The 44,704-nt window shown below is 61.0% G+C and carries 39 protein-coding genes, 2 tRNA genes, 1 other RNA gene and 5 pseudogenes; 26 read left to right on the top strand and 21 right to left on the bottom strand.

All coding sequences use genetic code 11. The annotated features are described in order from the left end of the window. Nucleotides 1–412: 412 nt before the first annotated feature. From ABRP95_RS09380 to ABRP95_RS09365, 4 genes and pseudogenes are all read right to left on the bottom strand, one after another. A complete protein-coding gene (locus ABRP95_RS09380; protein WP_239268985.1) occupies nucleotides 413–769 on the bottom strand; it encodes a hypothetical protein in 357 nt (118 codons plus the stop codon). Between the two features lie 256 nt (nucleotides 770–1,025). Then, nucleotides 1,026–1,421: a hypothetical protein gene (locus tag ABRP95_RS09375; RefSeq protein WP_349839276.1), complete on the bottom strand. Its 396-nt coding sequence runs from the start codon at nucleotides 1,419–1,421 to the stop codon at nucleotides 1,026–1,028. A gap of 171 nt (nucleotides 1,422–1,592) precedes the next feature. After that, the gene (locus ABRP95_RS09370; RefSeq protein ID WP_284819721.1) at nucleotides 1,593–2,066 is read right to left on the bottom strand and encodes a PDDEXK family nuclease; all 474 of its coding nucleotides are present in this window, start codon (nucleotides 2,064–2,066) and stop codon (nucleotides 1,593–1,595) included. Between the two features lie 641 nt (nucleotides 2,067–2,707). Next, nucleotides 2,708–3,169: pseudogene (locus tag ABRP95_RS09365) on the bottom strand (IS6 family transposase); the annotation flags it as partial. Nucleotides 3,170–3,315: 146 nt separating this feature from the next. On the opposite strand from ABRP95_RS09365, the pseudogene ABRP95_RS09360 reads away from it, so the two are divergent. The 4 pseudogenes from ABRP95_RS09360 to ABRP95_RS09345 form a co-directional block, all read left to right on the top strand. Beyond that, nucleotides 3,316–4,143, top strand: a pseudogene (locus ABRP95_RS09360) (IS256 family transposase). Next, nucleotides 4,028–4,579 (top strand): annotated as a pseudogene (locus ABRP95_RS09355) (transposase). Before ABRP95_RS09360 ends, ABRP95_RS09355 begins: the two co-directional pseudogenes overlap by 116 nt. Nucleotides 4,580–4,615: 36 nt before the next feature. After that, a pseudogene (locus ABRP95_RS09350) lies at nucleotides 4,616–4,879 on the top strand (integrase core domain-containing protein); the annotation flags it as partial. Nucleotides 4,880–4,971: 92 nt separating this feature from the next. Continuing rightward, nucleotides 4,972–5,343 (top strand): annotated as a pseudogene (locus ABRP95_RS09345) (hypothetical protein); the annotation flags it as partial. Between the two features lie 60 nt (nucleotides 5,344–5,403). Here ABRP95_RS09345 and ABRP95_RS09340 read toward each other — a convergent pair. Beyond that, nucleotides 5,404–5,492, bottom strand: a tRNA-Ser gene (locus tag ABRP95_RS09340). Between the two features lie 198 nt (nucleotides 5,493–5,690). On the opposite strand from ABRP95_RS09340, the gene ffs reads away from it, so the two are divergent. The 6 genes from ffs to ABRP95_RS09310 all read left to right on the top strand — a co-directional run bounded on the left by ffs (nucleotide 5,691) and on the right by ABRP95_RS09310 (nucleotide 11,415). After that, nucleotides 5,691–5,787, top strand: an RNA gene (gene ffs / locus ABRP95_RS09335) — signal recognition particle sRNA small type. Between the two features lie 63 nt (nucleotides 5,788–5,850). Next, nucleotides 5,851–7,122 carry an aspartate aminotransferase type Ic gene (locus ABRP95_RS09330; protein WP_284770722.1) on the top strand — a complete coding sequence of 424 codons (1,272 nt, stop codon included), beginning with the start codon at nucleotides 5,851–5,853 and terminating at the stop codon, nucleotides 7,120–7,122. After that, nucleotides 7,076–7,669, top strand: coding sequence for a hypothetical protein (locus ABRP95_RS09325; protein WP_284770723.1), 594 nt, complete (start codon nucleotides 7,076–7,078; stop codon nucleotides 7,667–7,669). Before ABRP95_RS09330 ends, ABRP95_RS09325 begins: the two co-directional genes overlap by 47 nt. Before the next feature lie 18 nt (nucleotides 7,670–7,687). Further along, nucleotides 7,688–10,264: a DNA polymerase III subunit gamma and tau gene (locus ABRP95_RS09320; protein ID WP_284770724.1), complete on the top strand. Its 2,577-nt coding sequence runs from the start codon at nucleotides 7,688–7,690 to the stop codon at nucleotides 10,262–10,264. Between the two features lie 56 nt (nucleotides 10,265–10,320). After that, complete coding sequence (locus tag ABRP95_RS09315; RefSeq protein WP_023024999.1) at nucleotides 10,321–10,686, top strand: YbaB/EbfC family nucleoid-associated protein; 366 nt, start codon at nucleotides 10,321–10,323, stop codon at nucleotides 10,684–10,686. 72 nt (nucleotides 10,687–10,758) lie between these two features. Beyond that, entirely contained in the window at nucleotides 10,759–11,415 is a 657-nt protein-coding gene (locus ABRP95_RS09310; protein ID WP_023029977.1) for a recombination mediator RecR, read from the top strand. A 41-nt stretch (nucleotides 11,416–11,456) separates the two neighbouring features. Here ABRP95_RS09310 and ABRP95_RS09305 read toward each other — a convergent pair whose 3' ends face one another. The 6 genes from ABRP95_RS09305 to leuA form a co-directional block, all read right to left on the bottom strand. Continuing rightward, nucleotides 11,457–12,548 (bottom strand): HNH endonuclease signature motif containing protein, encoded by a 1,092-nt coding sequence (locus ABRP95_RS09305; protein WP_284770725.1) that lies wholly within the window; start codon nucleotides 12,546–12,548, stop codon nucleotides 11,457–11,459. Between the two features lie 124 nt (nucleotides 12,549–12,672). Then, entirely contained in the window at nucleotides 12,673–13,446 is a 774-nt protein-coding gene (locus ABRP95_RS09300; RefSeq protein ID WP_284612742.1) for a type 1 glutamine amidotransferase, read from the bottom strand. After that, nucleotides 13,439–14,716, bottom strand: coding sequence for a Mur ligase family protein (locus tag ABRP95_RS09295; protein ID WP_284770726.1), 1,278 nt, complete (start codon nucleotides 14,714–14,716; stop codon nucleotides 13,439–13,441). The genes ABRP95_RS09300 and ABRP95_RS09295 overlap by 8 nt, the downstream gene beginning before the upstream one ends. A gap of 27 nt (nucleotides 14,717–14,743) precedes the next feature. Next, on the bottom strand, nucleotides 14,744–16,024 hold the full coding sequence (locus ABRP95_RS09290; RefSeq protein ID WP_410757579.1) for an exonuclease domain-containing protein: 1,281 nt from the start codon (nucleotides 16,022–16,024) through the stop codon (nucleotides 14,744–14,746). A 300-nt stretch (nucleotides 16,025–16,324) separates the two neighbouring features. Then, nucleotides 16,325–17,107, bottom strand: coding sequence for a hypothetical protein (locus ABRP95_RS09285; protein WP_284770728.1), 783 nt, complete (start codon nucleotides 17,105–17,107; stop codon nucleotides 16,325–16,327). 34 nt (nucleotides 17,108–17,141) lie between these two features. Further along, complete coding sequence (leuA, locus tag ABRP95_RS09280; protein WP_284770729.1) at nucleotides 17,142–18,959, bottom strand: 2-isopropylmalate synthase; 1,818 nt, start codon at nucleotides 18,957–18,959, stop codon at nucleotides 17,142–17,144. 235 nt (nucleotides 18,960–19,194) lie between these two features. Between leuA and ABRP95_RS09275 the strand changes: the two genes are divergently transcribed. Continuing rightward, entirely contained in the window at nucleotides 19,195–20,286 is a 1,092-nt protein-coding gene (locus ABRP95_RS09275; RefSeq protein ID WP_284770730.1) for a hypothetical protein, read from the top strand. Here the strand turns inward: ABRP95_RS09275 and ABRP95_RS09270 are convergent. Next, entirely contained in the window at nucleotides 20,283–21,125 is an 843-nt protein-coding gene (locus tag ABRP95_RS09270) for a DMT family transporter (RefSeq protein WP_284770731.1), read from the bottom strand. The genes ABRP95_RS09275 and ABRP95_RS09270 overlap by 4 nt on opposite strands. A 240-nt stretch (nucleotides 21,126–21,365) precedes the next feature. Here ABRP95_RS09270 and ABRP95_RS09265 point away from each other — a divergent pair, with 240 nt between their 5' ends. Continuing rightward, the gene (locus tag ABRP95_RS09265) at nucleotides 21,366–22,631 is read left to right on the top strand and encodes an aspartate kinase (protein WP_023016575.1); all 1,266 of its coding nucleotides are present in this window, start codon (nucleotides 21,366–21,368) and stop codon (nucleotides 22,629–22,631) included. A 34-nt stretch (nucleotides 22,632–22,665) separates the two neighbouring features. Then, nucleotides 22,666–23,697 carry an aspartate-semialdehyde dehydrogenase gene (locus ABRP95_RS09260; protein WP_349839274.1) on the top strand — a complete coding sequence of 344 codons (1,032 nt, stop codon included), beginning with the start codon at nucleotides 22,666–22,668 and terminating at the stop codon, nucleotides 23,695–23,697. 95 nt (nucleotides 23,698–23,792) lie between these two features. Here the strand turns inward: ABRP95_RS09260 and ABRP95_RS09255 are convergent, their stop codons facing one another. Together ABRP95_RS09255 and ABRP95_RS09250 are read right to left on the bottom strand one after the other, a co-directional pair. Next, nucleotides 23,793–25,151, bottom strand: a complete 1,359-nt coding sequence (locus tag ABRP95_RS09255) for a YkvI family membrane protein (RefSeq protein ID WP_284783227.1) — start codon at nucleotides 25,149–25,151, stop codon at nucleotides 23,793–23,795. Between the two features lie 260 nt (nucleotides 25,152–25,411). Continuing rightward, on the bottom strand, nucleotides 25,412–25,954 hold the full coding sequence (locus ABRP95_RS09250; RefSeq protein ID WP_284783226.1) for an RNA polymerase sigma factor: 543 nt from the start codon (nucleotides 25,952–25,954) through the stop codon (nucleotides 25,412–25,414). 183 nt (nucleotides 25,955–26,137) lie between these two features. Between ABRP95_RS09250 and ABRP95_RS09245 the strand changes: the two genes are divergently transcribed. Then, the gene (locus tag ABRP95_RS09245) at nucleotides 26,138–27,688 is read left to right on the top strand and encodes a catalase (RefSeq protein WP_284783225.1); all 1,551 of its coding nucleotides are present in this window, start codon (nucleotides 26,138–26,140) and stop codon (nucleotides 27,686–27,688) included. Between the two features lie 145 nt (nucleotides 27,689–27,833). Here ABRP95_RS09245 and ABRP95_RS09240 read toward each other — a convergent pair whose 3' ends face one another. Next, complete coding sequence (locus ABRP95_RS09240) at nucleotides 27,834–28,388, bottom strand: hypothetical protein (protein ID WP_284770736.1); 555 nt, start codon at nucleotides 28,386–28,388, stop codon at nucleotides 27,834–27,836. A gap of 84 nt (nucleotides 28,389–28,472) precedes the next feature. Here ABRP95_RS09240 and ABRP95_RS09235 point away from each other — a divergent pair, with 84 nt between their 5' ends. After that, on the top strand, nucleotides 28,473–29,936 hold the full coding sequence (locus tag ABRP95_RS09235; RefSeq protein WP_296088732.1) for a hypothetical protein: 1,464 nt from the start codon (nucleotides 28,473–28,475) through the stop codon (nucleotides 29,934–29,936). Between the two features lie 353 nt (nucleotides 29,937–30,289). Continuing rightward, nucleotides 30,290–31,654 carry a CitMHS family transporter gene (locus tag ABRP95_RS09230; protein ID WP_349839273.1) on the top strand — a complete coding sequence of 455 codons (1,365 nt, stop codon included), beginning with the start codon at nucleotides 30,290–30,292 and terminating at the stop codon, nucleotides 31,652–31,654. Between the two features lie 64 nt (nucleotides 31,655–31,718). On the opposite strand, the gene ABRP95_RS09225 is transcribed toward ABRP95_RS09230, so the two are convergent. Together ABRP95_RS09225 and ABRP95_RS09220 are read right to left on the bottom strand one after the other, a co-directional pair. Next, nucleotides 31,719–31,792 (bottom strand) — tRNA-Pro (locus ABRP95_RS09225). A gap of 68 nt (nucleotides 31,793–31,860) precedes the next feature. Next, nucleotides 31,861–32,748, bottom strand: a complete 888-nt coding sequence (locus tag ABRP95_RS09220) for a metallophosphoesterase (protein WP_284770738.1) — start codon at nucleotides 32,746–32,748, stop codon at nucleotides 31,861–31,863. 43 nt (nucleotides 32,749–32,791) lie between these two features. Between ABRP95_RS09220 and ABRP95_RS09215 the strand changes: the two genes are divergently transcribed. Continuing rightward, on the top strand, nucleotides 32,792–33,256 hold the full coding sequence (locus tag ABRP95_RS09215) for a GatB/YqeY domain-containing protein (RefSeq protein WP_005276488.1): 465 nt from the start codon (nucleotides 32,792–32,794) through the stop codon (nucleotides 33,254–33,256). Between the two features lie 3 nt (nucleotides 33,257–33,259). Here ABRP95_RS09215 and ABRP95_RS09210 read toward each other — a convergent pair whose 3' ends face one another. After that, on the bottom strand, nucleotides 33,260–35,731 hold the full coding sequence (locus tag ABRP95_RS09210; protein ID WP_349839272.1) for a transglycosylase domain-containing protein: 2,472 nt from the start codon (nucleotides 35,729–35,731) through the stop codon (nucleotides 33,260–33,262). A gap of 145 nt (nucleotides 35,732–35,876) precedes the next feature. Here ABRP95_RS09210 and ABRP95_RS09205 point away from each other — a divergent pair, with 145 nt between their 5' ends. From ABRP95_RS09205 to ABRP95_RS09190, 4 genes are all read left to right on the top strand, one after another. Beyond that, nucleotides 35,877–36,200, top strand: a complete 324-nt coding sequence (locus tag ABRP95_RS09205; RefSeq protein ID WP_005276491.1) for a WhiB family transcriptional regulator — start codon at nucleotides 35,877–35,879, stop codon at nucleotides 36,198–36,200. Between the two features lie 90 nt (nucleotides 36,201–36,290). Further along, complete coding sequence (gene sp36, locus ABRP95_RS09200; protein ID WP_126318073.1) at nucleotides 36,291–36,449, top strand: Sp36 family protein; 159 nt, start codon at nucleotides 36,291–36,293, stop codon at nucleotides 36,447–36,449. Then, entirely contained in the window at nucleotides 36,450–36,908 is a 459-nt protein-coding gene (locus ABRP95_RS09195) for a RidA family protein (protein WP_284629567.1), read from the top strand. Nucleotides 36,909–36,926: 18 nt separating this feature from the next. Then, entirely contained in the window at nucleotides 36,927–37,742 is an 816-nt protein-coding gene (locus tag ABRP95_RS09190; protein ID WP_284770742.1) for an MBL fold metallo-hydrolase, read from the top strand. 85 nt (nucleotides 37,743–37,827) lie between these two features. On the opposite strand, the gene glxR is transcribed toward ABRP95_RS09190, so the two are convergent. Further along, complete coding sequence (glxR, locus tag ABRP95_RS09185) at nucleotides 37,828–38,511, bottom strand: CRP-like cAMP-activated global transcriptional regulator GlxR (protein WP_005276495.1); 684 nt, start codon at nucleotides 38,509–38,511, stop codon at nucleotides 37,828–37,830. 341 nt (nucleotides 38,512–38,852) lie between these two features. On the opposite strand from glxR, the gene nth reads away from it, so the two are divergent. From nth to ABRP95_RS09165, 4 genes are all read left to right on the top strand, one after another. Beyond that, on the top strand, nucleotides 38,853–39,506 hold the full coding sequence (nth, locus tag ABRP95_RS09180) for an endonuclease III (protein ID WP_284770743.1): 654 nt from the start codon (nucleotides 38,853–38,855) through the stop codon (nucleotides 39,504–39,506). Nucleotides 39,507–39,510: 4 nt separating this feature from the next. Next, nucleotides 39,511–40,101, top strand: a complete 591-nt coding sequence (locus tag ABRP95_RS09175) for a TlpA family protein disulfide reductase (RefSeq protein WP_284770744.1) — start codon at nucleotides 39,511–39,513, stop codon at nucleotides 40,099–40,101. Continuing rightward, entirely contained in the window at nucleotides 40,098–40,799 is a 702-nt protein-coding gene (locus ABRP95_RS09170; protein ID WP_126318081.1) for an NUDIX hydrolase, read from the top strand. Before ABRP95_RS09175 ends, ABRP95_RS09170 begins: the two co-directional genes overlap by 4 nt. Nucleotides 40,800–40,861: 62 nt before the next feature. Then, nucleotides 40,862–42,058, top strand: a complete 1,197-nt coding sequence (locus ABRP95_RS09165) for a MarP family serine protease (RefSeq protein WP_296088699.1) — start codon at nucleotides 40,862–40,864, stop codon at nucleotides 42,056–42,058. A 96-nt stretch (nucleotides 42,059–42,154) separates the two neighbouring features. Here the strand turns inward: ABRP95_RS09165 and ABRP95_RS09160 are convergent, their stop codons facing one another. After that, nucleotides 42,155–43,063: an alpha/beta fold hydrolase gene (locus ABRP95_RS09160; RefSeq protein WP_284819530.1), complete on the bottom strand. Its 909-nt coding sequence runs from the start codon at nucleotides 43,061–43,063 to the stop codon at nucleotides 42,155–42,157. Nucleotides 43,064–43,141: 78 nt separating this feature from the next. Beyond that, entirely contained in the window at nucleotides 43,142–43,645 is a 504-nt protein-coding gene (locus ABRP95_RS09155; protein WP_410757377.1) for a phage holin family protein, read from the bottom strand. 126 nt (nucleotides 43,646–43,771) lie between these two features. On the opposite strand from ABRP95_RS09155, the gene ABRP95_RS09150 reads away from it, so the two are divergent. Then, nucleotides 43,772–44,488 carry an oxidoreductase gene (locus ABRP95_RS09150; protein WP_349839271.1) on the top strand — a complete coding sequence of 239 codons (717 nt, stop codon included), beginning with the start codon at nucleotides 43,772–43,774 and terminating at the stop codon, nucleotides 44,486–44,488. Nucleotides 44,489–44,704 lie beyond the last annotated feature (216 nt).

Genomic DNA, 44,704 nt, shown 5'->3' with positions numbered 1-44,704 from the left:
AGTCGTTAGACATCCTGTCCATAAACTTCCTGGACTCCGCGTCAAAAAACTAACTGGACTCCGAGTCCAAAAAGTCACTAGACATCACAGGTAGGAACTAAACCCCGGACGCTTCATCCCCCTAGGCGTGTTCCGTTTAGGTTAGGTCGGAAACGAGAAAAGGGCATCAAGGGCGGATTTCAATAACTCCTTGTGGCGGGATTCTGAATCCAAATCTCCCTGACACTCTCAAGGCGTCACAACTCCATAGTTAAGAGCTACTTAACCCTTATGTACCCTTTTTGATAGATGCACCAATTTGGCCACAGTACCCGCATGAGTACTGTGGCCAAGTTTTGGAAGACAGTTTAGCAAGATCCTATCACTTTTTATCAAGTGATTAATAAACTGCTAGCTCCACTTAAAACACCGATCATGCCGCTGCTCGACGAAAGACTATATGGTTATTGGGCCAGAAAAAGTAGCAGATGGCTAGGAACGCCACGACTATTCGCCCAACCAAGCTAGGGAAGAAAGCTGTAATAGCTATCGTTGCAGCAAAGAGGAAAATGGAACGCACACGATGCATCCAAGGAGATACCGCTTTTTCACCCATGATCATGGAAATACCAAAAAGGATTACTCCCAATATTGAATAGAGCCACAAATATCCAGAATTGAAAAAGTGCTCAACTCCATGTTTCTCAATAATATCCGAGGGGAATATAGTGACAAAAGCCCACAGAGATTCTGGAAAGCGAATAAACTTTGGATCTTTATCCGTCCGCATTAGTCATCCTCAATCTCTGCGGTAATTGGCGGAAATCCCCACTTAGAGTACCAGGTAATACCTTTACCCTGCGCGACCGCCCCTGTGATTTTAGTAGCGAGATCGACAAAGTAAGTTGCCCCAAGAAGGCCGACAGCGCCAGAAATAGCAGCTCCGATCGGCCCGCCTGCTACAGCACCCCAAGCAAAGAATGCCGCCTCAAGAGCAGCTGGCCCTTCCATTGCCGCTGCGGTAAGAGTTGCAGCCGTCCCAACCGTCAAACCGCTATTTGATATGTGGCCGAGTTTGTGATCATATGTAGTGACAATTTTTGGCTCGTTTTCCTTGTGCTGAACAATGCTTTCATCCTCAGCAAGCACTGAGTGAAAAAACTGACATCTTTGTCTTCGAAACCATAATCACTACGAAGCTGATCATCGTTGAGATCGGACTTGAGGTTACCCTCATCGTCGTAATCAATATGTTCACCGACGTTACTAATTAGCTCAAGCTGCTTCTTCTCTTCAGGAGTGATCTCCTTAAGAGACCTATCAAATTGCTCTTCAGACCAAACAGGAGTTTTCTCTGCTTGTTCAACCGTTTCGGCAGAAGCTGCGGGGGCAATACCTGCAGTGATTAGAGACACAACTGTCAGAAGTGCGACTCGATTCATGATAGAATCTTTCTGTATCGATAGGCGGAACAAATCTAGGATACACGCCATCCTGACATCCCGCTTCTCAGATGAGCCGCATCCTACAGCATGTGGAATACTCTCGCTGGTGGAATGAGAATTGCGGGATTCCCGATGTTTCATAAATGAGAGTTCTCGCCTGTGATAGGTTCAATCAAAATGATATTCGCGAATTGCTCCGAGTAGCCAACACGGCTTTGAGCCATTCAATAAGCCCGAACCCGGTAGCTCCAGGGGCAAGCTCGAAGGTGCTGCGCCGGACGAAGGAGCCATCGGCGGGGACTGCTCGAACAGCCACCAGGTTTTCCCGTCGGTGAGGATTCCGTTGTAGCGGGAACCATCTTGGCTCATGCGGGTAGTGACGTAGCCAGCGAGTTGGTTGATGTAGTCCGCGTCGGCGCTCTCGTTGGTGAGCCGCTTTTTTACTTCGATGACAGTGGCTCCGGTGGCGATGTCGATTCGTCGGTGAGAACCATCACCGATCTGCTCTTCCAACCGTGGGGTATCCAGGTCGAAGTCGGCGGTAGTCAGCAGGGTCTTGATGTCGGACTGAATGTCAGCTTCAGTGCGCTCAGTGGCGTCTGGGGACGCCAGGCGAGTGATCAGGGATTGTGGTGTGGTCATGGCTTTCTAAGGTGGGTAGGTAAGTCTTAGTTGTTGATTCTTTCACAACGCACCCGTAACAAGGGCTGGTTGGTGGCAACCAAATCTTTGATTTGGGCGGCAGCCCAACGAGCCGCAAGGCGAGGCGGGAGTATAAAACATAACCCACAATATGACGGTTCTGTTGGTTGATCGGCTGGGGATATAGATCTACAGGGATATAGTTATAAGCCACCTGGGAAAATAGGTAAACCCCTGTGTATAACTAGCAAGATGATGGCAGATCAGTGCAAAGTGCTTTCAGGTAAAAAGAAAGCGCGCCGGAGGGCGCTAGTCTTCTGTGTTCTGTCTAGTCGAGTTCTGGACGAGACGGCCGCTGTCGGACTGAGGTGACTGTCTTGATCAACGTGACACCGGTCAGTATTGGAGGTAATTCCAGCGTTAGGCCACACACAGAATGTCATGAATGGCCTTCTTGATGTCGTTGCGAAAGTTTCTTCGCTCTACCGCAGTAGTCCATTTTGTCGAAAAGTTCTCGGCGATCATATCCGAGGTGAAGGTGTAGGCTTCCCGATTGTTTTAGCGGTACTGTTGCAAAGTTGGGCGGAGAGCAGCGAAGACTCAGTTTCTCATTCCCTGACGGCCTCTGCGTGTGGGCGTTGTTAGGCCGTCTCGAAGACCTGGTTGACGATCACCGCGTCCGGGTTCGGTTGCCCGTAGGCAAACATCGCGCCTAGCCCTTTCCGCAATGAGTGCATCGCCTCCATCCCTTTCAACGTCCGATATGCAGATATCCGGTTCTTAAACGCGCCTTTTGGCCCGAGGATCCGCTTCAGCCGACCATGGTCGCCTTCCAGGATGTTGTTGAGGTATTTCACCTGCCGGTGTTCCACTGTTGGCGGGCAGATTCCCTCTGACTTCAACTCGGCGATTGCCCTGGCTAGGGAGGGTGCTTTATCGGCGTTGATCACTCTGGGATACCCGGCTGACGCATTGGATCTGACGGCCTTGGCCAGGAAACACTTCGCTGCGGCCACGTTCCGATTCGAAGAGAGGTAAAAGCCCAAGGTCTGGCCACCGGCGGTGATCGCCCGATAGAGGTAGCACCACCTGCCGCCGACCCGAGAGTGCCAGGAAGTTTGTGTGTGAGGCTCTGATCTAGAAGGAGTTTCACCGATAATGACTACGGTGTTACCGAAGAAAAACCATGACCCGGCGAGGGTCAACGAGATCAGTGAGAAGCTGATGGAAAATCCTTAAGCTCGCCAGCTTGATCAGCGAGCTGTCGACGTCCACCGATGACGCCAGCGAGCTGGTCAAAGGCTTGCTACAGGCATCGATCAACGCTGGTCTACAGGCAGAGATGGATGCGCACTTGGGCTATAGCCACTGCGACCGCAAGACGAAAGCCCAGGTCGAAACCTCACAGGAGAATAACCACCGCAACGGGTCGTACAGCAAGACCGTCAATTCTGGATACGGCGCGGTGGAAGTAACTGTGCCCAGGGATCGTGCCGGCACGTTTACTCCCCGCATGGTGCCCAAGGGCGCACGCAGGCTCACAGAACTCGACGACATGATCGTCTCGCTCTACGCCGGCGGGATGACAGTGCGCGATATTTGCCATCATCTCGCGACCACCCTTGGGGTGAATATGAGCCCGGATACGATCAGCACCATTACCGACGCGGTCTTGGAAGAGGTCATGATCTGGCACAACCGCCAGTGAGATGAGTTCTACCCGGTGATCTTCCTCGACGCCCTACGCGTGAAAATTCGCGATGGCCACCGCGTGGTCAATAAGGCTTGCTACATGGCGGTTGGTGTCGACATAGACGGCATCAAGCACATCCTGGGATTGTGGATCGCTGATAATGAAGGCGCTGCATTGTGGGCATCGGTGTGCGCAGATCTGGCCAACCGCGGGGTCCAGGACGTGTTCATCGTGTGCTGCGACGGGCTTAAAAGGCCTGCCAGAAGCCGTGGAGGCAACCTGGCCGAATTCTGTGGTGCAGACCTGCATTGTGCACCTGATTCGGGCTGCGAACCGGTGGGTGTCTTATCAGGACCGCAAATCTGTCTCCCGCGCGCTGCGTGAGGTCTACACAGCCACTAACGAGGAGACACCGCACGTGCCAGCCTGGATGCTTTCGAGTCCAGTGAACTAGGTCAGAAATATCCGCAGTCGGTCAAAGTCTGGCGCGACGCGTGGGAGCGGTTCGTGCCGCTTTTTGCAGTTCCCGCCTGCGGCCAGGCGAGTGCTCTACACCACCAATTCGATCGAGTCACTCAACGCCCAACTGCGTAAAGCTACCCGTAACAGGGGCCAATTCCCGAACGATACCGCAGCGCTGAAGACGCTGTGGCTGATGATCTGCAATATCGAAGACAAGCGTGCTGCCCAGCGGGCGAAGAAAGCCAAGCGCAACATTGAGTGCAACGGCTATATTGAAGGAGCGAAAGCCACCGGGTGGAAACAAGCCATCAACCAACTAGCCGTGGCCTTTCCCGACCGATTCGCGGATTACTTGTAAACCAAGCCCCCGCACACAAAGAATCGGACACTCTCCCGTGGGACACAATTTACCAGCGAGCAGCTCTGGGAGGTGTGCCGCAATTTGGGCATTGCTCAATCCGTGGGGCGTACCGGAGTGTGTTTCGATAACGCGATGGCTGAGTCGTTCTGGTCGACGCTTAAGACCGAGTTCTACGACCGGAAGCGCTGGGCCACCCGCGATGCTGCGCGTCAGGCTGTGGCTTGCTGGATTGAAGTGGTCTACAACCGTCGACGTCGGCACTCCGCCCTCGGGATGGTCAGCCCCGTCGATTTCGAGAACCACACCAGCCTAACCACCAGCAGAAAAGAATTAGCTGCCTAACCACTAGGTAGCTCTACTACGTGTCCACGATTTGCGGGCAACCCTAACGCCCACACCGCGCACTAGGACGACACACCCCACACCACAGCTACACCACCGGCACAAAAGCCAGCCCCAACGACAATCCCACACAAGAATGGCGCACCAGAAAAGACATCGTCTGGGACAACGGCAAAGTCACCGTCCGCTACGCCGGCAAACTCTTCCACCTAGGCATCGGGCGCGCATTCAAGAAACAAAAAATCCTCATGGTCATCGCCGACAACCACATCACCACATCACTAGCTGCGACCGGAGAAATCATCACCGAGCACTACATCGACACAGCCCGCGACTACCAAAAGCCCTACTGGAAAAAAGGCGACCCACCCCTAGACCCAAAACACGAAAAACCGGCACCCCAGAACAAAAACGACTGAGATGCCGGTTTGTCAACGATGTCGCGACTGACCTGTCAAACATGTCGCGACTCATGACAATGGCGGAGGATGTGGGATTTGAACCCACGAGGGGCGTGAACCCCGCACGCGTTCCAGGCGTGTGACATAGGCCGCTAGTCGAATCCTCCGAGAAGAAACATTAGCAGCCGTGGCAATTAGAATGCCAATCGCCTGGTCAGACGTAATTTCTGGGCAATTATTGGGCTTCGGTGGGGCAGGGTGGCGCGCTTACCGTACTGCTGCCGCTTACCGATGCCGCCCGCAGCCTCCGTCTCGCTCCGAGAGACGCGTATTTGGCTAATGTGGCCCGCGGGCGTTAGAGTAAAGGCAGGATTCCGCGTGGCGTCCATCCTCTGAACTCCCCCAGGGCAGGAATGCAGCAAGGGTCAGGAGGCTCTGACGGGTGCGCGGGGTCCCTTTTTTATGCAGGGTGCGTTAGTATTGGTGGCTAAACGTCGCACCACACTACGGAAGGTAGACATACTAATGTCGCTTCTTACTCTGGAATCGTCCGCCTTGGCAGAACTTGCCGCGAAAGTCCGCGAAGAATACGCGGACCTGAAAGCAAAGGGTCTCAAGCTGGATCTGACCCGTGGCAAGCCGTCGAAGGCGCAGCTCGATCTCTCCAATGCGCTGTTGTCGCTGCCAGGTGAGGGAAACTACACTGATTCTGAAGGCGCTGACCTGCGCAACTACGGCAACCTGAAGGGCGTAAAGAAGCTGCGCGAGCTGTGGGGCGAGCTTACCAATATTGACCCGGAGCTCTTGCTGGCCGGCGATAGCTCCTCGCTCAACATCATGTTCGACCTCATTTCTTGGGCCTATACCTTCGGTACCAACGATTCGCCGCGCCCGTGGAGCGAGGAAGAAAACGTCAAGTGGATCTGCCCCGTGCCTGGCTATGACCGCCACTTCGCCATCACGGAACTCTTCGGCTTCGAGTTGGTGACGGTGCCGATGGAAGACGACGGCCCAGATGTCGAGGCCATCGCGAAGCTCACCCAAGACCCGCAGGTCAAGGGCATGTGGCTCATTCCCATGTTCTCCAACCCCACCGGCGTACTCATCTCGGAGGACAAGACCCGCCGCCTGGCGGAAATGGACACCGCGGCGCCCGACTTCCGCATTGTGTGGGATAACGCCTATGCCGTGCACACGCTGACAGACGAGTTTCCGGAAGTCTTGCCGGTGCTGGACATCGCCAAGCAGGGCGGGCACCCCAACCGCTTCTGGGCCATGTCCTCGAGCTCCAAGGTCACCTTCGCGGGCTCTGGCGTGAGCTTTTTCGGGTCCTCGGCAGAGAACCTCGACTGGTACTTGGAGCACGCGGGCATCCGCGGCATTGGGCCGAACAAGATTAACCAGTTCGCCCACGCCGAGTTCTTCGGGTCCGCGGACGGCGTGCGCGAGCTGATGCACCGCCACGCCGAGCTGTTGGCGCCGAAGTTTGCCGCCGCGCGCCGCATCCTGGATGAGCGCCTAGGTGAGTACGGCGTCGCGGAATGGACCGACCCGGAGGGCGGCTACTTCATCTCCATGGACGTCGTCGACGGCACCGCCACCCGCGTGTGGGAGCTGGCCAAGGACGCCGGCATCGTGCTCACCAAGGCGGGCGCGGCCTACCCGCACGGACGCGATGAGAATGACCGCAATATCCGCCTTGCGGTGTCGCTGCCGCCGCAGGAGGAAATCGAGGAAGCCATCGACGGCGTTGCCACCTGCGTGCTCCTGGCGGCCATCGAAAAGGCGGAGGGCTAAAATCAACGCCGATGAATCCGCCGTGTGGCTCAGCGAGGTCATCCCGGCCCCGCTGGAGTTCCGGTACGTCGACGGGCGCAGGCTGGGTTTAGCCACGCTTGCCGATGCCCAATCCCTCGCCCTCACCACCACCTTCAACGACGTCGATACCGGCCTGCGCAGCGATGCCGAAGGCCTAGATGTGCGCTGCGAACTCGTCACTGTGGCGCGCGTGGGCCAGCCCGAAGTCGCCGCCGCCGTGGGGGCTGCGGCCGCGAAGTTGGAGAAGGCGGGCGGCCTCTTGCCCGCGCAACCCGGTGTCTTGCTGCCGTCACTTTTGGATCTCCCCGGCGAGCAGACCGTGCACCACGGGCTGCTCATCGCCCCGTACCTCTGGGGCGGGCAGACGCCGCAATACCGCGAGGAGAACCGCCTGACGCTCGTGCTGCAGCTGGTCATGCTGATGGATGCGGAATATGCGTTTGGGGTGGAAGAGGGCGTCGGCAAGCTGCAGGAAGCCGTGGCCGAGCAGGGCATTGACCTGCTGGACTGGTCGCGCGAGGGTTAGCCGGTAAACTGGCTAACCGTGGCTTTATACCGGAAATACCGTCCAGCAACGTTTGCCGAGGTCGTGGGGCAAGAGCAGGTCACCACGCCGCTATCTGCCGCCCTCGACGCGGGGCGCATCAACCACGCCTACCTCTTTTCCGGCCCGCGCGGCTGCGGTAAGACGTCTTCGGCGCGGATTATGGCCCGCTCGCTCAACTGCGAGCACGGGCCCACCTCGACGCCGTGCGGCAAGTGCGATTCGTGTGTGTCGCTCGCGCCCGGCGGCCCGGGCAACCTGGACGTGACGGAGCTCGACGCTGCCTCGCACAATGGCGTGGAGGACATGCGCGAGCTGCGCGACCGCGCCTACTATGCGCCGGCGGAATCGCGCTACCGCATCTTCATTATCGACGAGGCGCATATGATTTCCCCGTCCGGCGCCAATGCGCTGCTCAAGGTGGTTGAAGAGCCGCCCGAGCACGTGATTTTCATCTTTGCGACGACGGAGCCGGAAAAGATCATCGGCACCATTCGCTCCCGTACGCACCACTATCCCTTCCGCCTGCTTACCCCGCCCGCGATGAAGGGGCTGCTGCAAAAGACCGTGGCTTCCGAGGGCGTGCAGGTTGAAGACGCCGTCTATCCCATGGTCATTGAGGCAGGCGGCGGTTCCCCGCGCGATACCTTGTCGCTACTGGACCAGCTTTTGGCTGGTGCGGGGCCCGATGGCCTGACCTATGACCTCGCGCGCCCGCTGCTGGGCGTTACGGACGTCACGCTTCTCGATGACACCATCGCCACCCTCGCCGAGAACGACAAGGCCGGCCTTTTCGCACAGATCGACAACGTCATCGAGGCCGGCCACGACCCGCGCCGGTTTGCGGTGGATCTGCTCGACCGTTTGCGCGACCTGATGATCCTGCAGGCCGTGCCGGGGGCTATCGATGCCGGCCTGGTTTCCGCGCCCACCGACCGCGCCGAGGTGCTCACCTCCCAAGCACAGCGTTTTTCCGGCCCCCAGCTGACCTATCTTGCCTCGACGGTCAATGACCGCATCAGCGATCTGACCGGGGCCACCTCGCCGCGCCTGTTGCTCGAGATCATGTGCGCCCACTTGCTCATTGGTACCTCGTCCAGCGTGGCACCGAGCGCGGCGCCGAGTGCCGCCCTTGGTGCGGCATCCGCAGCCCAGCCTGCCCAACCCAGCGGCGCCCCGCAATCCGCACAAGCCGGCCAGCCCAACCATGCTGGCCAAGGCGCACAGTCTGCACAATCGGGTCAGGCGGCACCTTCTGCGGGAAACGGGCCAGCCTTTTCGGGCGCCCAAGATCCGCAGTCGGCAGCGGCTGCCATCATCGCGCGGCGCCGTGCAAAGTCCCAGGCGCCGCAAAACCAGGCCGGGTCGAGCTCCGATGCACCGTCGGCACCGCAGCAACAACAAAACCAGACCGCCGCGGGCACCGGGGCACCGGCTCCGGCACCGGAATCGACATCACCGTCAGCACTGTCATCGCCGTCTCAGCCTGAGCAGACACCTGAGCAACCGGAGGCAACGGCGCAGCATTCGCGGGCCGGACATGAGGACGCAGCGCAGTCTGCGCAGGCCACCCCGGCTGAGCAATCGGCGCAGCCGGCAGGGGATGGGAATGAGGAGCGATCTGTCTCACGGCTTGCGCAACCGAGCGCAGAATATATGCAGCCGGGGCAGCAGTCCGCGGATTCGCAGTCTAGCGATGTGCCTGAAAAGGACGCTTCGGCTACCGAGGGAAGCGGCGACGTAAAAACTGACGTCGGCGCGGATCCATGGGGCCAGGAGCGCCAGGTTCCGCAGAATGCGCCAGCCCGCGGCAACGGCCAGGCGGAACCACTGGAGAAACCGGTGCCGGCGGCGACAGAGCAGTCGGAGGGGCAGCAACAAGCCCAGGCAGAACAACCGCAACAGCAAGGGGCATCGGCAAGCGGCGATGACGGTGACTTCGTGGAGGCAGTGAAGAGGAAATGGGTGGAGCTGAGGGGGAGCGTCGGCAAGCGGAATAAGGTCGCTGAAATCATGCTTGCCGAAGCCCGCGTGCTCGGATTCCGCGATAACACGCTGACGCTGGGGCATACCACAGGTGCGCTGGCAGAACGCATCAATGCGCCGGCGAATAATTCCGTCATCGTGGACGTGCTACGGGAAGAATTCCAACGCGATATTCAGGTCAACTGCGTGGTGGGCACGGACCCAAAGACCGCCGGGTTCGATGCGCCGCGGGCGCCGCAAAGCAAACCCGAATGGAACCCCAACGCGCCCGAACGCGAGCCGAGCGACGACAAGGAGGCAGAGAGTAAGCCCGGGTGGCGCTCGCGCATCGCCAAGGCAACCGAGGCGGCGAAGCAACGCGATGACGAAATTGCGCGCACGCCGCAATTTAGCAACGGGGTGCCGCTGCCGCCCGAGCCGGAGGGCCCCGCGGACGAACCGCCGCCGGAAGAACCGCCGGCCTATACCCGCGATGACGAAGAACGCGACATGGTCGAAGCCGCGCAGTCCGCAGGCGAAATGGACCACCGCAGCGCCACCGAGGTGGCGATGGAGCTCGTGGAAAAGGAACTAGGCGCACGCCGTGTTTAGGACTGTGGCACGGTAGACTCGGGCGGTAGCAAAGCTATTGAGAAAGGACGAAAGCTATGGCTGAACAAGATTCCACCCCACAACCCAACGACATGAACGACCTCATCGCGCAGGCAGCGCAGGTGCAGGCCGAGCTGCAGAAGGCGCAGGAAGAAATCCTGGCCACCAATGTTGAGGGAAGCGCGGGCAATGGCCTGGTTAAGGTGACCATGACCGGTGGCGCCGAGCTGGTAGACCTGCAGATTGATAAGTCCGTGGTTGACCCTGAGGACATCGATACGCTGCAGGACCTGGTGATGGGCGCGTTTAAGGATGCCCACGCCGCTGCGGGCAAGTTGGCACAGGAAAAGATTGGTCCCCTGTCGCAGGGCATGGGCGGCCAGGGTGGACCGTCGATGGATGACATGTTCGGCGGCTTCTAGCTGCGCGATATTCTACAAAGGCCGTTGCCCCGATGATGGGGTCGCGGCCTTGACGTAATTTTGGGAGTTGTGGTGTTTGAAGGACCTCTGCAGGACCTCATCGATGAGTTTTCGCGCCTGCCGGGCATCGGCCCGAAGTCGGCGCAGCGTATCGCGTTTCATGTGTTGCACATGGAACCGGAGGATATTGAGCGCCTGCAAAATGCCTTAGGCGGCGTGCGCGACGGCGTTACTTTCTGCCGCATTTGTTGCAATATTTCGCGCGAGGATGTCTGCCGGATTTGCATCAATTCGCAGCGCGACGCCTCCACCATTTGCGTCGTGGAGGAGCCGAAGGACATCCAGGTTATCGAGCGTACGGGTGAGTACGAGGGCCGCTACCACGTCCTCGGCGGTGCGTTGGACCCGCTGGCCAATGTTGGGCCGAAGGATTTGAATATTTCCACGCTCCTCCAGCGGCTGGGCGGGGTGCTGCCGGATAGGGAGTTGGCGGATTCCACGCCAGAGGCCCCGCTTTACGACGACACCCCCACCATCCGCGAGGTCATCCTCGCCACAGATCCGAATACGGAGGGCGAGGCCACCGCGGCATACCTGGTGCGGTTATTGCGGGATTTTCCCGATTTAAAGATCACTAGATTGGCCTCCGGCATGCCGCTCGGAGGCGATTTGGAGTTCGTGGACGAGCTCACCTTGTCCCGTGCGCTTTCGGGGCGCTTGACTATCTAGGTGTCCGCAGCACCGGCCCGGGACTTTTGGTTTCTTGGGGTTTAGGGCACGTTGGCGGTGGGCCCGCGTGGCGCGCGGCCAGTAAAGACTGGGGGAGGCGCATTCGGCTCCGGTGGCGAGGCCGAGTGCGGCCGTGCAGCGGAACCCGGAGGGTCTGATGACGGGGCGGGGCGGCCCGCGTGGCGCGGATGCGGCGGCAGCCAGGCGATGCGCCCGTTGATGCGCGCCATCCGCCCCCGCCCCGGAAGGCCGTTGATGGAATTGTGGTACGGGCACAAAAGGCACATATTCGCCGGGTGGGTGTGGCCACCGCGGGCGTATTCGAAGATGTGGTGGGCTTGGCATTCAGCGGCGGGGCGCCTGCAAGCGGGCCAGGCGCAGCGCGCGCCTTCGGCCTCGAGCATGCGGCGCTGCTTGGCGGAGGCGTGGCGGGCACGGTAGAGGTTGACGGGGCCTTCCGCGGGGTGGATGAGGGTAAAAAGCCCGGCGCCGGCGAGCGTGCGACGGAGGAGATCAGCGCCGGTGATGGTGGCACCGTTGGTCATGGCGAGGCGGACTTCTGAGCCCTCGCCGCGCAGGATTTTCAGGTAATCCGGCAGCTCGATGATGACATTGGTGGTCACGCTGGCCGGCGCGACGGCACGGGAGCCGGTGAGCCAGGCGAGGGGATTATCCTTCGCGGTGGCCCAGATATCGGCCATTTCGGCGGCGGGGCCGGTAAAGCTCAGCGTGGTTTTCTCGCCGTGCAGGATGCGGCGCCCGCCGTCTTCGCGCTCGGGCGGTGGGGCGATTTCGCGCAGCAGGCGTGTGGCGGCGCGGGACACTTCGGCGGTGGTCCCGGCGGTAGCGCACAGGGTTTCGCGGAAGCGCCAGCGCTCGGTGGGATTTTTCACTCGCTGGGAACGGCGGGCGATGAGCGCGAGCGTGGCCAGGCTGTGCTGGTTGCGGCGCGCGGCGGCAAGGGTGCGGCGTTGATAGCGCGAGTGGCTGGTGGGCGCGAGGAAAGCCTCGGCAGTGCGGCGCAGCTCGCGCGCGTGGTCCGCAGGCAGGGGCAGGTCAGCGGCGGCGTAGGCTTCTTCAATCAGGTCTACGCCGCGCTTGGCGATGTCCCCCAGCTGCTCCAATAACGTCATGCCCCGCAGCCTAGGGTTGGGGCCTGGGAGCTACAAGGCGGCCGCGCCCGGCCTGTGGATAACTTGGCTCAAATCGGCCCTTTTGGGTCGTGAGGGCCGAGAATTGGCGAAGTTATCCACAGGCTTAGCGCTGGGAGCGCGGTGGCTCGGCGGCGTTGAAGCGCTCGGTGCGCAGGCGGTCGACGGCGGGGATATCCAGCGGATCGAGATCGGCGAGCGGGACACCCATGGCTTGGGCGAGGAGCAGATCCGCGAGCTGCGGGTTGCGGGCCAGGGCGGGGCCGTGCATATAGGTGGCGATGACGCTGCCCTGCACGGCGCCTTCGTAGGTGCGTTGGGTGGAGCCGTCGGCGAGGTCTGCGGTGGCGGCTTGGTCGGCGTTGCCATTGCCGCGGGTGAGGGTTCCCAGCGGTTGGGCGGACGGGCCGAGGATGGTCGCGCCCAAGTGGTTTTCGAAGCCGGTGAGCGGCTCGGTGAGATCTGCGGTCACGCCGGCGCCGGTAGGGGTGGAAGATACCTCGCCGATGGCGCGGTCTTGCATGCCGGCGGTGGTGGCATCGATAAGCCCGACGCCATCGATAACCCGGCCGGAAGCGCGGAAGGACTCGCCCAGGACCTGCAAGCCGGCGCAAATGGCCAAGATGGGGCGGCCGGACGTGGCGGCGCGGGTTAGCCCGCCATCGGCAATGAGGTGTTCTGCGGCAAGAATCTGCGCGGTGTCTTCGCCGCCGCCGATGGTATAAATATCCAGCGTCTCGGGCACGGGTTCGCCAAGCCGGATGGGGTGAATTTCGGCGTCGAGGCCGCGCATGCGGGCGCGTTGGCGCAGCACGAGGGCGTTGCCGTCATCGCCGTAGGTACCGAGGACATCGGGAAGCACTAGGCCGATATTAAGCATTATTAGCCTCCTTGGACAGGGCCTTTTTCAGATCGCGGAAGGCGGTGTAATTGGCAAGGACCTCGATGCGGCCCTCGGGGCAGGCGGCGAGCGCATCCATGGGGTCTGGGATGAGCTGGTGGGTGATATCCGCGTAGACGAGGCGGACGGCAAGGTCGGTTCCGCGCTCGCCGGCGGCCTTGACGCTGAGCCCGTTAAAGCCCTCGAATTTTACGTCCCAGAGCCAGGACATGTCGATGCCATCGGCAACCTGCCCGTTCGTGGCGATGACCAGCCCATCGGCGCTGCGGTCCACCATGGACAGGGCCTCTTGCCAGCCGGCGGGGTTCTTGGCCAGCAGCAGGCGAATCTCGCGGCCCTTCCAGTGGATGGTGGAATACCGGCCGGCGACGTCATCGATGCTTTCTGCCGCGGCAATAGCGCGATCCAAGTCCACGCCGAAGCCCTCGACAGCCGCGGCGATGGCCTGCGCCGCGTTACCGCGGTTGGCACGGCCCGGCAGCGCCAGGTTCAGCGGGCGCTTTGCGGTGGGGGTAATAACGCCATGCTTGTCGATGCCCCACGTCGGCTGCGGGCGGCGGAACTCGCGGCCATCGGCAAGCGGCTTTACTGCGTACCAGTCATCCTCGGTGCGCACGACGTGGCCGCCGGTGCGCGGGCAGGTGACGGAATCGCCGAGCCAGCCGGCACCGGCAGAAACCCAGATGACGTTCTTGGCGTCGTAGGCAACCGAGGTCATGAGCACGTCATCGCAATTGGCGATGACCAACATGTCCGGGTGGGCCTCCACGGCGCCGCGGAGAGCGCGCTCGATCTTGTTGATCTCGCCGACGCGGTCGAGCTGATCGCGGGTGAGGTTGAGCAGCACAAGCGCCTGCGGGTTGAGGTTATCGGCGACGTGCGGCACGTGCAGCTCGTCGACCTCGAGGACGAGGTGTGAGGCGTCCTTGCCCGCCATGAGCGCGGAGATGATGCCGGCGTCCATGTTATCGCCGCCGTCATTGGTGGCGACCTGGTGTTCGGCGCGGACCGCGGCGGCGAGCATGCGGGTGGTGGTGGACTTGCCGTTGGTGCCGGTGACCAGCACGGCCGGGCGCCCGCCGCCCAGGTTGGTCATGATGGAGGGGTCAATGGCATTGGCGATAAGGCCGCCGATCATTCCGCCGGCGCCCCGGCCGGTGGCGCGGGAAGCGGTGGTGGCCAGCTTCGCGGCGGATGTCGCGGCGGTGGTGCGCAACTTCTTCAAGGCACCCGGGACTGAAAAACTCATGCCCTCTAGGGTAGCCGGGGAAGTGGGCTAGGCGTTGTTCTTGGGCGCCGAGCCGCCAGAATTTCGCCGCCCCCGGCCGCGCCCGCCGCGCCTACGCCGCCGTTTCTGGCTCTTGCTCTGGTTATTTCCGCCGCTCATCTGCGGGGGCTGGCGCCGCGCAGTGGTGGGGTCTTCGATGCGGGTGAGGGCATCGAGAAACGCGGCATCAGACATCAGCGGGATGCCCTTGCGCTGGGCGTGCATGGCCTTGCCCACGAGATCCGTGGTGACATTGCACACGACAAGCGATGCCTCGCGGGTGAGCTTTTCCGAATAGTTCAGCTCCTCGCGCATGAGGGCGGAGATAATCGTATCCGGGTCCTCTAGGATTTCGGGGGCCACGACAATTTCCATGCCGCGGCGCAGTTCCTTGCCGGGCTCGTATTTTCCGGGGTTGTGGTGCTGCACGGGGGCCTCGGCGGCATCGACGCGCACGTGCGAGCGTTGCAGGCCAAAGCGGTCGGCGCGGACATCGTCTGGGGCATAGCTGCGCACCGGGCCGCGCTGTTGGTGCTGGTAGAGCTGGATGAGCAGCTCCGTCTCCTCGCGCGAGGTCTCCTGCTCTGGACGCCGGGCGCGTTCCACCGTCGCCTTAGGATCAGCATCCAAGCCATTCTGCTTAGCGACGCCCCTCAGCCGCACATCATTCGACCGCACGCCCTGCGCATACGAGGTGGCCAAGGTATCGATGATGCGCACGGGCGCGGGCATGTGGCCCACCTTTTGGCGGCGGCGCTTGCCTTTATTGCGACCGCGGTTGCGCGCGCGGTTTTGACGTGCGGCGGTCATCATGGCGCGGCGGGCCTCGGCGACGATAAAGCCCCAGGTATAGGGGATATCGTGAACGACGAGGGTGCGGCCATCGATAAGCTTATCCAGCGATTTGAGGACTCTGCTAAAGGCAGGGGCCTGCTCAATATCCGCGACGGTCAGCCCGTGGAGGTGGTGTGGGCCAGCATCGATATCCGGCTTGAGCACGGCGTGGAAGCGCTGGCCAATATCGCCGGCGTTATCAAAGGCCACCGCATCAATGGTGACGATGCGCCCGGTCGACGGGTGGATGCCCGTGGTCTGCAGCGTGAGGGCTACGTAGGGGTGCTTGGTGACGGTCTCGGCCTTGTCCGGCTGCTTTTGCGGTGCGCTGTCCGCGCTGGATGCGGACGGAGCAGCTGAAGCAGCGGGGTCGGCTGGGGTTTTCGGTGTCGCCGGCCCGCCGGAGGGGCGGACGGCGCGGCGCGGCCGAGGCCGGCGCGGGCCTGGTTTGGCCATACCTGTGCTGTTGGGGACGCTGGTGCTGGATTCGCTTTGGGAGTTGGGGCCCGGCTTGCGCTGCTGTGCCGCAGCCTTGGTCTCCGGTTGGGCGGCGGAGTTGGCTGCGGAGTGAGGGGACGCCTGGGCGTGGGTCCTAGCCGCATGCTGGGACGCCATAGTCGCCGGCGAGGGAGCCTGCGGCGACTGTGGGGAGGGGCCAGGTGTGTTATTCATCAGCCTTAGTCTAGTATCCCGGAATTCCTGTGGCGGGACAGGGCGCGCCGGACCTTTTCGTTGCCTAATCCGGTTTAGTGGACACTAAACCGCGACGATGAATACGGTCACCAGCGCCACTACGGCGACCACGGCAATGGCCGTGACCCACCACCCAGTGCGGCGCGTGGGCTCCGGGGTGGCGGTGACGGCGCGAAAGCTGCTGGTTTCGAAGGTCTCGGTCGCCGCCTGCGTGGTCGGGGTGGCAACGGCCACGGAGTCTTCGTTGGAAGCGGGCAGCGGATCGCCGGCGTAGATGCTCAGCACGCGATCGTTGCCGCGCGGGGCGTGGTAGGCGTGGGCGAGGATGGGGGCATCGGCAAGCGGGGGCAGCGAGGGACCCGGGGACAGGGTGGTGAGGAATTTAGGGCCGAAGAAGACATCGACGGCGTCGGTGGAAGGCACCAGGTTGACTAGCACGTGCATCCGGGCCTGGGCCGGGATATCGAGATCTGCGGGGAGATCGGTGATATCGATGGGCGGGGCATAGCCGAGCATCGTATAGGGCCCGCCGGGCGGATTATTCGCCGGCAGGCAGAGCCCGGGGCGGGGAAGCAGGAGGGCGACGTGGCCATCGGCATGCGGCTGGGCTGTGGCGGCTGGGGTGAGACCGGCGCGGAAAAGGAGGTCGATCTCGGGGTATTCCGTGCGGTCCGCGGCGCTGATGGTGCCGATCTGGCCCTGTGCTTCCACGCTTAAACCGCCCTCCTGGCTGGGAGCCAGGGTGACGGTAAAATCCTCCGTGCCCTTCACCGATGCGCCGTGAATGGGCAAGGCCTGCACCGCGCCGAGGCCGCGGTGGGGGATGAGGTAGGTAGAAGAAGGCATAGTCGATCTTCTACCATGTCGGCCCGCGCCCGCGTTATGCCAACGCGCGGTTTACTGCGGAGGTAATCGCGTTGATGGAGGCGCGGGTCGTGGAAGCGGCGATGCCTGCGCCCCAGACCTTGTTCTGGTTGACGTCGGCGGCAATGTAGCAGGCGGCCTCGGCATCATCGCCGGCCGAGCGCGATTGCTGGGAGTAGTCGATGACATCGAAATCGATGCCCAAGGACTCCAGCGCATTGGCGTAGGCGGCAATGGGGCCGTTGCCGGTGCCGGTGACCTCGGATTCCTTGCCGTTATAAGTCACGGTGGCGGTCACGGTGGCATCGGTATCATCGGCGGAAATATTGTCGATCTCAAACGATTCCAGGTGCAACGGGGTGGTGCGGTCCAAGAATTCGGTGGCGAAGATGTCCCACATATTCTTGGAGTTGACCTCGCCGCCTTCGGTATCGGTGATTTCCTGCACGACGGTGGAAAACTCCGCCTGCATGGCGCGCGGCATATTGATGCCGTGGTCGGTCTTCATGATGTAGGCGACGCCGCCCTTGCCGGACTGGGAGTTGACGCGGATAACGGCCTGGTAATCGCGGCCCACGTCCTTCGGGTCGATGGGCAGGTAGGGCACCTCCCAGATGGCATCGCGCAGCTCTTCCCAGCTGACGTCGGTGGAATTGGCCTCCGGACGCACCGTTGCGGCCAGCGCGTCCAAGCCCTTATTGATGGCATCCTGGTGCGAGCCGGAGAACGCGGTAAAGACCAGTTCACCGCCGTAGGGGTGGCGCTCCGGGACACGCAGCTGGTTACAGTACTCCACGGTTTCGCGGATCTTGGGCAGATCGGTGAAATCGATCTGGGGGTCAACGCCCTGAGTGAGCATGTTCAGGCCCAAGGTCACCAGGTCCACGTTGCCGGTGCGCTCGCCATTGCCAAACAGGCAGCCCTCAATGCGGTCGGCGCCGGCCATATAGCCCAGCTCGGCGGCGGCAACGCCCTCGCCGCGGTCATTGTGGGGGTGCAGCGAAATCAAGATGGAATCGCGCCGGGCCAGGTTGCGGTCCATCCACTCGATGGAATCGGCGTAGACATTCGGCGAAATCATCTCCACCGTGGACGGCAGGTTGATGATCATTGGGTTCTCGGGGCTGGGATCCATGATGGCGACCACGTCATCGCAGACCTCGCGGGCGAAATCCAGCTCGGTGCCGGTAAAGGACTCGGGGGAGTATTCCCAGCGCCAGTTGGTATCGGGGTAGTCGGCGGCGATGGATTTGATGAGCTCGGCGGCATCGGTAGCCAGCTTCTTGATTGCCGGCTTGTCCTTGCGGAAGACCACGCGGCGCTGCAGCTTCGAGGTGGAGTTATAAAAGTGCACGATGACGTTCTTGGCGCCGGCGCAGGCCTCGAAGGTGCGGCGGATCAGGTGTTCGCGGGCTTGGACGAGGACCTGGATGGTCACGTCCTCTGGAATCTTATCGCCCTCGATGATTTCGCGGACGAAGTTGAAGTCCGTCTGGGAGGCGGACGGGAAGCCGACCTCGATTTCCTTGTAGCCCATCTGCACCAGCAGGTCGAACATGCGGTGCTTGCGCTCGGGGCTCATGGGATCGATCAGTGCCTGGTTGCCGTCGCGCAGGTCCACGGCGCACCACTGCGGGGCGTGGGTGATCTTCTTTCCCGGCCAGGTGCGGTCCGGCAGGTCGATGTCCTCGACCTCTACGGCGAAGGGTTGGTAGCGCTCGAAGGGCATGGAGGAGCCGCGCTGCTTATTCCACGCAGGCTGTCCCTCGCGGGGAGGGCCTGCAGGGGTGGTGATTTCGCGGGGTGCGCTAATGAAGGAATCGTTGGGAGACATGGGGGTGCGGTGTCCTTAATGTGTTTGGTGTCGGGAAGTGCGACGGCCAGCTGGGCTAAGGATTGCCAGACTCCGCGACGGGGCGCTGGCCGTAGGTTTAGGCCGAAATCCCGCCGCGGCAGATAAGGAGTAGGTCGTTCCGCAATGTCATACCGGTCACACTACAGAGGATCTCACGGTGTGGCAACATATTTCATTCAGCGGGACGCGCGGGCCCGTGGCGTACCATACTGATGTGCCTACTGTTCCTACCACCCGCCGCCCCGCAGCCGCGCCCGCGCTGCGCTGCTGGTTTTATGCTGCACTAGTGGCGGTTGCGGGAACGGCGATTCGCCTCAGCGTGCTCGCGGCGCTGGCCGCGGCGCAGGGCGATTCCCTCTGGGGGCTGCTGAATAAATGGGACGCCAACTACTACGTGGATATCGCCCGCGCGGGCTATGCCCCGGCGGATGAAACGACCCTTGCGTTCTTTCCCGGCTTCCCGCTGGTGGTGCGGGCAGTTAGCAACCTGCTGGGCACGGACGTTGCAGGCACGGCGATGGTCCTCAACCTCTTTTTCACCATCGCCTTGGCAGCGGGCGTCATGGCGCTGGCTAGGCAGATGGGGCTGGGGGTGCGCGGCCAGGTGCTCGGCGCGACGGTGGTCACCAGCGCGCCCATGAGCATCGTTTTTGCCATGCCCTATACGGAGGCGCTCTTCGGCGCGCTCGCGATCTGGGCCGTGGTGATGTTGCATGATCAGCGCTGGATCGCGGCCGGGGTGCTGATCTTTCTTGCCTCTTTCGTCCGCCTCACCGTGGTAGATCTCATCGTGGTCTTCGCGCTCATGGTGCTCTGCAAGGCGCGGCGCACCTGGTGGGCTTGGCTGAGCGTGGCGGTATCGGCGCTGCCCTTAGCTGGCTATATCTGGTGGGCCAATCGCCATTTACCCGGCGCCGGCGGCTACTTTGGCCTGCAGGAAAAGCACTGGAATTCCGGTTTCGATGGTGGCCGGGCGACGGTGTCCTGGGTAGCAGAGACGCTGTCTAGCGCCACGAATGGTGGGTATTTGCTCAGCGCCGCAGTCATCATCGCCGCCCCCATCTGCCTGCTGCTGGCCTGGGGGCGCCTGCCGCTGCCAGCCTGGCTCTTTGCCGCGGTGCTGATGGCCAATGTGCTGCTTTCCGATGGCATCATGCACTCCCGCCCCCGCCTCTTACTGCCCGCAGCGGTGGTATTGGTGCCGTGGGTGGGCAAGAAGGGGGCATCGGCAAGCGTGGGTGCCTGGGTGCTCTTCGGAGCCTGGTTTTCGGCCTATATGCTGACCGTATTCGAGTGGGCGATCTAGCTGCGCTGGCTGACCGGGTTGCGGGACAAAATGATGGTCGCGGCAATCATGACGCCGAGCGCGGCCACCATGACGAGCCAGCCGGCGGTGGAATCAATGAGGAACTTTTCGCCCAAGACCATATAGCCCAGGCCGAAGGCGACGATGGGCTCGAAGATGGTCATGGCCGGCAGCGACTGCGCCAGCGGGCCGGCGTTAAAGGAGTATTGCTGCACTACGGTGCCGGTCAGGGCGAGGCCGATGAGGCCGTAGAACTGCCAGCTGCCCACCAGGACGCTCAAGCCTTCGTGGGTGAAGATATCGACCACGGCCTTGGAAAGCAGGGCGACGAAACCGTAGATGACGCCGCAGGCCGTGCCCAGGGCGAGCGGGCGCTGCTCGCGGAATTTATGGCCGGCCACGCCCAACGCGACCAGGGTGGCCAGGCCCAATAGCAGGGCGGGCCACCACTGGCTCCACTCCGGCCGGGGATTGCCGGCAACGGGGCGGCCGTAGACCACCATCACGCCGACCGCCACCGTGAGCGCAATGGACCAGAACGTCTCGTGCACGGGCATGGGGCGCTTGGCATACCAGGCCGAAAGCGGCAGGGTAAACATGAGCGAGAGGACCAAAATGGGCTGGACTACCAGCAAGGTACCAAAGCCCAGGGCGACGACCTGGAGGCCATAGGCGAGGATGGCTGCGCCAGTGCCGACCCACCACAGTGGGTTGGTCATAGCGGAGCGCATGACTGAATCGTCTGCTTCAAGGGCGATGCGGTGGCGAACGACCGTGCCCCAAGCAACCGTAAGCGCGGAGGCGAGCGCGAAGAATACGGCGAGGAGGTTGCTTAACACCCGCTCAACGCTAGTAAAAAAGTGACGGAGATGCATTTTGCTTATCGATGCCGCCCCCGGCCCGGCGCCTAGCGCGCGCACGGGGGTGTATGTGAATAAAATAAAAGTATTGTCTCGGAATTATGATGAGGTGTAGCGCCTTGCGGGGTAGCATAGGAATTTGACTAGTGTCCGACAGGTATTTCTGTGGCGCGTCTGCGCGCAGGGGTGCCTTTTAAAACGAAAGGTGGCAACCACACCGTGGCCCTGATCGTTCAAAAATACGGCGGCTCCTCCCTCGAATCCGCAGATCGCATCCGCGCGGTAGCGGAGCGGATTGTGGCCACTAAAAAGCAGGGCAATGATGTCGTCGTGGTGTGCTCCGCTATGGGGGATACCACCGATGAGCTTCTTGACCTTGCAGCGCAAGTCAATCCCGTTCCCCCGCAGCGCGAAATGGATATGCTCCTTACCGCCGGCGAGCGCATCTCCAATGCGCTAGTGGCCATGGCGGTGGAGTCCCTGGGCGCGAAGGCCCAGTCTTTTACCGGCTCCCAGGCGGGCGTGCTGACGACCGAGCGCCACGGCAATGCGCGCATCGTTGACGTCACCCCCGGCCGCCTGACCGAGGCCTTAGAGGATGGACAGATCTGCATCGTCGCCGGATTCCAGGGCGTGAATAAGGACTCGCGCGATGTGACCACGCTGGGCCGCGGCGGGTCCGATACCACCGCGGTCGCCCTGGCGGCGGCGCTCAAGGCGGATGTGTGCGAAATCTACTCCGATGTCGATGGCGTCTATACCGCCGATCCGCGCATTGTTCCGGATGCGCAAAAGCTAGAAAAGCTCTCTTTTGAAGAGATGCTGGAAATGGCCGCCGTAGGATCCAAGATTCTGGTCCTGCGCAGCGTGGAATACGCCCGCGCTTTCAATGTTCCGTTGCGAGTTCGCTCGTCTTATTCAAATGACCCCGGCACGTTGGTGACCGGCTCGATGGAGGATATCCCCGTGGAAGAAGCAGTACTTACTGGTGTAGCAACTGATAAATCCGAGGCGAAGGTAACCGTGCTGGGCATCCCAGATCGCCCGGGCGAGGCCGCGAAGCTTTTCCGCGTCATCGCCGATGCGGAGATCAATATCGATATGGTGCTGCAAAACGTCTCCTCCCTGGAGGATGGCACCACCGACATCACCTTCACCTGCCCGCGCGCCGATGGCCCCCGCGCGATGGAGCTATTGAGCAAGCTGCAGTCTGAGGGCGGCTGGTCCAATGTGCTTTACGATGACCAGGTGGGCAAGGTCTCCCTCGTCGGCGCCGGCATGAAGTCCCACCCCGGCGTGACGGCGGACTTTACCGAGGCCCTGCGCGATGTGGGAGTGAATATGGAGCTTATTTCCACCTCCGAAATCCGCATCTCCATGCTGACGCGCGAGGCAGACCTGGAAAAGGCGGCGCGCGCCCTGCACGATAAGTTCCAGCTCGGCGGCGAGGAAGAAGCCACCGTCTATGCTGGAACCGGACGATAAACCAGAGCACTACAGAGCAGTAAAAAGGAAGACAATGACTACCGTTGCAGTCGTCGGCGCCACCGGCCAGGTCGGCCGCGTGATGCGCTCCATTTTGGAAGAACGTAATTTCCCGGCGGATAAGGTGCGCTTTTTCGCCTCTGCCCGTTCCGCAGGCACCGAGCTGGAATTCCGCGGCGAGCAGATTGAAGTGGAGGACTTGGCCGAGGTCACCGAAGAATCCGTTGCCGATGTCGATATCGCGGTATTTTCCGCGGGCGGTTCCACCTCTGAGAAGTGGGCCCCGGTCTTTGCCGCCGCGGGCGCTACCGTGGTGGATAATTCTTCGGCCTACCGCAAGGACCCGGAGGTCCCGCTCGTGGTATCTGAGGTAAACCCTGAGGAGGCGAAGAACCCGCCGAAGGGCATTATCGCCAATCCGAACTGCACCACCATGGCCGCCATGCCGGTGCTGAAGGTTCTGCACGATGCCGCCGGCCTCAACAAGCTGCACGTATCGTCCTATCAGGCGGTATCCGGTTCCGGCCTGGCGGGCGTGCAGACGCTGGCCGCGCAGGTCTACAGCGTGGGCGATCACAACGTGAACCTAGTCCACGATGGTTCTGCCCTCGATGATGAGGACCTGGGACCTTTCGTCGCGCCCATTGCCTATAACGCGCTGCCCTTTGCCGGTAACCTCGTCGATGACGGCAGCAACGAGACCAACGAAGAACAGAAGCTGCGCAATGAATCCCGCAAGATTCTCGGCCTGCCGGACCTCAAGGTTGCCGGCACCTGCGTGCGCATTCCCGTCTTTACCGGTCACACCCTGACCATCCACGCGGAGTTCGACAAGCCCATCACCCCCGAGCAGGCCACCGAGCTTCTAAGCGATGCCCCAGGCGTGACGGTTGCCGATGTCCCCACCCCCCTCGCCGCCGCCGGCAAGGACGATTCCTTGGTCGGGCGCATCCGCCAGGATCAGACGGTAGATGACAATAAGGGCCTCGTCCTCGTCGTCTCTGGCGATAACCTGCGCAAGGGCGCTGCGCTCAACACCATCCAGATCGCAGAACTTTTGGTATAGCCGCGAAGCCTTGCCCGGCGCATAAAAATTCGGCTCCTCGTTCCTGTAATGGGAAGCGAGGAGCCGAATTGCGTGTGGCTTCTAAAGCTTAAGCCTTAGTCTTCGTCTTTCTTGCCAAAGTCCAAGTCACTATCAACGGAAGGTACTTCCGGCTTCGTGTGCTGGACGTAGGTGACGGAAGGCGCGGGCTCTGAACGGTCGTAGTCGAGTTCATCGTCCTCTTCGAGCTCCTCGTGGATATCCTCGGCGAGGTGATCGATGAATTCTTGCGTGTGCATATTGGAGGCCGCGGCTAGCATGCGCAGCTCGCGCTCGTTCTTCTTGGTAAAGCGCTCGCGCGGGTCCAGCTTGCGGGCGACGAGATCGTGGGCGCGCATGCGGCGATCGGATTCATCGGCAAGCATGCCGCGGTTTTTAATGCGGTTATAAACCATCACGACAATCATCAGCAGGCCGAGGTAACCCAGGATGGGGTAGACGTTGCTGACCAAGGACTGGAAGCCGATGAAGGACAGGATGAAGCCGATGATGCAGGATGCGGCGTATACGGGGTAGAAGCGCTGTGGGTTATTGCGGGTCAGGCGCTTGCCCAGGGCGTAGAACATACCGATGGCAGTGTTAAAGACCATGCCGTAGATAACGAAGGTCATCAAGATGCCGAGAACCGGGTGGATGCCCGTAATCAGCTTCAGTACCGGCATGTCCTCGCCGTTGACGTCCTTAGCCTCGAAGAAGAGGGCGAAGACGAGCAGGGCCAGCAAGATGAGGTAAAGGAAACCACCGATGAGGCCGCCGATGCCCACGGCGCGGTTATCTAGGAAGTTACCGCCGATGACGATGGACATGGATACGGCCGTCATGACGTTCAGGCCGGTGTAGTTCAGCGCAGAAAGCCACCAGTTAGGCAGCGAGGTATTGACGTTATCGATGGCCCAGGTATTCAGGGACGCGAAGTCCACATCGGCCGTAAGGATGGTGTAGCCAGTGGCCAGCACCACGAAGATGATGATGAACGGGGTGATGGTACCGATGACGCGGGTAACGCGGTCCACGTCCATAAGGCCCACCAGCAGCACGAGGATCAGCATGACGGTGCCGCCGACCCACACGGGGATGCTGGGGAATTGCTGGTTGATATTGGAGCCACCACCGGCGAACATGACGAAGCCGATGGAAAACAGCGTAATCAGCGTGGACCAGTCCAATATCTTGGCGGTGACTGGTGAAGCGATCTTGTTGTAGACAGCGGTGTGCTCCACCGCCTGGAAATAGGAGCCCAGCTGCAGGATGGACACGCCGGTGACCATCATGAGGGCGGCGGCGAGGGCGATGCCCCACAGGCCCCATTCACCGAAAGCTACGAAGTACTGCATGGCTTCTTGGCCCGAGGCAAAGCCTGCGCCCACCACGACGCCAATAAACGCCATGGAGATTCCGATTGCGCGTTTAATCATGAGGGGAGAAACTCTCTTACTCACACTCGCCGGGCCCGGCTTTGGGAACGCGCGGGCCCGGATCGACGGTCGATTTATCACGTGTGTGTATCTAATAGAATCACATTTCACCCGTGACTTCACAGCTGAAATCGTGTCACTTTAGTATTTTTCTACCCCGCCCTAGGCCCGCAGGATCCCGCTGCACTGCCCTAAGTACCTGCACGTTGTTAAGTATTAGGGCGAAAGTATGCGTCCAAGCGCTCGAACATTCGGGGGTATTAATTTGCGCCCTCGATGAGGTCCTTGCGGGCGCGCGCCACGCGGGAGCGGATGGTGCCAACGCGCACCCCGGCGATCTTGGCCGCTTCCTCATAGGTATAGCCCAGTACCTGGGTGAGGATGAGGGCTTCGCGGCGGTCGGCTGGCAGGGCATCGATAAGCGCACGGGCATCGATCCAATCGCTCCAGGAACCGGAGTTTTCCGCGGCGGAGCTCATGGCGTCCTCGTATTGCGTGGCGGATTTGCGGGGCCGGGCCATATCGTGGCGGATATTATCCACCCACACGCGCCGGGCCAGCGAGAGCAGCCAGGTGCGCGCGGAAGAGCGGGCGGCAAAGCGTGGCAGGGCGCTGATGACGCGCAGGTAGGTCTCCTGGGTGAGGTCGTCGGCGATTTCGGGGCCACCCAGGTGGGCGAGGAGGCGCCAGACATCATCCTGGGTGGCCTTGATGAACTCCGTAAGCGCTGCTCGGTCGCCGCGCCCAGCCCGGAGGGCGAGCTCGGTGACGCGGGCGTCGTCTGCTGCGGAGTGGTGTGTCACCTGAATGAATCTACCAGTAGCTCCTGCATTTCTTATCCAAGGTTGCGGTGGCTGGGGCAAAAGCAAGCGGCTTATGCGCGGAAAAGGTAGCGCAGCGCCGTTATACGTAGTAAGCTATGGGTTGTCCGTGATTGATAATTGACCCCAAATTATCGACTGATTGCCAGGAGGCAAAGACATACCATGACTGATTCCACCGCTGATGACATCTTGAACAAGGGACAGCGTCCCGCAGGCAAGGGCACCACGACCCGCCCTTCCGGCCAGCCCGTTCCTTCTGAGAATACGTCCGTGACCGCCGGACCCCAGGGTCCGGTCGCGCTTAACGATATTCACCTCATTGAAAAGCTCGCCCACTTCAACCGCGAGCGCGTGCCCGAGCGTACCCCGCACGCCAAGGGCCACGGCGCCTACGGTGAGCTGCACATCACCGAAGATGTGTCCGCCTACACCAAGGCTAAGGTCTTCCAGAAGGGCACCGTCACCCCGATGATGGGCCGTTTTTCCACCGTTGCCGGCGAGCAGGGCTCCCCGGATACCTGGCGCGATGTGCACGGCTTTGCCCTCCGCTTCTACACCGAAGACGGCAACTTCGACATCGTGGGCAATAACACCCCGGTATTCTTCCTGCGCGATGGCATGAAGTTCCCGGACTTCATCCACTCCCAAAAGCGCCTGGGTTCCAATGGCCTGCGCGATGCCGATATGCAGTGGGATTTCTGGACCCGCAACCCGGAATCCGCCCACCAGGTGACCTACCTGATGGGTGACCGCGGCACCCCGAAGACCACCCGCCACCAAAATGGCTACGGTTCCCACACCTTCCAGTGGGTCAACGAAGACGGCGAGGCATTCTGGGTGAAATACCACTTCATCTCCCGCCAGGGCGTAGAGAATTTCACCGATGAAGAGGCCACCGTAGAAGCCGGCCAGAACCCGGATAGCCACCGCGCGGATCTCTACAACGCCATCGAAGAGGGCAACTACCCCATCTGGGATGTCAAGGTGCAGATCATGCCGCTTGCTGAGGCTGAAGATTACCGCTTCAACCCCTTCGATCTGACCAAGGTCTGGTCCAAGAAGGACTACCCGCTGCACGATGTGGGCTACTTCGAGCTCAACCGCAACCCGCGCAACTTCTTTGCCCAGATCGAGCAGGTTGCACTCGATCCCTCCAATATCGTGCCGGGTGTTGGCCTATCTCCGGATAAGATGCTTCAGGCCCGCGTCTTTGCCTATGCAGATCAGCAGCGCTATCGCATCGGGCCGAACTACAAGCACTTGCCGGTCAACCAGCCTCGTAATGCGGAGAAGGTCAATACCTACGAGCACGAGGGTCCAATGCAGTACTTCTACAATGCACCAGAGGATCCGGTGTACTCGCCCAACCGCCATGCGAAGGGCACGGGCGTGCTTGATGATGCCTCCGTCAACAACCGCGAGGACCTAGAGACCACCACTGCGGCGGACCTCTACGTGAACCCGGATTCCCACGGTCAGGACTTGGTCCGCGCGCCGTACGTACGCCATGCGGAAGACGATGACTTCGTCCAAGCGCGCGACCTGTACGAAAACGTCTACGACGACGGCGCCAAGGAGCGCTTGGTCACCAATATCACCAACGCGATGGCCGGCGTGTCCGAGGAAACCGAAGAGCGCGTTTACCAGTACTGGACCAACGTCCACCCGGATCTGGGCCAGCGCGTGCGCGAGGTCTTTGCCGAAAAGAAGTAGCCCGCCACTGCGGTTGTACTGCTTCTTAGAGGCATAAAATACAGGCCGCCTTCGACCAACCCCACGTCCTCAACCCACAGCGAGTTGCTGTGAGTTGGGTGCAGCGGAGACAGTTGGTCGAAGGCGGCCTGTACGTTAGGCGGTATTAATCGCAGCGGCGCATATTGTCTGAGACAAAGCTAGGAGCGCCCTGCTTGATCCATTTGTCCACGTCATAACACGGTTCGCTCATTCCAGAAGTAGCTACACCGATTGGCTCAATATTTGTCCACTCGCCTTCGCTAAATCGCGCCCATACGGTCCAATCTGTTTGGTCTTTGCCAAAGTGAGCCCAGGCACCGTCACAATCTATAACCACAATGTTGTCCATTTTGGGGACAATGGGAGCAAAGGACGCGGGGGAGCAATCGCCCTTGGCCTGCGTGGTGGTTGTGGTGACCGTGACTTCCTTTGGAGTGGGTTGTTGTGCCTGCGTCTTTTTGGGTGAGGTCGCAGGGGCATCGGTTGTAGTGGCTGCCGTGCCTTCCGCGGAGCTTGCAGATCCGGAACTGGATTGCGCCACGGCATCAGAAAACTGGGGCTCACTGGGGTGGGCGGAGGTATCGGCATCATCGGCGCAGGACACCAATGCCATGCACAGCGGAAACGCGGCCGCGCACGCTAGCGTGCGGGAGAACGGGGGTTTCAGGGGGATAGGCATGTCTTAATAGTAGATTCTCTTTGTTATGCGTGGGGATCGGCGCGCCTGCGGAAAGGGAATGACCTGCAGCGATAGGTTACTAGCATGACCAAACGCCTTGCCTCGACCGCGCCCACCGCGTCCGCGAGCTCTTCGCGGTGGCGCAACTTCTTCCTGCTCGTATTGCTCGCCGTACCGCTTATCGTTGGTACCGCAGTGGCGGCCTGGGCGCAGTGGGAACCGGCGCATGCGTGGTCGAGCGCCGCGCAGCCTTATGGCGCACCACAGGCGAATTCGGCATCGCCGGAGCTTAAGGAAGCCGCCGAGGCCGCCAGCCGCGCCCAAGCGCAGGCCAGCATCCTGAAATCCGGCGCGGATCGCTTGAACAAGGGTACTAGTGAGCTGGATAAGGGTGCCGGGGAATTAGGCGAGGGCGTCGAAAAGCTCGCCGGCGGCTCGCAAGAGCTGGTCTCGGGCCTTAACCAGCTGCAGTCCGGGACCAATACCCTCGGCGGAGGGGCGACGGAACTGGCAAATACCGTCGGCGGGGCCGTCGACCAGGTCGTGGGCCTGGGGGCCGTCCAAGGCCAAATCTTGGAAGCCATCGATGGTACGGTGCGCGACCTGGAGGGAAATGATTCCAAGGAAGCGAAACAAGTCCGCTCCCAGCTGGGAGATCTGCGCAAGCAGGTGGAAAACTTCCGCCTCGATGAATCCCTGACCGGGGAGTTGAAAAAGCTGAAGGATGGCTCGCGCGATCTCTCCAATCAGCTGGCGGTAAGCGGTTATGCCTATCACGATGGCATCAACCAGGCTGTGGCAGGCGCGCAGCAGCTCAACCAGTCCATCGCGGAGCTCAATAGCCGCGTGGATGAGGCGCTCGATGGGGTGGGCCAGCTTGACGATGGCGCCGGCAAGCTCACCGGCATGGCCGAACAAAACCAATCGAACCTGGGGGAGGTGCAGCGCGCCCTGCCTCCCGCGCACGTGGCTGCAGAGGAAGATGCGCGCCAGCTGAGCCCGGTCATCGCCATGCTCATTTCCGCGCTCGTCCTCTTGGCTGGATCCGCGGCCGGGGTGGCGTGGAAATTGGGATTCCGCCCGTGGCTGATGGTTCTCGGCGGATCGCTGGCAGCGGTGGCCATCGGGGAGATCCTGCTCTTCGTCTTGTCCATCGGCCTTACCCCCATCGCCGCCGTGGCCGCCGGAGGAGCCCTGTTCTTGGGTGCCCTGTCCTCCGCGCTTATCGTGCGTGGCTTGCTCGAACTGTGTGGCATGACCGTGGGATCGATCCTCGCCGCGATCTTTGGCATTGGGCAGACCGCGTTGGTGGGGTGGCTGTGGAAATCCGCGGCCATCGCCGGGGTGGATAAGGTATGGCAGGTAGTAGCTAACCTTTTGCCGCTCAACTGGACAACGGCCGCCGTCACCGTGGCGGGCAACGATGGTGAGGCAGTGGTGCTGTGGACCGGCCTTGCCGTTTTGGGCGCTATCACTCTTGTAGGTCTGAGTGCAGTGAAATGGCTCGTGCCTGCCAGGGAGAACCCAAAAACAGCCGCTAAAGTCTGAAATTTAATACTTAAATGGCCAAAAGCTTGTATAAAGCTGGCAATGGTTTGCCAGCGCTATGGCTGGAATACGAGGAGTGTTATTCTTACTAGTGCTCACACCGCCTACTTAGGGGGTAGGCGAACGGCTTGCGCCGTTGTGAGTGATAGGGAATAGGGGCGACGCGGTGCTGTAGGGGCGCCGCGTCGTTTCCCGTTTTTACCCAAAGGTATATATTCACGGCGGGCCAGGGTTGATAAATGCGGCCCACGGCAGGAATGTGCGCTACCACACAGCAATGTTTAGCATTAGCCATACGTCTTTTGGCTAATGGCGTGCGCCATGCGGGCGCCAGTGACTTTTAAAGGAGCGCAATGCAGACCTCCCTAGGGCTGACCCTGATGGGACTGGCCATCATCTTTGTGACGGTGGGAATCCTCATCCGTGGCCGCGTTAATCCCATTATTCCCATGACCTTGGTGCCCGTCATCGGCGCTGTGATAGCCGGTTTTGGGGTAGAAGATATCGCGGATTTCTTTGGCGAAGGCTTAAGTTCTGTCATCAACGTCGTGGTGATGTTCATCTTCGCCATCATTTTCTTCGGCATTTTGCAGGATGTGGGGCTTTTTACCCCGGTGATCCGCAGCCTCATCAAGGCGACCCGTGGCAATGTCATGGCCGTGACTATAGGCACGGCCGCCATCGGCATCGTGGCGCACCTCGATGGATCGGGTTCCACGACCTTCCTTATTACGATTCCCGCATTGCTGCCGCTGTACCGGGCGCTGCACATGTCGCGTTATGTGCTGATTACCATCGTGGCCCTAGCCGCTTCGGTGATGAATATGGTCCCGTGGGGCGGACCACTGGGGCGTGCCGGTGCGGTGGTTGAGCAAGACCCGAACGATATCTGGCTGCACTTATTGCCCATCCAAGGTGTGGCAGTGGTCCTGATCTTCGCCATTGCCGCCCTGTTGGGATGGCGCGAAAAGAGCCGCTTAGCCAAGCTGCAGGAAAGCGGCGAGATTAAGGGCACCATCTCAGTGGACGTGAATTCCTTGGCGGATGATTTTTCCGCCAAGCAGGCTGAGGAACAACAAAAACTCGGGTTCAGGTACCGGAAATCCCGGTGGGTTACTATCGCGAATATCGTCGTTGCCTTCGCCGTGCTCGCCGCCCTGCTTTCGGGCTTGCTGCCACCGGCACCCGCGTTCCTTATTGCTACCACCATTGCCTTGGTAGTGAACTTCGACGGCGCGATGGAGCAGGGCGATGCCTTGCGGCGTCACGCCCCCAACGCCTTGTCCATGGCCGGAGTGATCATTGCAGCCGCGATGTTTTTGGGCGTGCTCAATGAGACCAAGATGCTAGAAGAAATCGCGCTGAGCCTGGTGAATATTCTCCCGGAAGGAGTGGCGCCGTATCTGCACGTCATCGTGGGATTCTTTGGGGTTCCGCTAGATCTGTTGACCTCCACGGATGCGTATTACTTCTCGGTACTGCCCATCGTCCAGGGCACGGTGGAGTCCTTCGGCGTCAGCGGTATGGGCGCTGCGAGCGCTCTCATTATCGGCAACGTGGTGGGAACCTTCGTCTCCCCATTTTCGCCAGCACTGTGGCTGGCGCTGGGACTGGCGGACGGTCAGATGGGCAAGTACCTCAAGATAGCCTTCCCCATCGCATGGGTATTTTCCATCATCCTCGTCGCCATCGTCTTCTTTACCGGAATGCTGGCCTAAGCGGGCTCTGGAATCCAGGGCCTTGTAGGCATGGAAAAAGCCCGCAGTTTCCTGCGGGCTACTGTCGGGATAACAGGATTTGAACCTGCGACCTCTTCGTCCCGAACGAAGCGCGCTACCAACCTGCGCCATATCCCGGTCTACTGCTTAAAAGCAGTACTGAAATACTTTAACGCACGGTGAATGCGATCGGCAAAACGGCAGGTCTAGTCCACCTCAGTGATCCTCAGCAGGGTGGCCGAGGGGCGGCAGAATAAACGCACCGGGGCGAATTTGGACGTGCCCAAGCCATTGGAGACGTGCATCTTCATAGGGCCGAAATCATGCAGGCCCTGTGCGCGCGGGCGGTCGATGCCGCAATTGGTCACGATGGCGCGCGAACCGGGCAGGCACACCTGCCCACCGTGGGTATGGCCGGAAAGGGAGAGCTGGTAACCATCGGCGGCGAACTTTTCGAGCACGCGCGGCTCGGGGGCGTGGAGCAGGGCAAGCGATAGATCGGCATCCTCGTGGGGTGGGCCGGCGATTTCGGAATAATCGTCCAAGTCGTGGTGCGGATCGTCCACTCCGGCCACGGCAAGGCGAACATTGCCCACCTTGAACTCGTGACGTGCCTGGTTGCCGTCGTACCAACCGTGCTCCACGAAGGCCGCGCGCATGCCGCGCCAAGGAAGGTCAACGTAGGAGGGCTCGCGCTTTTTACCCAGTAGGTATTTGAAGGGGTTGACCGGGCGCGGCGCCCAATAATCATTGGTGCCAAACACGAAGACGCCGGGCCGGGCGAGCAGCGGGCCGAGCGCGCGCAGGGTATCGGGCACGGCCTGCTTATCGGAGAGGTTGTCGCCGGTATTGACCACGAGGTCTGGCTCCAGCGCATCGAGGGCGGAGACCCAATCGATCTTGGTCTGCTGTCCCGGGATCATGTGCAGGTCAGAAATGTGCAGCAGGCGGAACTCTTCTTCGCCGCGCAGGGTGCCCTTGGGAAGGAGTGGAAGGGTAAATTCCTTGAGCTCGAATTTCGTGAGCTCGCTAAAGCCCCAAGCAGCAACACCTAGGCCTGCGGCGACGCCGCCAAGAATCCGTTGAAGTTTCACAGCTTCTACACTACCTGCCTTAAATGGACGTATATTGAAAGGCATGAGCGAGCTAAAAGATACTATCCGAGCAGATCTGAAAACGTCGATGAAGGCCAAGGAAAAGCAGCGCACCAGCGCCATTCGCGCGCTGCTCGCGGCAATCCAGGCCGAAGAAACCACTGGCTCCCGCCACGAGCTGGAGGATGAAGATATCCTCAAGGTCATCGCGCGCGAGATTAAAAAGCGCCGCGAGTCCGCAGAGGTCTATGAAGAAAATGGCCGCCCGGAATTGGCAGAGGCTGAGCTTGTCGATGTCCCCTTCTTCGAGGCCTACCAGCCGCGCCAGCTCGATGATGCGGAGCTTAAGGCTTTGGTAGAAGAAGCAATTGCTGAGGTAGAAAAAGAAAACGGCGAAGCACCCACTATGAAGCAGATGGGTGCGGTCATGAAGGTTGCCAATGCAAAAGCCGCCGGCCAAGCCGACGGCAAGCGCCTTTCCGCAGAGGTAAAAGGCCAGCTTAACTAATCTTTAGCGGCCGAGGAGATTGCGGATATCGTTGCGGAAGTTATCGATATCTTCCTGGCGGATTCCAAAGTCCTCTGGGCTGAGGTTCAATCCGCCGCCGTTATTTCCTCCCCAGTTGCTCACACCGGTAGTGTTCCCGCTGCCGGTGTTATTTTGTGCGCCGGTCGTATTCGCACTGCCCACGCCGCTGGAGGGGGATTGGGTGGCAGAGGTGCCATCGGAAAGCTGCAGGGTAATCTCGGCGCCGTCCTTCTTGCCATCCTTGCCGGTAATCGCGCGCACCACTCGGCCGTAGGGAACATCCCCGCCGACAACGCGGGAGGTTTTTACCACATAGCCCTTGGCCTCAAGGGTGCTGCGGGCCTGTGACTCGTTTTCCCCGCGCAAGCTATCGAGCAACTTATCCCCGGTGGTGCCGTCATCGTATTTCTTGTTGTAGTTGGGCAGCCCGCCCTGGGTAGCCTGCGGTAGCTGCGATGCCATGGTGAAAAATGTCTGCGCGGGCTCCAAGCCACCAAAGAGGTTGCCGGAGCCGGTGCACTGGCGCACGGGTGAGGTACACAGCGGCTGGGTATCGGTGCCGTCGTTATAAATATAAGGAGCGGCGGCGAGCCCGTCGTTGAATCCCAAAAATGCTGAGGACTGGTTGGACTCGGTGGTACCGGTCTTGGCGGCGATGGGGGAGCTAAAGCCAGCAGCTTGGGCGGCATCCTTGGCGGTTCCCTGCGTGGCATCTTCAGACAGCGCATTGGCCAAGGCGTGGGCTACATCCTGGTCTACCGCCTGCTCGCACGGGGTTTCCTTGAGGTAGACCTCGTTGCCGTTCTTGTCCAGGACCTCGTCAATGGGATTGGGCTCGCACCACCGGCCATTGGAGGCAATCGTTGCGCCGACATTGGATAGTTCCAGCGGATTTACCGGGTTGGGGCCCAAGGTAAAGGAACCGGAATTGGCGTCCTTTGTGCGCTGCGCGATGGAGGTGTCCTTATCAAAGGTGCCCTTTTCGTCGTAGGAGCGCAGGCCGAGGCGTACCGCCATATCCACGATGGGTGCCACGCCAACCTGCTCGGTGAGCTTGACAAATGGCGTATTGGGCGAGTGGGCCAAGGCCTCTTGCAGCGTCATCGTGGCCTTATAGTTGCCCGCGTTTTCCACACAGTAGCGGTTGGCGGGGCAGTTATCGGCGCCGCCGTGGCCAAGGCCTTCGGCCTCATAGCGGGTGGGCACATCCACCGTATTCTTAATGCCGTAGCCAGCCTCGAGGGCGGCCGCGGCGGTAAAGGCCTTAAAAACCGAGCCGGCGCCATTGCCCACCAAGGAGTTGGTCTGCGGCAGCAGGGTTTCATTATTATCTTGGTCCAGCCCGTACGCACGGGAAGAGACCATGGCCAAGACCTTGCGGTCTGACGTGCCCGGTTCGATAACGTCCATCACCTCGGCGACGCCCTGAGCATTCGGGTTGGTGCGCGACTGCACCGCAGATAGCGCCGTATCCTGCACCTGCGGGTCCAACGTGGTCTTTACGGTATATCCACCGTTGGCAAGCTGATCTTGGTCCATACCCTTTTCCTCAAGGTACTGCAGCACAAAATCGCAGAAAAAGCCGCGATCATCTGCGCCGATGCAGCCATTGTCCAGGGTATTGGGCCGCTTGCCGACACCCAATTCTTCCCCCTTATACTCATCCGCATCCGCCTGCTCCAGATAGCCGTTATCCACCATGGACTGCAGCACGACGTTGCGGCGGTCAAGCACCTCTTCCTCATTGGTATAGGGGTTGAGGCGCTCTGAGGACTGCACCATGCCCGCCAGCATCGCCGCCTGCGGCACCGTGAGGTCCGCGGCGTGGCTATCAAAGTAGGTCCGCGCGGCGGCCTCCACGCCGTAGGCATAATTGCCAAAAGAGACCAAGTTGAGGTAATTGGTAAGGATTTCCTTCTTATCCAATTCCTCATTCATCTGCGTTGCCATGCGCATTTCACGCAACTTGCGGGTGACGGATTGCTCGGTCGCCGCGGCCCGTTCTTCATCGTTTTGTGCGGAGACGAGCAGGAGGTAGTTCTTGACGTACTGCTGGTCAATGGTGGACGCGCCCTGGGATACCCCGCCGGAGGTGAGGTTGGTCCACAGGGCGCGGAAATTGCCTTGGAGATCAACGCCGCCGTGCTCGTAAAAGCGTTCGTCTTCAATGGAGACGATGGCGTTTTTCATCGCGTCCGAAATCTCATCGCCACTTACGGGGTGGCGGCGTTGGCTATAGACATAGGCCATATCTTTGCCCGAGGCGTCTTGCACCGTGGTGACGCCGGGGATATTGCCCGCTGTTAGATCTTGCAGGTCCGATTGCATGGTCTGGTTGGTGCGGGCGATCGCCACGCCGGAAATGCCCGCAAAGGGGGCGAGCGCGAGCGCGATGAGCGCGGCTACCAAGACCGTGGACAGGGCTATCTTGGACAAAGATTTGAAGACAGTCACCCCCAATACCCTACGTGGTCTGCCTAGCAATGGGGAAGGTGACCTGCACCCCCTAAAGTGTGACCTCGTAGACAATCTCGCGTTCTAGTGAATAGACTCAGGCCTCGGTACATAGTATTCCGTCTGGGAAGGAGAACACTCACCCATGACCGTTCGAGTGAAGACTGCGGGAATGTCCAATACAGCCCGAAATCCCGAGCGTGGTGAGTGGGTCACTCAAGCAAAGTGCCGCAATGAGGACCCGGACGCATTATTCGTGCGCGGCGCTGAACAGCGCAAAGCCGCCGTTATTTGCCGCCACTGCCCAGTATTAACGGAATGCCGGGCGGATGCCCTTGATAACCGCGTGGAATTTGGCGTGTGGGGCGGATTGACCGAGCGCCAGCGTCGCGCCCTCCTGCGCAAGAATCCCCACATCACGGACTGGGCTAATTACCTGGCTAAGGGCGGCGAACTCGTCGGTATTTAAGGCGGTCAGAGGGGTAATTGCCCGCCCGCCAGCGGTGACGCTCCGGAATAGGGGCGGCATAAGTCGTATTAAATCGCTAGAATGAAACCCATGACTAAATGGGAATACGCAACCGCACCAGTACTGACCCACGCCACCAAGCAGATTCTTGACTCTTGGGGCGAAGACGGATGGGAATTGGTCTCCATCACCCCTGGCCCGAACCCGGAGAACGTGGTGGCCTACTTCAAGCGCGAGGTGGCAGAGTAAATGAGCTTTTCCGCTCGCTTGAAAGAGCTAGGGGTGGAACTGCCGGGCGTCGCTAAGCCGCTGGCTTCTTATGTGCCAGCGCTGCGCGTGGGCAATCAGGTATGGACTTCTGGCCAGCTTCCCCTGGTGGAAGGCTCCCTGCCGGTGACCGGCAAGGTGGGCGCTGAGGTCACCACGGAACAGGCCCAAGAACAGGCCCGCACCGCCGTGCTCAATGCCTTGGCCGCTGTCGATGCAGAGATCGGGCTGGACAATATCTCCCGCGTGATCAAGATCGTTGGCTTCGTGGCGTCGGATCCCGGCTACGAGGATCAGCCAGCGGTGGTCAACGGGGCATCGGATTTCATCGGGGAGGTATTCGGCGAAGCTGGCACGCACGCTCGTTCTGCAGTCGGCGTTGCGGCCTTGCCAAAGAACGCCCCGGTGGAGATCGAATTGATCGTAGAGATCGCTGAGTGATCGGATAGGCTGGTAGGCATGGAGCACCCCGCATACAGTCAATTGCGTCCCGTAAGCCAATCCGTTGGCGTAGTTCTTTGTGATAATCCCAGCTATACCGCCCTCGAGGGCACGAATACCTGGATTATCAGTGCCGCTGAAGACTCTCGGTCGATCGTCGTGGACCCGGGGCCGGAGGATGAAGGCCACCTCAACGTTGTGCATCGTCATGCTGGTGAGGTGGCTTTAATTCTGCTTACCCACCGCCACGATGACCACGCCTCTGGCGCGCAACGGCTCCGGCAGATGACTGGCGCGCCCATCCGCGCCTTCGATCCCAGCTATTGCAATGGCGCGGAGGCGTTGCAGAAGGGTGAAATCCTGACCCTGGAAGGCATCACCCCGCAGCTGGAAGTCCTGCACACGCCGGGCCATACGGCGGACTCAACGTCCTTTTTCGTGTGGAGCGGGGAGGTGGAAAATTCCCGGCTAGAAGGCATCGTTACCGGCGATACCATTGCGGGGCGCCACACCGTTTTGCTTTCAGAAACGGACGGCGATTTGGCCGATTACCTGCATGCCCTGGATGTGCTGGAATCTCGCGGCAAGGATGTTCCGCTCTTCCCGGGCCACGGGCCGGATTTGGAGGATACCTCGCAGGTGGCGCGCAAGTACATTGACCGCCGCCATTACCGCTTGGATCAGATCCGGGAAATCCGCTCCCGGCTGGGCGATGACGTGGACCTGACCACCTTGGTCAATGAAATGTATGACGATGTGGATCCGGTGCTGCGCCATGCCGCCGAGCAATCTACGCGCACCGCGTTGAAGTACCTCGACGGTACCGACAGCTAACGCGCGGCGCGGCAGGAAGCCTGCTAAAACGCATATTCCCTCCACCCTTAGTGCTTATGCACGGGGGCGGAGGGGATTTTTGGTTTTATCGCGCGCGGCGGGCGAGGTGCTCGGTATCGACGATGAGCACGGACTTGCCCTCGAGGCGAATCCAGCCGCGGTGGGCGAATGTAGCCAGGGCCTTGTTGACGGTCTCGCGGGAAGCGCCGACCAACTGGGCAATCTCTTCCTGGGTGAGATCGTGGTTGACGCGCAGTGCGCTGCCTTCCTGGACGCCGAAGCGGTTAGCCAGTTGTAGCAGGGTCTTGGCAACGCGGCCGGGCACATCGGTGAAGATGAGGTCCGCCAGGTTGGCGTTGGTGCGGCGCAGGCGGCGGGCCAGCACGCGCAGCAGCTGCTGGGCGATGGCGGGGTGATCGCTAACCCACTTATCCAGCAGCTCGGAGTTCATGGTGGCGGCCTGGACCTCAGTCACGCAGACGGCGGACGAGGTACGTGGGCCTGGATCGAAGATGGAGAGCTCGCCGAACATATCGGACGGGCCCATCACGGTCAGGAGGTTTTCGCGGCCATCCGGGGCGTGACGGGCGAGCTTAATCTTGCCGGAGGTGATGATATACAAACGGTCACCGGGCTCACCTTCATCGAAGATGGTGGTACCGCGCGGGAAGCGCACTGTCTCCATCTGCTCGAGAAGATTCTGCACTGCTACGGGATCAACGCCTTGGAAGATTCCGGCGCGGGAGAGGGTGTCCTGTACGCCTTCCACGTTTTACTCCTTGGATGTCGACTGCGATAAGTCACTAAAGTGCTTGGGCCACATCCTTTTGCGGGCTCCAGGGAGGCACGCTAATGCGGAACAAGCGGGGTCAATTTTTAGCGTACCCCATTTTACAGTGCAGTTCGTCACTTTTGGGTACTGCCCTAGTTTCGTTTACATAACAGAAATGGGATCACTTACGCCCCCAGCGTTACAGCCAGCGCGTTTTCTATTAATCTGCGAAGACAAACGCTTCCAATTTTTCCATGAGGAGCGCGAAAAGGGCGATGCCGAGCGGAACAAAAATAACAAGTGAAATCATGTATTCCTATCCTACTAAGCTTGGCGGCATGAGTTCATCACTGTCGGCCACCGCGGCCCCGAGCAAGAGAGCGCCCGTCATTAATGAGCGATTGGCACGCGAACACCCCGATGCGCAGTGCGAGCTCGATTTTGACTCTCCCCTCCAGCTCTTGGTGGCCACGGTGCTCTCCGCGCAGTGCACGGATGCGCGCGTGAACTCGGTGACTCCTGAGCTTTTCCGCACCTATCCCACGGCGGCCGATTATGCGGCGGCCAGGCGGGAGGACCTTGAGGCAATCCTGCGACCGCTGGGGTTTCAGCGGGCGAAGGCGGGGCATCTTATGGGCATCGGCGAGCGCCTCGTTTCTGAATTCGACGGCGAGGTGCCACAGACCGTAAAGGAACTGACCTCCCTGCCTGGGGTGGGCCGCAAGACGGCGCTGGTGGTGCTGGGCGATGCCTTCGGGGTGCCCGGCCTTACCGTGGATACGCACTTTAGCCGGCTGATGCAGCGCCTGGAGCTGACGGGAGAGAAGACGCCGGTGAAGATAGAAAGGGACATCGCCAAGCTCATTGCAGAGGAACAGTGGACGATGTTTTCCCATCGCGTCATTTTTCACGGCCGGCGGGTCTGCCACGCCCGGAACCCGGAGTGTGGGGATTGCGTGGTGCGGGATCTGTGCCCGGCTGCATTAAGCTAGCGGTATGAAAAAATACGTCTTCGGCACCGTCATTGCGGCCATTGTCATCGCTGTCCTCGTGGTAGTGGGGGTCATGCAGCTGCGTGGGGATGACACCGGCGCGGGTGAATCGGCGCAGGCCCCTGGCATGGAATCGGGCGCGGCGGGTGACCAGGACGTAGCCGAGCGCCCAGATTGCCCCGCGGGGCCCATCGCCGGGGTGGATCTGGAATGCCTGGGCGGCGATGACGCAGGCGAAGGAGACAAGGCGGATGAGGGCATTACCATCGCCAACGTGTGGGCGTGGTGGTGCGAGCCGTGCCGCGCGGAATTGCCCCACCTGGACGAGGTAGCAGAATCCCACCCTGACTGGAAGGTCATTGGGGTGCACGCGGATAAAAACGCCGCCAACGGGGCCGCGTTCCTCAATGACGTGGGGGTAGACCTGCCGAGCTTCCAGGATCCGGATAATAGCTTCGCGGGCACGCTGGGCCTGCCAGGCGTGGTTCCCGTGACCGTCATTCTCCGCGATGGCGAAGTGATCAAACAGGCGGCCCAGCCGTTTACCTCTGCGGACGAGATTGAAAAGACGGTCAAGGAGGCGCTTGCCGGATGAGTAAAGTGTGGCCCGAATACACGCCCGAGTGGATAAAACCCGCGCTGGGCGTCGATACGAGTCAGGTGCAAGAGCTCATTGGTAAGCGGCAGGCCTCGCAGCTCAATGGCTCGGAGGAAGAGGTGCCCACCAAGCGGGAAGCCGCGGTGCTGATGCTGCTGAGCGGGAACAGCGTGGAGGATGGCGAAATTCTGCTCACGCACCGCTCGCCGTCCATGCGCTCGCACTCCGGCCAGATTGCTTTCCCGGGCGGCCGGCGGGATCCGGGCGATACGTCGCTGGTTGATACCGCGCTGCGGGAGGCATGGGAGGAAACCGACCTGCAGCGCCATACGGTCACGCCCTTAGAACAGTGGGAGCAGCTGCACATTCGCGCCACGGGAAATCCGGTAAGCCCGATTTTGGCCCACTGGAAGCAGCCGGGCGAGGTCTATCCCGCGAGCCCGGCGGAGACCGATGATGTGTTCTTCGTCCCGATTAGGGAGCTCATTGACCCCCGCAACCGCCTGCTGGTGGGCTTCAAGCAATGGCAAGGGCCGGCGTTTTATGCCAATGACTACGTGATTTGGGGGTTTACTGCCGGGGTGCTGGCAGCATTATTGGATCATTCTGGGTGGAGCGTACCGTGGGATAACAATTCGGTCATAGACCTGCGTGACACCCTCAAAAAGTCCCGCAATAATGAGAAGATGTCCTAATTGCCCGCGCGCTTAAGGCGCCGGGGGACGCACGAGATTTCGATAGAGAAAGAACCAAAGCCATGACTGCTGCGCTCGTTGTTGACGGCCTGATTGTGCTTGCCGTATTAGCAGCATTGCTAAGTGGTTGGCGCAATGGTGCGCTTGCCGCGGTGCTCTCCGCCATTGGCGTGGGTGCGGGCCTCGTGGTGGGCATCGCTGTAGCGCCCAGTGTACTGCGCACAGTGGAGGAGCCTTCGCTGCGCCTGCTCCTGCTCGTGGGAATCCTAGTTTTGCTGGTGGGTATTGGGCAGATCATTGGTTCCTCCTTGGGCACCAGCGTGCGCGACCGCATGAAGGCGCGCACCACCCAGCGGATAGATTCGCTATTCGGCGCGGTCTTTCAGTCCTTCATCGCGCTCATCGTCATCTGGATGATTTCTATCCCCGTGGCCACCAATCTGGGCGGATCTGCGGGGCAGGGGCTGCGCGATTCCCGCATCCTGAGCAACCTCAACGCGGCCGCCCCGACGCGCCTGGCTTCCTTTCCCAATGGCGTGGCGGCGATGCTCAATGAATCGGGGCTTCCGCCCTTGGTCTCGCCGTGGGAAACCTCCATCAGCGGCAAGGACGTCGAGGACCCCGCCCCAGATGTGCAGGATCCGGAGCTGGTGCGCAGCATCCGCCCGTCTATCATTCATGTGCTTGGCGATGCCGAAGAGTGCTCCCGCCGCCTCATGGGCTCCGGTTTTGTGGTGGACAATGACTATGTGGTCACCAATGCCCACGTGGTGGCCGGCACCCAAACGGTGAGGTTGGATACGAAGCTGGGGTTGAAAGACGCCACGGTGGTCTACTACAACCCAGAGGTCGATATCGCCGTCTTGCACGCGCCGGATTTGGGCATCCAGCCCTTGCCGTGGGCGCAGCAGCCGGCCCAGACCGGCGACGATGCCATGGTCATGGGTTTCCCACACTCCGGCCCCTTTAATGCGGAAATGGCCCGGGTGCGCGATCGCATCACCATCGCCGGCCCAGATATCTATTCCCAAGGCCGGGTAGAGCGCGATTCCTATACGGTGCGCGGCAATATCCAACAGGGCAATTCTGGCGGCCCCCTGGTCAATACCGCGGGCGAGGTCTTGGGCGTTATCTTCGGTGCCTCAGTGGATGATTCTGAGACCGGATACGCGCTGACCGCAGACGAGGTCATCGGCCACATTGGGGATGTCACCCAGTTGAAACGCCCGGTAGAAACGGGCGAGTGCGTGGCGCACTAGCCTTCGTATTAGATCCGCGTAGGGCTATCCGCCCTACGCGCCCCACGCGCCCTACGCGCCCCACGCGCCCTACGCGCCCCACGCGCCCCACGCGCCCTACGCGTCGAGCCAGCGGCGCAGCTCGTCGACGAACTTTTCAGGGGCCTCGAGGAAAGGCAGGTTCTTGGCACCTGGAATCGAGGTGGCGCTAAACCCCGCGCGGGCGCGCAGGGCTGCCCGCTGGATGACGGGGTTCCACAAGCGCTGTTGGGCGTGGATGAAAAGGACGGGGCGCTTGACGCTTAATTCTGACCAGTTCAGCGGCACCACGGCGGTGCGCATCCGGTGATTCCACAGGATCCCGCGGCGCACTTTGCCAATCTGAGAGGCGCGCAGGCGCAGGGCAAGGATGGACTCTAGGGTGGCATCGGCAAGCGCGGGCCCCGTATCCAGGCTGAGCTCCTTGCGGTAGGCCCGGGGGCTGAGCAGCAGGGTATTCGCGCGGGTGACCTTTGGCAGGTGGCAGAGGAGGGAACGCAGGATCATCCACCCAAAATCCCAGGGGCGTGCGGCGATGGCGCGGCGGATATCCACGGGGTGCGCGGCCGAGACGGAGACCAAGCCGCGGACGCGATTGGGGCGCTCGGCAGCCAGGCACCACGCCACCGCGCCACCGGTATCGGCGCCGACGATATAGGCATCATCGTGGCCCAATGCCTGGATGAGGCCATCCAGATCCCCGACCAAGGTGCGGATATCCTGGCCTGGATCGATGGGCGGCTTATCGGACATGCCAAAGCCGCGCATATCCACCGCGGCAACGTGGTACCCGCTCTGGGCGAGGGGCCCAATGACCTCCTGAAAATCGAACCAGCCGCCGAATGCGCCGTGAATAAAAACAACGAGGGGATCGGCGCTATCGCCCGCTATGGCCACGTGCAGGCGGATGCCCCGGGTGTGGACAAACTCGTGCGCAAAGGGTCCTTCCAGCTCAACCGTGGAGGGGGGAAGTGGTGCAAAGGCCATGGAGGGCAAGGCGCCTTTCTATGTGTACAGAAAATCCGCCCCAGGAAAGGCTGAGGCGGATCTAATAGTGCGTGCGGTTTAGGTATACAGGCCGTGAGTGTCCTTCCGGTCCAGCGACTTCTGCGCCTTACCCGGAATAAGGTTCTTGAGTTCCTTGGTGGAATCTATGGTCTTCTGCGGGGCCTTAACCTTTTTGACATTCTTAACGCCGAGCAGAGCGAGGACACCGGCCGCCACGATCATCACGAGGAAGACGATCAAGAAGGCTGCCCAGCGCTCCAGCCAGAGGGCGAGGAGCTCAGCGAGGAAGAAGAAAAAGAAGAAAGAGCTGTACAGCGCGATGGTACCGGCTGCACCGAAGAAGCCGGCGCCGATGCCGCCCTTCTTGGCGGACTGCGCCAGCTCCGTCTTTGCCAGCTCTACCTCAGAGCGCACGAGCTGGGACATCTGCTCGGTGGCATTGGAGACCAACTTGCCGATGGAGGTTTCGGAGGACGATGCATCTACATCGCTCAAAGGAATCGAATTAACCTTTGGTGCGAATTGATCGGTGCCGTCAGTAAATAATCCATCGTTGCTCACGATTAATTCTCCTCGTTTTCATCTAAACCTTGTAACGGCCCCAATGATAATAGAAACAGTGCGGTTTTATGGTGCCGCGCCAGTCACAGGGGGTCTTCGGGGCTCGGGGCGTCTAGGGCTATCCTAATGTATATGCCAGAAAATGACGCGTTATCCCCGCTATTTCGCCTCCCGGGGGTGAAAGAAGGTGCGGAAAAAGCAGCGGCGGCCATCGCGCGCGCCCACCGCAGGCCCGCCGGGCTGCGCAGGTATGAGGTCATCTCCGCGGAGTCTTTGATGCGCGGGGCGCGCGCCAGCGTGGCCTTGGATGGGCACGCCATCCCCCCACACCCTGGCCCGGGCGATGTGGAAAGTGGGCCGCTAGCCGGCGCGGTCAGCGCGTATTCCGTGGCGGCGCCTGAGGTGGTGGACTCCACCGTCCGTTCCTTTGCCCGCGCGCCGCTGCAGGTGCTCGCGCGCATCGATGTTGCGGCTGGCGGAAACGGGATTCCCAGCGGTGATAGTGCACGCTTGCAGGGCTTAGCCCGCCTGATTGCGCAGGGAAGCGGCCCTGCATTCCGCGACCTTTTGCCGAGCGTCGTGCATGCCGAAATCGCGGCCGGTGAATTCTTTGGCCCGCGCAGCGGCGTGGTGGCGCGGGTTGCCGCCCGCCTGGCCGCCATACACACCGGCTTCGATCCCCGCGGGTTTGCCGTGCCAGAGGTGTATTTTCACCGCCATTCCAAGGCCTATCGCGAGTGCCGCGCGAACTACCGCGACAAGCCTGGTGAGGTGGTGCTTTTTCACCTTTCCGCCTGGGAGGTAGGTGGCAAAGAGGCTGATGCCATCGCCCGCGCCGCTTAACCGTACGCCCGTCCCCGGTGGGCAGTGAACATCCATTCGGTGCAGGTCAGGGCCGTGCAGGTAGATAGTTTTTCTTAGCTGTTGTGATCGGGTAATGAACGTGTCATAATAATCGGTGCAAGGCCCCGATATACTGTGCGGCCTGCCCCGGCTCACCCCCCCCCCCGCGGCCGGGTGTCTGACGGCCCGCGCGCCCCCCCGATGCGCGGGCCGGCA

Origin of the sequence: Corynebacterium sp. KPL2895 (genome assembly GCF_040225815.1) — a bacterium.
In the GTDB taxonomy this organism is placed as follows: domain Bacteria; phylum Actinomycetota; class Actinomycetes; order Mycobacteriales; family Mycobacteriaceae; genus Corynebacterium; species Corynebacterium rhinophilum.
Note: the sequence above shows the minus strand (reverse complement) of the source record. Positions and strands in the feature narration are given on the sequence as shown.

Coding starts and splice junctions, on each gene's coding strand:
- ABRP95_RS09380 (WP_239268985.1), bottom strand. CDS start 769: ATGCGGACGGATAAAGATCCAAAGTTTATTCGCTTTCCAGAATCTCTG.
- ABRP95_RS09375 (WP_349839276.1), bottom strand. CDS start 1,421: ATGAATCGAGTCGCACTTCTGACAGTTGTGTCTCTAATCACTGCAGGT.
- ABRP95_RS09370 (WP_284819721.1), bottom strand. CDS start 2,066: ATGACCACACCACAATCCCTGATCACTCGCCTGGCGTCCCCAGACGCC.
- ABRP95_RS09330 (WP_284770722.1), top strand. CDS start 5,851: ATGTCGCTTCTTACTCTGGAATCGTCCGCCTTGGCAGAACTTGCCGCG.
- ABRP95_RS09315 (WP_023024999.1), top strand. CDS start 10,321: ATGGCTGAACAAGATTCCACCCCACAACCCAACGACATGAACGACCTC.
- ABRP95_RS09305 (WP_284770725.1), bottom strand. CDS start 12,548: ATGACGTTATTGGAGCAGCTGGGGGACATCGCCAAGCGCGGCGTAGAC.
- ABRP95_RS09300 (WP_284612742.1), bottom strand. CDS start 13,446: ATGCTTAATATCGGCCTAGTGCTTCCCGATGTCCTCGGTACCTACGGC.
- ABRP95_RS09295 (WP_284770726.1), bottom strand. CDS start 14,716: ATGAGTTTTTCAGTCCCGGGTGCCTTGAAGAAGTTGCGCACCACCGCC.
- ABRP95_RS09290 (WP_410757579.1), bottom strand. CDS start 16,024: ATGGCCAAACCAGGCCCGCGCCGGCCTCGGCCGCGCCGCGCCGTCCGC.
- ABRP95_RS09285 (WP_284770728.1), bottom strand. CDS start 17,107: ATGCCTTCTTCTACCTACCTCATCCCCCACCGCGGCCTCGGCGCGGTG.
- leuA (WP_284770729.1), bottom strand. CDS start 18,959: ATGTCTCCCAACGATTCCTTCATTAGCGCACCCCGCGAAATCACCACC.
- ABRP95_RS09260 (WP_349839274.1), top strand. CDS start 22,666: ATGACTACCGTTGCAGTCGTCGGCGCCACCGGCCAGGTCGGCCGCGTG.
- ABRP95_RS09255 (WP_284783227.1), bottom strand. CDS start 25,151: ATGATTAAACGCGCAATCGGAATCTCCATGGCGTTTATTGGCGTCGTG.
- ABRP95_RS09245 (WP_284783225.1), top strand. CDS start 26,138: ATGACTGATTCCACCGCTGATGACATCTTGAACAAGGGACAGCGTCCC.
- ABRP95_RS09240 (WP_284770736.1), bottom strand. CDS start 28,388: ATGCCTATCCCCCTGAAACCCCCGTTCTCCCGCACGCTAGCGTGCGCG.
- ABRP95_RS09235 (WP_296088732.1), top strand. CDS start 28,473: ATGACCAAACGCCTTGCCTCGACCGCGCCCACCGCGTCCGCGAGCTCT.
- ABRP95_RS09230 (WP_349839273.1), top strand. CDS start 30,290: ATGCAGACCTCCCTAGGGCTGACCCTGATGGGACTGGCCATCATCTTT.
- ABRP95_RS09215 (WP_005276488.1), top strand. CDS start 32,792: ATGAGCGAGCTAAAAGATACTATCCGAGCAGATCTGAAAACGTCGATG.
- ABRP95_RS09205 (WP_005276491.1), top strand. CDS start 35,877: ATGACCGTTCGAGTGAAGACTGCGGGAATGTCCAATACAGCCCGAAAT.
- sp36 (WP_126318073.1), top strand. CDS start 36,291: ATGACTAAATGGGAATACGCAACCGCACCAGTACTGACCCACGCCACC.
- ABRP95_RS09195 (WP_284629567.1), top strand. CDS start 36,450: ATGAGCTTTTCCGCTCGCTTGAAAGAGCTAGGGGTGGAACTGCCGGGC.
- ABRP95_RS09190 (WP_284770742.1), top strand. CDS start 36,927: ATGGAGCACCCCGCATACAGTCAATTGCGTCCCGTAAGCCAATCCGTT.
- nth (WP_284770743.1), top strand. CDS start 38,853: ATGAGTTCATCACTGTCGGCCACCGCGGCCCCGAGCAAGAGAGCGCCC.
- ABRP95_RS09175 (WP_284770744.1), top strand. CDS start 39,511: ATGAAAAAATACGTCTTCGGCACCGTCATTGCGGCCATTGTCATCGCT.
- ABRP95_RS09170 (WP_126318081.1), top strand. CDS start 40,098: ATGAGTAAAGTGTGGCCCGAATACACGCCCGAGTGGATAAAACCCGCG.
- ABRP95_RS09165 (WP_296088699.1), top strand. CDS start 40,862: ATGACTGCTGCGCTCGTTGTTGACGGCCTGATTGTGCTTGCCGTATTA.
- ABRP95_RS09160 (WP_284819530.1), bottom strand. CDS start 43,063: ATGGCCTTTGCACCACTTCCCCCCTCCACGGTTGAGCTGGAAGGACCC.
- ABRP95_RS09150 (WP_349839271.1), top strand. CDS start 43,772: ATGTATATGCCAGAAAATGACGCGTTATCCCCGCTATTTCGCCTCCCG.